The sequence below is a fragment of the uncultured Shimia sp. genome, assembly GCF_947493595.1.
GTDB lineage: Bacteria > Pseudomonadota > Alphaproteobacteria > Rhodobacterales > Rhodobacteraceae > Shimia.
Genome location: NZ_CANLRL010000007.1, coordinates 1 through 57,671, shown reverse-complemented (window position 1 = coordinate 57,671; position 57,671 = coordinate 1). Strand labels below are relative to the sequence as shown.

Below are 57,671 nucleotides of genomic sequence, written 5' to 3'. Positions count from 1 at the left end.
TGCACTCGTACCAACGCCGCTTGCATCTGATCTAGCCGAGCAACCAGCTCGGCGCCCGCCTGCGGCCTATCCAATCCCAAAGAAAGAACCTCGTCTTCAAATCCAGCCCGCAAGTCCCTTTGAAATTTGTATTCGAAGAATGCCGCATAGCCGATCAGTGCAGCAACCAGAAGCATGACAGATCCGATAATTCTCCACCCCCAGCTTCCAGAATCCGGGGCCTTATGCCCATGTCTGCGCTCCTGCGACAACGCAAGGATCTGCTTCAGAAAAATCGCTAAGTCGCTATAGTCATCGCCGGCGTGCGCGGCAGTTTCCTCAAAGTCTCTGATCCGAGCAACGGTCATATCACGACCTTCAAACAGTTGCCGATGCGCCAGAACAGACCACCCACCAAGATCGATGCCTGGTGTTTGGCGCACTTGCCCATCCATCAAGACCGCCAGCGCGTAACGCGCCGGTTTGATGGACTGGCCCTGCACCTGTGCCCGAACCAGCCTTGCCTCAAACTGCTCCAACTCCCTCTCAGCTTCGGTGACAAGGGTCCCGATCGGTTGCCGTGCACGACGTTCAAGCGTATCAGTCCAATCCAGAACCGGTCTCGCGGCATGCTGGTACACGGTCACCGCGTTGGTGTTTTCCCGCCCAGCTTTCGCCATAGCTCAGAGGTCCCCTTCGGCCTGCCAGCGCCGCAAAGTCTCTACGCCGACTTCAAAATGCATCGAGTCTTCTCGGTTATAGGCCGCGCCCCAATACCACCCTTCTTCGTTGAACAACTCCGCAAGCAGGATCAGTCCAAACTGCGTGCCACCATCGCCAAACCCATCCAACCGACCTTCGAGTTTCAAATCTATTGCGGTGCCCCAACTATGGTTCGAAACAGACCGCTTTGACCCTCGCACCAGTCGGGCACACAGTGCTCCGGCCGTGCCCAAAGCCGCGTGCACCTCCGGCTCTGTAGCTTCCAGTTTGGTCATGATCCGCTCAAGCGACGCCAATGCTGGGCGGATCATCGTCACCTTGATCGGCCCCACTTGCCGGGTCTCCATCAAAGCCTTTAGCTTTTCCTGGGTCACCGGCGCACAGTCCTGAGTATAGCTGGACCGCGGGTGACCCAGGACTTCAAGCATGATGCGGTTACGTGGCTGGCTGATACCTTGGTTAAACGCCATCTTGTCCAAAGTTCCCACTTCAGTCATGCGCTCAATACTTGGGCCAAAGTTTTCATCGCCACCGCCGGTAATGTCACTGGCAGACACTTCAAGCTGGCCCGCTAATGACGCCTCGCCTCTTGCAACCGCCAGTGCCTGCTCCTCTGAGAGCCGCGCCTGCTCTTCTTGCAATTCCGACATCAATTTCTTTAGATCACCTAACTCGCGCTCCAGGGCCGCGATGTCTGCTTCACTACGTGACATCCTTAACTCAGCGGAACCGTCTGCCGTTTCCATCACCGCCCCTACGACAGCAAAAGCAATGGCCGCCACGAGTAGTCCAATGGCAATAATGATTGGCCCAATAAACGTGCCTTCACGCATTGCCTATCGCCTCTCTGCAAAAACTGCGACCACAGACACATTATCTGTAGCGCCGGCCTCCAAAGCAGCTGCCAGTAGCGTGGTGCACAGCATTTTCGGGGAGCCCGCGCGCGCCATATGCTGGGCAATATCCTGATCGCTCAAACACCCGGTCAACCCGTCGGAACACAACATCAACCGATCGTCCGGCACCAAAGGCACCACGGTCGTGTCCACCTCCACCTCCGCCATATGACCAATGGCGCGTGTCACAACGTGCCGTTCCGGATGATTGCGTGTCTCCTCTTGCCCAATCAGGGCACGGTCAACCATATCCTGAACCACGGTGTGATCATGGGTTAATAGGCGCAACGCCCCCGCTCTTTGCAAATAAGCCCGGCAATCCCCAACCCATGCGATAGTGGCAATGGCGTTTTGAATCATCAAGGCGACCGCTGTCGACCCCATGCTGCCGCGTGTTTGCGTCTCACGATAAATACGGGCGTTTGCGTCACGCAGCGCAGCTTGTAAGCTGGGTCCAGCCAATCCATCATCGCTTAGTTCGGACAAAGCATCGATCACCATGTCCGAGGCCACATCACCAAAGCTATAGCCGCCCATGCCATCAGCAACCGCCCAAAGAACGCCGGTCGGGTCCGTCAAAATTGAGTCTTCGTTTTTCTCTCGAACCACACCAACATGGGTAAGCCCCGCACCGCTAAACACAGGCTGCGCTGGCACTATTCGGGGAATTACTGTCGTGGCTTTACTCACTTAACTCTCCCAATGGCGAATTTCGCCAACACCCAGGCAACGCGATTGCGCTGAATTCAGACCACATCACGGCACTGAGCCGGAGCGAGGGGGCGTAGTCTTAATTGGCACTTCAAAAAAGGCAGAATTGAAAACGAACCCAGTATAGCCTAGCATAATAGGTGCACAAAATCATTTTTCATCGAGGCTCACATGCCGAATTTTCGAACAAAACCCTTTGCTGTAGTGCTGTTTTTTGCTGGCTTTTCCTTCCCTTTGACGGCGCAGGAAGATCTCAGCGTTGATGAGCTGATGTCTCTTTTTGAGCGCCAGCGCGAAGTCTTCCAAGAGGCTGAGGCCAGCGGAAATGGTGCCACGCGCGGCCTCAAACTGGTCACCGTAGAAGATAGCGCAAACAGCACAGCTGATACTGTTGACGTGTCCACCGAGACAACCGCCGAAACCTCCTCCCAAGGAGGCACCCAAAGCGAAGCGGAAGTAGTCCAGGCCTCAAGCGATCCCAATGCCCCGCTGGTGTTTGGACAGCTGGATCCGGAGCTACAAGTCAACCTACAAATCAAATTTGGCTTTGACTCTGCGGCCCTGTCTAGCGAGGAGGCGCCCAAGCTTGAGAAAATGTGTCTGGTGCTTCAACGTAGCAGCATTAACTTGGTGCGGATCGTGGGACATACCGACACCTCAGGCACAGAGGCATACAATGAACGCCTTTCCATCTTGCGCGCAGAAGAAGTGGCGCGCCATCTTGTGGACAACTGCGGCATTGATCCTGCCCGCCTAGAAACTTTAGGCATGGGCGAACGCTTCCCGTACAACTCTGATGACCCCCGCGCCGACGAAAACCGTCGCGTCGAATTCCAGGCCCTCAGTTAAGCCAACGCCCCGGCACCATTTAAAACAGATCAGGACGCGTCGGGCTTTTTGCCCAATAAACTCTGGCAGCCACCTCCAATTCCGACAGCCGGTCATTCCCAGGCGCGAGCAGGTTTGCCTCGACCGCCATAGCCGCAAGAACACGTCGAGTCGCCGGACCTATTACACCATCCACGACAACTTCGGCCCCCATATCCCTCAAGAGCATCTGAGTGGCTTTGGCCACGTCAGTCGCCGAATGTCCTTGCAACCCTTCCAAGGCCGCCTCAGCCGCTTTCTTGTTTGAAAGGTGGCGAGCCTTGGCAAAGCGGATGAGTGCTGCAGGCACATCCACTGTAGTGCCCTCGCCTTTCAGAACCATACGCGCGGCATTTACACCGCCCCAACCATCACCGCGGGACAGGCCTTCATCATACCAAACAAGAGCATCAGCGTCACCTTGACCTGGCACCTCACCGCGCCGGATCATTCGCCCCAAAGTGGACGGGCCAAACGGATGCCCACCCTCGCTGGCCTTCAAATACCACTGATAAGCCGCCTCTAGGTCTTTGGGTCCATTGAGGCCATTGGCCTCGACAAATCCAAGATTATAGTAGCCATAGATATCTCGGCGTGCGGCACTGGCCTGCAGATATCGTAAACCCCGTTCTGGCAGAAAATGGTCTGTATCTTTTGTCAGGAAATAGATGCCCAGTTCGTTCATCGAATAGGTGTGGCCAAGTTCCGCCGCTCGGTCCAACAACTCAAATCCCACCTCTCGCTCTGCCGTGTCCTTTCCATTGCGCAGAAAATGCAAGCCTTTGGAGTGCATGGCAAACGGATCCCCAGCCTCTATACCCTTCTCATAAAGCGCCAACGCGCCGGCAGGGTTTTGGGGAATACCAGTGGTCTGGTGGTCGATGCGCTTCGAAATCAAAAAACGCCCCGTACCGTTCAAAGCGCGAATATGACCCTGAGTGACCGCGGTTTGAAAACTCTGAAAGCTCTTTCGTAATTGCCCCGCCGCTTGTTCCACCCTGCCCAGTTGATATGAAAACCGTCCTTCTTCAGGATAGTCCTGCACCGCAGCCCGGCAGATCTCCAGCGCATAGGCCACTTCAATTTCATTAGGCAGCCGATAAAATCCAACACTGCCCGGATCCAGTGCGTCCCCCGCTGCCAAATCGCAAGCGTTGACCTCCATTTCCAGCAGGACCCTAACCGGGATTTCTGTCCCATTGGATTGCACCGTTATAGAAAAGTTATCTCGCAAGGTTGCTGCGCGCGCAGTGGCGCGCCTTTCACCCAGCACCGGTCTATACATCAGCCCATCTGCGCGCACCGAAACCAATCCTTGATCGGGCACGGTGGTCACTGTGATCGGAGGCAGTTCAGATTGATCCAAAGCCGCTGCCAAGGCCGTGCCCAGGAGGATTTGCCGGTCAAAAGCCACTGAGAGAGCCACTTCCGACGGAAAATCAGATGCCGCTACCTGACGCGTTGTGTTGCCACTTTCGGGAACTGGAACGTCTTTTTCAGCCGACGCCATCACCGGAGCTTCCGCAGAACGTCCAAATTGAAAGGGTTGCACCAGAGTGGAACTCTCCCATGGCACTTGCTTGCCTTCAGTCGCGTTGTAAACCGCCTCACGGACTTGGGCAAAAACCGACAAGATATCGCGCTCGGGCGCAGCACTCACCGCGTTCACAATAGCCGCCGTATAGGGGCTGTTCTCGCTGCCCTTTCCATCATACGCCACCATGCCAGGAGCAGTTGAAAAGGCGACCAAAGAGTTGAGCGGCGTTTTAAAAACGTCAAATCCAGATTTGGTCTCAAAAAGGCTGGCGTCCAAATTCCCGGCCAAAACTTTGTCGGGAAACGGATTGTCCCGACATGCATCAATAATGGCCACATGCACTTTGCCGCGGGCCGAAAGAAGTTCAATCACGCGGTCAAGCGTCACGGATTCCACCGGCAAGTCGTAAACAGAGTCAAAAGCAACATCCGTCGGCAGCAAATAGTTGCGGCGTCCTATCTGAATGCCATGACCCGCATAGAAAAAAACGATCTCCGCGCCCTCTGTCACATTCAAAATAGACGCGCGCAGCAGATCTTCGAACCCTTGTCGGTCGACGTTGTAACCGTCAAATACGGTAAACCCCAAATCTCGCAACATTGCAGAAAAACGTTCCGCATCATGCTTGGCGTTGGCCAAATCGTCGATGCCGACATAATCCTGATTTCCAATCACAACTGCCAGTCGGGCTGGCTCAGCTTGCGCCACAGCTCCGGTGGCAATTGCGGACATACTCGTGGCAAAAGCAAGCGGAACCATTCTCCTTAGAATGGCTGATCTGCCGCGCATTGGCATTAGCCGCTCCATCCGCCGGGGCTGTCTGATCCGCCGTCATCACCACCAGAACTGCCAGAGCTACCGGAATCGTCGTCATCATCGCTGCTACCGCTCGACCCGCTGTCTCCGGAACCCGAGCCGCTGGAGCTACTCGCCCCCGAACTTGAGCTTGAGCTTGAGCTTGAACCTCCGGAAGAAGAGCTGCTGGAGCTGCCACTCGTTCCCCCTGAACTGCTAGAGGAATCGGAAACGTCACTGTGGGGGACACGCACGTTTTTCCCCTCGCCCTCTGGAGGCAATATTTCAGTGCAACCGGCCATAACTAGCGCCACTGCAGATGTTGCTAATAGAAAAACTCTCATCAAAAGTACCTCACCTACAAATTCGATCGACCTGTCAGGGTGAGAAAAAAGGCCTCTTGCCCTAAAATACGGCAGGCACAGGCAGCCCCTACAGGCTCCTAAAGTAGACCACAGAAACCGCCTGCTGTCTAATTTTCTCACCTGCAATCGTCCGATCCAATCAGGAAAAACAGGCATTCGGCGGCACTTCCCCAAGTTTAACTCACCTTAAAGAGGTCATCCCACCATTTGGAAAAAGGAGCGCTACAGTAAAATTCATGTTGCTTTGAGTTCCTGTATCTGGACCGTTCTGATCTGCTTCACGGGAGTGGCCCAGTTTGAATATTGGTTCATGATTGGTCTGGCCTCCATCGCAATAGTGGGTTGCGAGGCCGGCGAGGCATCAGAAGTAGATGGCATTCGACAGTACCCAGAGACCTCATTCCGCGCTTGATCGGCAGACGCCGAAGGCCGCATATCGAGACCGCTTGGAACATACCAAGCAAACTGAAACCTAAACCCGATACATCTCAGAAACACAGCAAACCTGTGCGAAAAAGTGGCGCCACGTCAAAGTGCGGACGTCACAGAAAGAGCTGAGATTTGACATGTGGCAATGCGAAGAAACTGATTGGTCGCTTCACGCGCAATCCCTCTTGCAAGGTCTCATCAAGGCGTTTCAAACGCTACTGACAATCGCCCCTTGCCCAGTTTTTGAGGTTCCTTTTGAAATCGCCACCAAATGGGTGATTTTTTTCCAGGTGACGAACCGCAGCCTGTTTTTGATAGAATTTCCCCTGATCACACAGCGCTGTGCGTGTCCAATTATGACAATTGCCGCAGGTCTGGTGCTTCCACATTTCATCTGGCAGCCCCTCAATTGGTGGGAACAAGGGGCTGATTGCCGTGGCCTCCAGAAGCGTCAATCCGATGAGCTCCGGCGGACCGATCTCAAGTGGGGCATCAAAAGCCACGTCCCAATCCATGGCTTCTAAACCAATCGGCTGAGTAACATCATCACCGCCGTCCGAGAGCGTGGGGGGATTGCTTGCGCCCGAACTGTGCAACGCAGCAACCTCCTTCTTCACCAACTCTGCAAAAACACCTGTGGGAAATACTTCGAGATAAGCTTCAAAATCTGCGATATCTCCGGATTTCCGCGCACGTTCCATGAGGGCCGTTTCTTCATCTTCCACTTCTTTTGGTGCAGGCATAGATGCCATTGGCTCAGTGGGTTCTGCTCTGCTCTGGTTCAATTCCATTTCCAGAGTTGTTGCCAAAAGTCGCCTTGCATCCTCAATGAACTGGCCGTTTGGATGAGTTCTCATGAACAACATGATTTGGACGGGATCTCGACTCTCCTCCACAGTTTGCCAAAGCTGCGCTTCGGCAACACCTTCTGCCAACATTGGCACGCTTGCTTTAAAAACAAACTCTTGCGTCAAGGAAGAGGTGTCCCAAGGGGTCTGTTGACCATTGGTTTCTGACAGGACAGATACCCTCACTTGCTTAAACACTTGTTCCACTGGTGCTCCAGGGACCAAAAGTTCACGCGCAAGTGCCTTGCTAAATGGACTATTGTCGCCCGCACCATCAAACGCCACCTGTCCTGGCGCCGTCGCGTACGCCAAAAAGGTCCCAGTAGGCGCCTTCATTTCAGCCAACCCGCTATCATTGATATCGGGTACATGTTCAAACGGGTTGTCACGGCAAGCATCAAGAATAACGATATTTGTTCGGTTGGCAGCAGACGCCATCTGGCGAAGAACGGATGCAGCCTCTAAGCCCACCAAATCAAGATCGGCTGCCACCGTCAGGCGCGCATCCACTGGCAAAAGGTAATTTGCCCCAAATGACTGAATGCCGTGCCCTGCATAATAAAACAGACCGACCGCGTCCGGGCCGGCAGCACGCAAGGCCGCGCCAAACTTTGCAATGGCGCGCTTCATCTCGTTTTGAGTGCCGTTCGAGACAACCGTGACCGAAAAGCCAACTTCAGACAGCGCAGCAGAAATCAGTGCCGCATCCGCTCCCGCATTGGCAAGCGGTGTAACGTCGGAATAAACTGCATTCCCGATGACCAGCGCCACTCGCGGCTCCGCGCGCCCACTGGCAGTCAAGCCAAGGACACAAGCGATTGACAGGAACAGTGCACGCATGTGCGGGTCTCCTTTTGTGCAGTCGCAGAGCCAAAACCCTATCCGATCCCTACGATATGGCAACAAATTAGAGCCATTGCATTGCGAGCCCAACTTGCCGATACTTTTCAGGTTCGCGTCGCTGCCGTGAAAGGAACTACAGTGCTACGAGCCACCATTCTGGCCACTCCAATTCTGTGCGTACTCTCGGTGCCGGCACTGGCCGAGGAGAGCCCATTTGGCAATGGCTGGCGTCTCGCCCCGGAAACTTCATCCATCCAGTTCAGTTCGATCAAGAACCAATCAGTGATTGAAACCTCGTCATTTGCCAAACTTTCTGGCGGTATTGACGCCAGTGGGGACGCAAGCCTGTCCGTTTTGCTCGATAGCGTCGATACGAAAGTTGATTTGCGCAATGTCCGAATGCGTTTCTTGTTTTTTGAAACCTTTCTTTATCCTCAAGCAACAGTAAACGCGCAAATCGCTCCAAGCCTGATTGCTGATCTGGCTCAGGTCAAAAGAAAAACCATAAGCTTGCCATTTGAATTGGACCTGCACGGCGTAAAGCGCCAAGAAATCGCCCAACTATCCTTAACATTGATTGGGGAAAACTTGTTGGCGGTGTCGAGCGCAGAACCTTTGACGCTAAAGGTAGCGGATTACGACCTGGTCGACGGGCTGCTAAAGCTCGAAGAGGCCGCAAATGTTTCCATCGTGCAGTCCACAACCGTGAATTTTGATCTGATTTTTGAAGCGACTTTTCCTGACGCGCAGGAGGTCCCGAAAGCAGCTGCCGTATCACTGAAAGAACCTGTGACTGTGGCCCTAGAGGCGGAAGGCAACTTTGGCATTGAAGCTTGCAAGGGGCGATTTGAGATACTGTCTCGCAGCGGCAATATCAACTTTCGGTCTGGATCTGCAAAATTGAAACCTGAATCGACGCCACTGCTTAGCCAAGTGGCCGACATTGTTGCGCGATGCCCTGATCTCAAAATTTTACTCGCCGGCCATACTGACAACGTGGGGTCGCGAACGGCAAACCAGAGACTGTCTGAAAGGCGTGCCGCCTCGGTTGAGCGTTTCCTGACCGATCAAGGCATCAATGCCGCACGACTACAGATTGTCGGCCGTGGAGAAAGCAGGCCCATCGCCGACAATGCAACAGCTCAGGGACGCCGAAAGAACCGAAGGATTGAATTCACCGTGGCCGATTGATGCAACGAAGGACCTCAGCCGGTCTCAAACTCATGTCTGCTAGGTTCGATACATCACGTAGATACTGTTGGATCCTTCAATTTCTTGAGGGGAGGGCCAGTAACGATGTCAGTTTCTCCTTACCGTGTTCGCCGCTCCCAATCGTAAATTTTCACCTAAAGGCCAGTTCCATTGACCTGCTACCCGGAGACTGGACCGTCCTAAGATGGACCTTCCCATTATGATCTCGTGGACCGTTTCTATTTTCGGCGCGACACGCATTGGACCGCCGTCGGAAGTGCCGTGAGCGCCACTGCTCTCGCTCACACCGTGAACACACAGACACCTGATCTCTTTGCCAACGATGGAGACCTGGCCTTCCGGGAACTCGAGGCCTCTGGCGCGATACAGGAAGAAGGATCTCTTGCCGAAGTTGTTCACAATGCTTGCGGAACAGTCTTACCCCCAGAAACGTCGGAGACTTTCGACCTGTCGCGAAGCGGCGACCTTCTGGACACACCCGTGGACGGGCCCGCAATTGCCCTGCTTGGAAGCAGTTTTTCCAATCGCTACAAACGAGACCACTACAGGGTCGCGGACGCGTTGGCCCGTGCATTTGATGCAGATGTCGAGAACTTCTCCGTGTCAGGCGGAGGCCCAATTGGCGCCATTGAGGCCTATGTGATGTCCGGCGCGTTGGATCGCAAAGACCACAACCTTGTGGTGTGGGAACTGCCCTATACTGAAAGCTTCAACTCGCAATCCTTTTTTACGCCAATTGCTGGGTGCCCTCAGCGAAAGCCGCGCACCAATCAAAGCCGTCGAATTGCAAAAGCAATCTCAGGCAACCCTGGTCAAACTTGCAGAAGGCGTGGCGACTTCCGGCATCGAAATAGAGGCTGAGCACATCACAAAACAGAGTTTTTATATAGAGGTACGCTTCGACAATGGATCATCTGCCAAAGTCTATCTCGGGCGCCGAAACTCTGTTCCTGTCAACATGCGTGCGCCCAGCTTAAGAAGCAGCCTATCCCACTACGGAAACAGAGCCTCTGTAGAGATTGTGATCTCTCCTATTAAAGGTGCGCGCATCAAACGCGTCGCGGTGTTTTAGTGATGCCGTCCACAGTGCGGCAAGCGGCCCCTACAAAATGTGCTCAGCTTCTAGGCTGGTCTCTCGTAATGCGCTCAAGCCATACCAGCCCCGCCTCCAAATAAAGTACTGTCCACGTTCGCGTGAGTTATTTGGTACTTTCGCGAACAAACCGGCCTCTGATTTTCAAATGAACAACGCCCGCAAAGAGCCGTCCGCTTGACGTTCCAAACTCCGCTCTGTGCGCATTGCGGTTGTTCGTGAGATTAGCAGCGAACAGCCGCTGTCCGCCCTTTTCCGTCAGTCGTTGTCGTGAGGAAATTGCCTGAGGTGGCGTCACTGCGCTTGAGCACGGCTCCACCGATCTGCCTCCCTGCCCCTCGCCTCTCCCTGCTCCACTCTTCTTTTCATCCTGCGCAATCGTGAACCCGTCATCGGCGTGTTTCCGCCGCACGTCAAAAGTGTATGTTTTCAAAAGCTTGCGCAGCCTATTCAGTAAGCACCTCAACCTTAGGCGCAAATGCACCTCTACAAGAAGCACGACCTTCCACCCTTTAAGTTCCATTTCTTCGACATCCGGCACCGGCCGAGAAGCGTCAGCCCCCCTCTTGATCCGTGTGTGGCGGAGAGAGGTGAACGCCGATCCCTCAATGACAGGGGGCTGCGATGACGGTGTACCCACAAGCCCAAACCCGCAAGCGCACGCCCGCTTCAGGCCCCTGCGAACTTGCGCGATTGATGGGGCGCCAAGCCGCGAATGAGCACTTCAAATCTCGGCCGGCGCCTACTGATCACTATAAATCGAACTTGCGCGATCCTTCCAGGGACCCTTAGGGTCGCGCAATTACCTCAGATTCTTCCGATATCTTGAGGGAACACATTTCAATGCGCGCAGCCATTTACGCTCGATATTCCACTGACCTTCAGACAGATGCTTCCATTGAGGATCAACACCGCCTCTGTGCCCGCCTGATCGAAGGCAACGGCTGGCGGGAAGCCAAGACCTACGCGGATCACGCGATCAGCGGATCCTCCCACCTGCGTTCCGACTTTCAACGCATGCTGGAGGATGCCCACGACAAAGTCTTCGACGTGGTTGTCGCCGAGGGTCTCGACCGCATTAGCCGAGATCAGGAACACATCGCAGCTTTCTTTAAACAAATGCAGTTCTTGAGCATTCCGATTGTCACCGTGGCCGAGGGCGAGATCAGTGAGTTGCACATCGGCCTCAAAGGCACCATGAGCAGCCTCTTCATCAGAGATCTTGCCCTCAAGACCCATCGCGGTCTCGAGGGCCGCGTCCTCCAAGGTAAATCCGCGGGTGGAATCTCTTATGGCTATGACATGGTGCGTACACTGCGAGCCGATGGCGAGAAGGCCACCGGCGACCGCATCATCAACGAAGAGCAGGCTGGGATCGTCCGCGCTATTTTCAGAGACTACGCCAACGGCATTAGCCCGCGTGCCATCGCAACGGCCTTGAACGGCGAAGGTGTCGCAGGGCCACGCGGCACTTGGGGCGCTTCTACGATCTACGGCAATCACAAGCGCAAAACTGACATTCTCAACAACGAACTCTACACCGGACGCCTCGTCTGGAACCACCAGCGGTACATCAAAGACCCTAACACCGGCAAACGTCAGGCACGGCTCAATCCGCCCGAAGACTGGATCATTAAGGAAGTCCCTCACTTGCGGATCGTTCCGCAAGACCTGTGGGACGCTGTCAAAGCCCGTCAAGAAGCCACACGCAACGCCGCGATTAGCGACGGGGTGCGCAAACTCAGTCGCACCAAACGCGCCAAACACCTATTCTCGGGCATGTTGACCTGCGGAGAATGCGGCGGCGGCGCCATTCAAGTTGGAAAGCACTACTATGGCTGCTCAGCCAGCCGCAACAAGGGTACCTGCTCCAACCGCCTTACGATCAAACGCACCGATCTGGAAGACCGTGTCCTCACCGGCCTCAAAGACCAGCTTCTGCATCCCGACCTCATCGCAGAGTTCGTCAAAGCCTATCAGGAGGAACACAACCGCCTCACAGCGCAAAACTCTGTTGAAGAAGCCAAGACCAAACGGGAGCTGGTGCAGGTCACGCGCCAGATTGACCGTATCATCGAGGCAATTGCCGAAGGAATGTTTCACGAGAGCATGAAGGCGAAGATGGGCAGCCTTGAGACCCGCAAGCGCGACCTCGAAGCTAACTTGGCCAATGTTGAGCCCGCTGCCCCCGTTTTACTGCACCCAACATGTCAGAAGTGTACCGGAACAAAGTCGCGAACCTGACGGAAGCATTGAACGACCCGGCAACCAAAGCTGAAGCGACAACGATCATCCGGTCCCTGCTTGAGAGCATTCGCCTTGTGCCTAACGCTTCGGGCGCCTTTGGCATTGATCTACATGTAGAATTGGCGGGTATTTTGTCGTTGGGATTGTCTCGGAACGAACGAAGCCGCCTTGCGGCGGCTTGTTGTTCGTCTGTATTGCTTGCGGGAGCTCGATTTGGACACTGTTTGCGCAAAGTACGCTCTACTGGGATATGCTCCCCATAAGTTGCCTGAAAACAGATGTCATAAGGAAAATTTCGGCCCAAAGCTGACGTAAGCTTTAGCAAGAGCGGGCGTCAGCTATTGTTCCAAAACGACAACGCGACGTATTAGTGTCACAACGCCGTTCGAATATCTAAATCGGTGCTGTGGGCAGGTTGTAAGTGGTTAGAGCAGGGAACGCACTTGCGTCGCGCACCACGATCAACTGGACAGCGCTGCAGGAGATATGAAGGCGCCAAATGGGCGCCCTTACTTCTGAAAATTTCGGTTAATTCCGATCCAGCTTCGCTTGGTTTTCAAGCAGCAGCTCCCCTTCAAACACCACCTTTTTGGCAAACAGCTTGTGGATCTCAAACACAGGGGTGTCGAAAGGATTGCCGCTGACTGTGATGAAGTTCGCGTTTTTGCCCACCTCGATGCTGCCTGCGCGGTCTTCGATACGTGCCAATCGTGCTGCGTAAATTGTAAAGGCCCGAATGGCTTCTGCCAGTGAGATGGTCTGATCTGTGGCGAAGATCTCTTCTGCATCCGGGTCGCCGGCAGGGCGACGGGTCATGGCCTGCTCGATGTGCAGGAACGGGTGCATTGGCGATTGAATCCAATCGGTGGCGATGGTGAAGCCCACACCAGAGGCGACAACATCACGCGCCGGCCAGAAGCGGCTGATCTGGCTCATCTCCATGTCCTTCTTCACCGTATCAATCAACTGTAACCCCAGAAAAACATTGGGGGAGAATTCCAGATACCCGCCAACATCTCTGAGGCGCGCCAGATCCAAGGGGTCAACCATCATCGCATGCGCAATATGGTTGCGCAGGGCGCGAACGTTTTCGAGGCCATTGGCCGCCGCTGACGCAAGCATGGCGTCGACCACCATCTCAAAACCGCGATCTCCCATCGTATGAGTGGCAACGGACAGCCCCAGGCTGTTCCAGCGCACGTAATCATCGCGGAAGGCTTCATAGGTTGTGAAAGGCTTGCCAAAATCGGTGCCATCCCCTTTGTAAGGTTGCTTCACGGCAATGGCGCGGCCAAAGGGCGTGGAGTCGATGAACAACTTCACGCCGTCCACTTTGAAATGTTCTGTCTCGTATTGGTCTCGATCCAGAATTGCGTCTTCGTTGCTGTAGGCGAAGAAAAAGTCTTCTTGATAGGGCGTCATGCGCACATCGAGCTTCAGCTTGCCTTCCTCGTCCAGCCGCTTGAAGGCCTGCATCTGCTCACGGTCTCCTTCGAGAACCTTGATGCCGGTGTAGCCAAACGCATTGATGATGCCGGAGGCCTTTTCCGCCGCGTAAACAACATCATCAATGTCGTAGCGCGGATGGTGGCGCAGAACCAGTTTCATGGCGGGCGCGGAATAGAGCATGCCGGTCGGCGCCCCTGTTTCGTCTCGCACCAACGTGCCCCCAATCGGGTCAGGGGTGTCTTTTGTAATACCCGCAGCCTGCAGGGCCGCTGTATTGGCAACAGCGGCGTGGCCGCCATCATCTTCAATCACCACTGGCCGGTCCGAGACGTATTTGTCTAGGAAATGGCGATCTACTTTCACGTCGGTGCCTTCAAAATAGGACCAGGAGAAAGACGCTCCGTAGATCCATTCCTTGTCTGGATTGTTCGCTACATATTCCTTGAGCACCTGACCAAACTCGTCGGGCGTCCGCTGCACAAAATTGTCATTCCGGAACAGAATATCTTCGAGCATGATCACACGCACCGGGTGAGTATGGGTGTCGATAAAGCCCGGCATCACAAACTGCCCGCCAAGGTCGACTTTCTCCGTCTCAGCACCCGCCAACGCGATGATTTCGCTGTCCGAACCAACGGCAAGGAACTTGCCGTCCTTTATGGCAAGGGCGCTGGCCCAAGGTTGCCGCTGGTTCACTGTGTAGATTTGCGCATTGGTGTAAACGGTGTCAGCAGTCTGCGCCAAAACACTGATACCGGACAAAAAACCAACGGCGCATGATGTGACTGTGGTGCGAAGAATAGGAAACATGGGGACACCCTTTCTGCGGCCGACGCTGATGTGCCGCTAAGATCATAACTTGGCTGCACAATGTCAGCCTCGCTAAAATGACAACTCTCAATGCGGAGAGGTTGGCAACCGACGCGTGCGTCACTTTAGCTTCGCCCCACCAACGACGGCCAATCAAGAGGGAAAGTTTCGGACTTTTTCACCTATCAAGCGACCACTTCGGTGATGCCTTTCAAATCTCTCTCTGGCAGTATGCATTCACATATGAATCGCGCAGTGGGTTTTCCTGAAGGAAGTTATAAAGATGCTCAAATGGCTCGCCTCATACCTTGCGATAATGACGATTTTTGCAACACAAGTGGTTGCTCAAGACCACTGCGATGCGGCCTGCCAAGCGGCGCGAAAGGCGCAAGACCCGCTTGCGCCTGTCACCGGACTGTTGACGGACAACACCATTGGCTACGGGCCTACTAACGTCGACACAACTTACAACTACCAACTGCAACCGGTGCACACGTTCAAAGGTGAAAACGCTAATCTGATCCTGCGTGGATTGATTCCTTGTATTGGGGTGCCGGACGGCAGCGGCGGGACCAACTACGGGTTAAGCGACACTGTGCTGCAAGCGTTTTATGTGCCTGAGGTTGAGCCGGGCTCTTTCAAGCTTGGCTACGGTGCGCAGGTCTCTTTGGACACGGCCAAACGGGCTTCGGCGGCCCCGGCAACGGTGCCGGACTTGCCTTGGTTGGCTTTGGTTTCTCTGGCGATCTGGCCTACGGTGGGGTTATTGGGCACTTGTGGGGCGAAAACGACTTTTCGGTGACAACGATCCAGCCCATCGCCTTCTACAACCTAGAGAATTTTCTCGGGGGCTCTTACATCGGCTACTCCAACACGCTCAGTTATGATTGGCAAAGCAAGGACTGGACCATTCCGTTGGGCGCCACCTTCGGCAAAACCTTTGTCTTGGCCAATGGTCATGCGCTTGATGTGAATATGGGGGCCTACACATTGCTGGATGCGCCTGCCGGTGGCAATGACTGGCAGCTGAAGTTTGGCGTGTCCTGGTTCCTGCCCTAACCACCGATGTCTCTTTTTTTCTACAATTATTTAAAGGGGGTACCCCAATGTCAGACGAGCTTGAAAGCAAGTCATCCAGCCCGAGCCCGGAAGCGCCAAACAAAGACACGGCGTCTCAGACCAACATAGACCGCAGAACCGTATTGAAGTCTGCGGCTGGTGTTGCGGCCGGGGCCACTGCTGGCCTAATGGCCTCAGACGCTGGGGCAACAGAGTTTGACGGGCTGGCAGACGCATTGGCTTCGCCGCTGCAACGCGACCGCATTCCGCCAAGTCAAGGCGCGCGCAACTGGGTGATGAACCTGCCGTATTGGTACGAGTTCCCGTCCAACGATCCCAACGATCTGGAGGTCTGGGGCTATACCGACAAGATGAGCTACGTGCCCGGTGACGAAGTGGCGCTGCATGTGAACACCACGGCAGAGAGCTATAAGCTGACCATCCAACGCGATGGCGCTGAACTTGAGACGGTTCAGGTGTCAGAGGGGCTGACGGCGGGCTATTATGAAACGCCAATTGATTGCTACGAAAAGGGCTGTGGCTGGCCAGTAAGCCACCGCTTCACCATTCCAGAAGATTGGAAATCCGGTAGGTATGTCCTTGTGCTTGAGGTTGAACGTGATGGCGTGACCATTGAGCAAGAGGCGTTCTTCACCCTGCGGGCCAAAGATCCGGGCGCAAACAGCGATATTCTGTTCATTCTATCGACGGGCACATGGCTGGCTTATACCGATTTTGGCGGCGGCAGCGCCTATCGTATCCCACCCGAAGCCGGCGGCGGCGGCATGGAAACCCGTGACACGGCCTACTCGGTGACACAGCACATTCACCGCCCGTGGGCGCGTGGGTTTATCCGTCAACCCGAAGGCACGCCAACCTGGGGCTGGAAACCACGCCGCTATGAGGATTTCCCAATTGGCTCCCCGCCACGTTACCCGTCCACAGAGTACTATCTGGCCAACGGTCTGAGCTTCAAAAACATGCTGGCCGGTTGGGCTGGCTATGACAGCCATTTTGCACGCTGGGCGGAGCGGGAAGGCTACAACATCGAATACGCCAGCCAGCACGATTTTGTTGAGCACCCCAACTTGCTCGACAAATACAAGATGTGCGTGACGGTGGGGCATGACGAGTATGTCACGCCGGAAAACCGCAACGCCTTTGACCGGTTTATCGAGGCCGGCGGTAAGTTTGCGCGCTTTGCCGGCAACATCAACTGGCAGGTGCGGTACGAAGATGGCGTGCAGATCTGTTACAAACACCAGCACGAGAAAGACCCGGTCTGGGCCGACCCTTCAACGCGGCATCTGGCGTCGACCTGGTGGCATCAGCATGATGGGGCCAACAACCCGCCGGTGACCACTTGGGGCGTGAACGGCCACAAGGGGGTCTATGCGATGATAGGTGGCGCGACGCCGCGTGGCGCGGGCGGCTTTACCGTCTATCGCAACAAGCACTGGGCCTTTGCGGATGCGGATCAGTACTACGGTGACATCCTTGGCGGATCGGTGCCGGTGATTGGATCTGAAGTGGACGGGATCGAATACACCTTCCGCTACGGGCTGCCCTATCCAACGGGCGAAGACGGTGCGCCGATGGATTTGGAAATCCTGGCATTGGCGCCTGCCATTGCGGGGGAAGAGACCGACCACGGCCATCCGCCAGAAGCACATTTCCTTGGGCCAGCGGAGCGCGACGCGGTGCAATATGTGGAAACACTTGGTTTGGAGGTTACTCCCGAAAACCTCGACAAGTTTGTACGCGGCTGTGCGGCGATCACCAACATGAAGAAAGGCAAAGGCGAAGTCTTCTGTGTTGGCACGTTGCAATGGGTGCACGGGCTGACGCAAGGCGAACGCTTTGTCGAAGCGGTGACACGCACGGTGATTGACCGCTACTCGGCGTAGCACGTGGTTATCTAGGAGCGGCCCCTAAAACGGGGCCACTCTTTTTGGGATGCAAGTTGCCGTACCATCTGCGCGGTGAAGTTTTGAAATTTTGCTCAGTCCTGTTTCTAACATTTCAACGCGACTTCGTGGCGCAATAGGACTTGGTGACATGGGAAGCTTTTTGGGCCCTTTGCCAAACTAATTCTTTGGACTGACTTCAGGAACTTCTCCTTCAAAGGCCGCTTTATTCGGGATAGAAGCCTTTGGAACAACGCGCGGCGAACTTCCGGAAACCGCCCTTGTATCGACTGTAGCTTCCGGCCCAAAGCGGCCTTTGCTGTTAAGTCTGAGCAATGGTTGCTTTTGGGTCAAAGCGTAGCCCGACACCCCAGCAAAAGTGAGTTTTCGTTGCGTTTGTATGCGCACCTCCCCCCACCCCCAAACCTTTAGCGATTGAGAAGGTCAAAAACCGTTTTGTCGCTGATAGTAGCCATCAATTGGCAATCAAAGACTGGTCCAGACACGTTGCCGACAGCTATCTGCGACTTGGCAATCTTGTTGGTGGCGGTGCGTGGAAAGTCCTGCACGTAGCCAATGTAGCGTGGGCGCTTGAAGGCTGCGAGACAAGCGGCGTGGTCTTTGATTGCCGTTGCGGGCATTTCATCCACAGACACGCCTTCTGCGAGCTTGACCAGCACCATGACCTCTTCCCGGCGCATGTCATCCGGAACGGCAAAGGCGGCGGCTTCGGCAATCTGAGGGGCTTCGCGCATGGCTGCCTCCACTTCGGAAGCAGAGATGTTTTCGCCAGCGCGTTTGATCATCTCTTTGAGGCGGCCCACTATCCGGTGATAGCCGTTTTCATCCTTCACAAACAAATCGCCGGAGCGGAACCAATCGCCATCAAAGCTGTCCGCATTGGCGTCCGGGCGCTTGTAGTAGCCCAGCATGATCGCACGTCCGCGGACCTGCAGTTCGCCTGGCGTGTTGGGCGGGCATTCGTTACCATTCTCATCCACAACGCGCGTCTCGCGGTACGGGGCAGCCAACCCGCAGCTGTTGGTTTTCAAGATGTCTCCGGCCGCTTCCGGGCAGATGATGGCGGGCCCAACCTCGGTCATGCCAAAGCTGTCGCGGGCGGCAAGATTGAACCGCGCTTCTGCTTCGGCACGCGCAGAGGGGCGCCAACCAAAGGCATGCACGAATTTCAGTGGAATCTGCGCGTCACGCTCTGACGGCGGCACCGTTTTCAGGATGGGCTCCGGCAGCACACAGTAATGCGCCTCATGGTCATGCATCCAGCCGAGGAACTTGGTCAGGCTCATTTTGGAGGCGACAATCGCTTTGCCGCCGATCGCCATGGCGGACAGGAAGGACCACTGCCCGTCCATGTAGAAAAACGGCGCCCAGAAAAAGAGGTTGCGATTGCCATAGTGGTTGTGCACCTGCGCAATCGAATGGCTCAACACAATCCAGTAGTCCTGCGTCAGCATGCAGCCTTTCGGGAAACCCGTGGTGCCGCTGGTGTATTGCAGATTGGCCAGATCCGTTGCGGCAATGGGATAGCCGGGATCAAACGCTGCCAGCGGTCCGCCAATTTCCAAACACCCCAACTCGCCGTCTTCGAGCACAATGGGATCGTTGAGCAATACCGGTCGGTTCTGCATGGCCTCAAAAGCTGGCATGAATTCAGCAGCCAGGATTAAGGCCTGCGCGTCCGATTGATTCAGGATGTAGTCCAGTTCTTTGCCACCGTATGCGGTGTTGACCGGCACAATCACCGCGCCAATTTTCATGATTGCAAACCAAAGCAAAACCGAGGCCGGACCATTCGGCAGCATCACGGCAATATGTGCGCCTTTGCGATAGCCGGCCCCTAACAGATTGGCGGCGACGCGGTTAGAGCGCTCGTGTAACGCGCGGTAGCTGAGTTGCGCCCCGTCCTGAAAGTAATCAATCGCAATGGCATCGCCATACCGCTCCGCTTGGGCGGCACAAAAGGCTGGCAGGCTTTCTGGAAAGCCTGTGGCGTCGAGCTTTTTTGCAAGCGCATCAATTTCTAACTGTCCGGCGTGGGAGGTCATTCTGCCGCCTCCTTGTCCGCCAATGGGGGCTGCGTGGACTGAACAGAGCGCGCGAGGCGGTACATGTGGCCTGCGGTGGCCATGGCATCGGCGCGGCTCATGTCAAAACTGCGCTGATAGCTTTCCATTTCCACCCGAATGCCCAGCGGCGGGTGGGACGCGATGCGTTCCGCTGCGGCCTGCGCGGTGGACAAGAGGTCTTCCGGTGCGACAACCTTGTTAACGAGGAACATGCGCGCGGCCTCTTCGGCATCGATTTTGCCGCCAAGCAGCAGTAGCTCCATAGCTGCGGTGTGCGGGATCATCCGACCCAGCGACAGCGCCGCCCCGGCGCCGCCCATGCCATAAGCGATCTCGGGCATGCCAAACACAGCGTTGGACGCGGCATAACGGATATCGGTCAGCAGGTTGAAGTAGATGAATCCCTGGCCAAAGCAGTAGCCATTGGCCGCGCCGACGATGGGTTTATAGCGCGCCAGCGTCATCACCTCATGCTCCCATCCGGGGTATTCTTGCGTATCAAACGAACGCGAGGGGTTGAGATGACGGTCGACAATCTCCTCGCGGGTGCGGTCTGGCCTCTTGGATTTGATGTCATCCCCCGCGCAGAACGACCGCTCACCTGCACCTGTGAGGATACCGCAACGCACCTCCCGATCCGCGACAAACTCTTGCAGCACTTCAAACATTTGTTTGTGCATTGCCGGGGTGAAAACATTCACCGGCGGGTTGTCGATGGTGATTGTGGCGATATGGCCGGATTTTTCGTATTTCAACATGGTTTGGGTCTCCGGTCTTAGTCGTTTTGTTTGGCTTCTGCGCGGCGGCGCAAGAATTCCGCGCCGGTCATGGCAACGGTGGTCACCAGCACAAAGAACACGCTCACAGCCGCGATGGTTGGGTTGATTTCAAACCGCAGGTCGTTCCAGATCCGCATCGGCAGGGTCTCGGCACTCGACATCAGGAAGAGCGAGATAATGAGCTCATCAAAACTGACGAAGAAGGCAAAGATCCCTGCCGACAGGATTGCCGGTGTGAGTGGCGGCAGGGTAGCGGTCAAAAAGGCTTGGATTGGCCCCGCGCCCATGATGCGGGCGGCTTTTTCGAGGGTTGGGTCGATCTGACGATAAGCAGTGCCCACCATCAGCACCACAAACGGCAGGCCGATCGCGGCATGGGCACAGATCAGGGTGAGTTCGTTGTCGCTCACCCCCATGCGGATGGCAAAGATGAACACCCCAAGCGCCACGATGATATTGGGCACGATGGCAGGCGCCACAAAGATGCCGGTCAGAATGCCGGAGGTCTTGCTGCGGCGACGGCCGAGGCCAACCACCGAAAGGGTGCCGACAAAGGTGGCCAGCAGGCTTGCCCCAAGAGCCACACGCAGGGAGCGGAATGTGGCAGACATCCAGACCGGGTCGCTGAAGTAGGCTTTGTACCAACGCAGGCCAAACTCCTCAGGCGGGAAGCTCAGAAAACGCCCGTTGGAAAAAGAGATCGGCACAACGATCAGGATCGGGAAGAACAGGAACAGCACAACCAGCACATAGAACGCCAGCAGGAGTGGATTTCTCTCACGCATCAGTGAGCCTCCTCGTTGTGGTGCACAAGTTTGGCTGAAGCTGTGCGCACAACGGTCAGAATAGCGAGCGTAGCCACCAGCAGGACAATGGCCAAGGCGGCGGCAAAGCCCCAGTTTGTCTGGCTGACCTGATTGCTGATCACATTGGCCATGAGCACATCTTTGCGGCCACCAATCAGGGCCGGCACGATGAAGAAGCCTATCGACAGAATGAAAACAATCAACGTGCCGGTGATCGCGCCTTCAGCAGACAGCGGCAGGAAAACTTCACGAAAAGCTTTGCGTGGGCTGGCGCCCATAATGCGGGCGGCCCGCAGCAAGGATTGGTCGATTTCGGTCATCGACGAAAAGCAGGTCACGATCAGGATCGGCAGCATGATTTGAACCATGCCCACATAGACCGCGCCGGTGGTGAAGAGCATTTTGATGGGAGCGTCAATCAAGCCGACGGCAAGCAGTGATTGGTTGATGATGCCTTCCTTGCCGAGCACCACCATCCAGGCATAGGTGCGCGCCAGAATGGACATCCACATCGGCACCAACACCAGAAACATCAGAAACGGGCGACGAGATGGCGGTTGCCGCACGATGAAATAGGCAATCGGATAGCCGATAAGCAGGCAAACCAGGGCAACCACCGCAGACACCTGCAACGTGTTCCAGAAGATCCGCATATAGGCGCCGCGCGTGGCGAAGCGCTCAAAATGATCCAGGGAAAAGACCGGGTCAAACAGGCCCTGCTGAAACACAATCCCGACGGGGATCAGGAACATCACAGCAATCAGCACGATACCCGGTATCAATGTCAGCCGTTTGCGCATCTTCTGGCTCCGATTGGCTTGCGTTTTGAAAAAGGGCGGGCCACCGCGAATGAGGAGGAGGGTAAACGGTGGCCCGAGGAAGACGGATTATTCGAAGATCCAGTCTTCCCAGCGTTCTTTCAGCTCACTGAGGTTCTTGCCCCAGAACACCGCGTCGGTCACAAACTGGCCGTCGATGTTGTTGGGATGGGTCGGCATCATCACACCTTTTTCTTCAGGGATGTGATCGTAGAGCCCTTTGACCATCGCCGGGTATGGCACCATTGAGGCAAACTGCGCACTGCGCTCCGGGCTGGTCATCATATAGCTGATGTATTTCTGGCCGAGATCGGCTTTCTCCGAGCCTTTCACAATCGCCACATAGGACGCCTTGATGCCGCCACCGTTCCAATTGATCTCAACTGGCACGCCTTCTTCGGCAAGCTTGGTGATGCGCCCGTTCCAAGCCGAGGTGTAAGCCACTTCTCCGTCCGACAGCATTTGCACCGGCTGTGCGCCTGCGGTCCACCAAGCGGTGATGTAAGGCTTGATCTCGTCAAGCTTGGCAAAAGCGCGGTCTTGCCCCTCTTCGGTGGCCAGCACGGTGTAGACGTCGGCGGGCGCGACACCATCCGCGATCAGCGCGAACTCGAGGTTGTCAATCGGCTGGTTCTGCAGCGCGCGGCCGCCTGGGAAGGTTTCAACATCCCAAAAGTCGGCCCAGGAGGTCATCTGTTTGCCTTCTGGCAACTGGTCGGTGCGCACCGCCATAATGGTGGAGAAGGTTGCGGCAATGCCAGCATCTGCCAGCTTTGCATCCTGTGGAAGCACGCCGTCCGGATCAATTGCCGCCCAGTCCAAAGGTTCCAGCCAACCCGACAAAGATGCAGTGGCATACTCGATGGGGTTCAGTTCTGCGACATCCCAGGCAACCTTGCCGGCCACCTGCATCGCCTTAAGCGCGGAGGCGCGGTCCGAGGTGGCCAGAGCATTCACGGTCACCCCGGTTTCGGCGGCAAACGGATCGTCAAACACGCCTTTCATCACCTGCGCCAGACCACCGCCGGACCCGGCGTAGGTCAAGGTGTCGTCAGCAAAGGCAACCGATGCAGCCAGCGTGGCGCTCACGGTCAGTGCGGTCAATTTGGATAGCTGTGTCATGTCTCTCTCCCTAAAAGTCACAAGTCAGTCGGCCAAAGGCGCTGCATCCGCCGGATCAAAGGCCAGTTTGATAGCCTCCCCGGTGTGCGGCATGCGATCATGGCCAGACCGTTGGCTGCGAACCTCCAGCAGCCGCCCCGAAGACAGGCGCACCATCTGCGCCACCACCGGGCCATAAAAGGTCTCGTCCTGCACAGTGCCTTCAAAGATCGTTTTGTCGGTCGGCGCATCACCCAGAACCACACGGATGCGCTCGGGGCGCAGGCTGATGGCCACCGCATTGGCATCTGGCATTGGAATTTCGATGCCCATGTCCGGTACGCTGGCCTTGCCGTCCACGACATTGGCCAGATCAAACATGTTAGACTGACCGATAAAGTCGGCGACAAACCGCGTGCGGGGACGATCGTAAAGCGCTTCTGGCGCATCAATCTGCACAATCTCGCCCCCTGCCAGAATGGCAATTCGGTCTGACATGGTCAGCGCCTCGGTTTGATCGTGGGTGACAAAAAGGACGGTGGTGCCGATCTCGCGGTGAATGCGGCGGATTTCTTCCTGCAGCTCTTCCCGCAACTTCAGATCCAGCGCGCTGAGGCATTCATCCATCAGCAGAACTGGCGGCTCAAACACCACCGCCCGCGCAAGGGCAACACGCTGGCGCTGACCACCAGAAAGCGCTGCCGGCTTGCGAGCCGCAAAATCTCCAAGCTGCACCATGTCCAGTGCGGCCTTTACTCGTGTGTTGATCTCGGCCTGCGCCACTTTGCGCATCTTGAGTGGAAACGCGACATTCTCCGCAACGGTTTTGTGCGGAAACAACGCGAAGTTCTGAAACACCATACCCACATTGCGGTGCTCCGGTGCCACGCCTGTCAGGGGACGGTCATCAATAAACACCTCGCCGGACGTTGCGTCCGAAAACCCTGCAAGGATGTTCAGCGCTGTGGATTTCCCGGACCCGGATGCCCCCAGCAACGTCACAAATTCACCCGGTGCAATGTCGAGGTTGAAATCGGAAAGCGCCACCGTGGCCCCAAAGGACTTGGTCACATTTTCGAAGTGAACGCGGGAACCCTGCATGTGTGATCCATTTTTGAACATCGTGTCTTATTTTCTCACCTTGACCAAAATTAGACACTGTGTCAATAAATTTCCATGCAGCTAACAAATGCCCAAACGTCAAACGAAAAAAGTTACTCCTTAGAGGGGTTTAGCGTTGCCGACCTTTTGGAGAGCCGTGCCCGATCAATGCAAAAGCGACGCAAACGCGTACGCACTCGAGCCGCTTTGCTGGCGGTTGCTGCGCGGGAATTGGAAGCGGTTGGCTATGATTCACTCACGGTGGATCACCTCGCCGGCGCGGCAGGAATGGTGCGCGGCACCTTCTATTTGTACTTTCAAAGCCGCTCCGCCATTGTCCGCGCCGTTTTGCACAAGTACTGGGCTTTGATGCGTATCCACCGCCCCCGCGGCGGCGGCTTGGACCTCAAGGACTCCATCCACCGCGCAAACCGGTATTCTGTGATGCTGGCTGCCAAAAACCCACGTCTTCTCGAGGCCCGCGAGATGCTTTTGCGCGAAGACCCGGAGGTGGCCAAGCGCATGGCTACAGTGAACCGATTGTGGTCAGAGCGGATTGTGCGCGACTTGGTCAAACGCGATTTGACCTCACCAGATAATTCGGACCATCAGTTTGTCCGCCTCAAAGCCCGCGCCGTGATCAATATGTCTGATACATTGCTGTCAGACGTGCATCGGCTGTCAGGCTGGGATGACACTGACGGCCCGATCGATCTCGAACTCATCATTCGCGTAATGGATGATCTGTGGTACCGGTCTCTATATTTGGCGAAATAGCCTCCAGCGTAGTTCGGAACTTCTATGTTCAAAATTTCACGCGCATTTTTGCAGCCACGAAATCGCAAGATCAACGCGGCGCAAAGCTTTGCATCCCTCGTCATAAATAGCTGACCATTGACGAATGCGCAGCGAACGTCTGCTTTCCGCCCTTATAGCCAATCGTGACTTTGGGCGGGAAGCAGACCTTCGCTGCACGTTCGATCAACGTCCGCAAAGACTTGCGCTCCACCAAACTCTATCACAGCCTAAAAGCCGAACCTGCACGGTTCAAAAAATGGCTAAAACCACCGTCCAACAGCAGAAAAACACTGTCAAATGAGACGCATCAGCTGATCCCGCTTTTGCAGCAGCGGTCACCGGCGCACAACCGCCCTCTCAACTTATTGAAGCTTTAAGTCCCCACAAACTCCGCCATGTCCTGATAACACACCAATCGCAGCCAGCGTTCGATTGCCATCGTGCCCACCGAGGTTGCACCAAAATTGGTTGAAGCAGGGAAAGGTCCGCCATGTACCATCGCGTCGCAGACCTCGACACCCGTTGGGAAGCCGTTAGCTAACAGGCGTCCCGCTTTTCGTTCCAGAATGGGCAGCAGAGTTCGGACCGCATCTTGGTCTCCCTGATTGCACTGCACTGTGCAGGTCAGTTGACCTTTCAAAGAAGTCGCCACCTCTTCCATCTCATCCAGACTGGAAAGCTTCACCACAAGACCAAGGGGACCAAACACTTCTTCGGACAGGTCGTCGTTGCGGAACCAGTCTTCCACCGAGGTAACAAACACGCTTGGTGCAGCGGACCGATCTGACGCAGCCTGCCCCTTCACAAGACAGGTCACGCCGTCCAAACGCGCCATATGGTCGCGGCCTTTGTAAAAAGCCTCGGCAATGCCAGACGTCAGCATGGTTTGTGCAGCCTGACCCTCAAGTGCGTCTTGCGCCGCCGCAAGAAAGGCCTCTGCGCCATCACTCTCCAGCAGAAAAACAACACCGGGGTTGGTGCAGAACTGCCCAGCGCCCATGGTCAAGGACGCCGCCCACTCCGCGCCAATCTCTGCGCCACGAGCCGAGAGCGCTTCCGGCATCAGGAACATCGGGTTCACGGAGCCCAGCTCGCCAAAGAACGGAATGGGTTCTGGCCTTCGGGCGCAGAGATCATACAGCGCGCGGCCGCCGCGCAGGGAGCCGGTAAAGCCAACCGCGGTGATCAGCGGATGCTGGACCAGCGTCTGCCCCACCTCAAAGCCACCGCCTTGGATCAAAGAAAAGACCCCGGGGTGCAGGCCGCATTTCTGAATGGCAGCATCAATGGCTTGCGCAATGATGTCTCCGGTTGCTGGATGTGCCGAATGCCCGCGTAAAACCACAGGACACCCCGCCGCCAAAGCGGAGGCGGTGTCTCCGCCAGCAGTGGAGAAGGCCAACGGGAAGTTGGACGCCCCAAACACCGCCACAGGCCCAATCGGGCGTTTGGTCAAACGCAGATCGGGGCGCGGAAGCGGCTGACGGTTCGGTAAGGCAGGATCATGCTTCTCGCCCAGGTACGCTCCGTCCAGAATATGGGAGGCAAACAAGCGCAATTGGCCGGTGGTGCGCCCGCGTTCACCCTGAAGCCGCGCTTCCGGAAGGCCGGTTTCCTCACAGCCAAACTGTGTAACCAGATCTGCACGGGCCTCAATTTCGTCGGCAATGGTGTTGAGGAAGACCGCGCGCGTTTCCACCGAGGTGGTGCTGTAGCTCCAAAAGGCGTCTTCAGCGGCTTGTGCGGCCTGATCCACAAGAGCTGTGGTACCCGCTGCAAAGGTGCGGCTTTCGCCAATTGCTGGATCAGAGACAAAGGAGTCATCTGCTCCAAGCCACGCGCCCGCGATCAAATGTTTGCCGTGCAATGCCATGGCCTTCCCTCTTGGTTTGGGTGAGGTGTGCCGCCAAGACCGGAGAGCCTCAGCGGCGTATATTGCTTAGGAGAACAGCATTCCGCCGTTGATATCGACGTTGGTGCCGGTGACAAACGACGCTTCGTCAGAAGCAAGGAACACCGCCAGTTTGGCCACTTCTTCAGAGGTGCCTTCACGCTTCAGTGGCGTAATGTTGGCCACATGGCTGCGCACCTCCGGCTTGGTGAAAATGTTGTGGAAATCGGTGTCGATCATGCCGGGGCACAGGGAGTTGACGCGGATTTTGGGGCCAAGCTCTTTGGCAAGGCCACGGGTCAGGGTCATCAGCGCGCCTTTGGAGGCGCCGTAGGCTGAGGCGCCGGGGCCGCCGCCGTCGCGCCCAGCTTGTGAGGCCAGCCCCACGATGGCGGAGCCCTCTGGCATGTGCGGAATGCACTCGCGCACGGCGAGCACAAAAGAGGTGAGGTTCACATCCATCACCGCATTCCAGTGTTCCAGCGTCATTTCCGCCATCGGCACACGGGCCAGAATGCCGCCAGACACATGGATCAGGCTGTCCACCTGCCCATAGGTTTCAACGGTTTTGGCCACAAGCGCTTTGACGTCCGCCTCCTTTGTCATGTCGCCCTGCATCGCAAGAGCTTTGCCGCCGACTGCGGTGATCTCCGTAACAGCACTATCTGCGCCTTCCGAACTGGCGAAATAGTTGATGGCCACGTTTGCACCCCGCGCAGCGAGTTCCATCACGGTGGCCCGACCAATGTCACGCCCGCCGCCAGTCACAATCACTGTTTTGCCGTTCAAGTCCATTTTTGTCTCCGTTTTTGTTGGCGGCAGATTGTCCGCGAGTTGGGCCGCATAGATCACGCGCCGCCGCCAGGCCCTGCGCATAACAAATCAACGCATAGTCAATCCGCCCAAAACCGGATTTGCTCCAGACCTACCTCACGGCCAACAAATCAACAATACAAATTTTTACAAATATGAAAATTCGTCAAAATTTTGTTTTCAAAGAGTTCCGGAAACAAACAGAAAGGGCGCCCCAAGTAAGGGGCACCCTTCTAACAAATACTAACAACAAGTCTCTCTACGGGAACCAAGACCCTCCACAGCCGGCTTGCAACGGCTGTTTAACCCTCAAAAACCCGCTTACGAGCATTCTCGACATGGGCCCGCATCGCAATCCGTGCGGCGTCCGCGTCCTGCTTCTCAATCGCATCAATGATCGCGTAATGCTCGCGCTGCACCCTCTCCATCCGCTCCTGCGGTTTGGTCAGCGAGAGGTTGCGGGTTAGATTCAACCCCGTGAGAATATTGCTCTTCATCGACGACCGCGCGGCGGAGAAATACTGATTGCCGGAGGCAGCACAGATCGCTTCGTGGAAGTCTTCATCAGTATCGACCCCCAGCTCCCCTTCCCGAATGCACCGGTCCAGCTCCGTCAAAAGCGCACGCATTTTGGCAAGATCCGCGTCGGTGCGCCGCTGCGCTGCCAGATAGGCCGCCTCCCCTTCAATTGCGGCGCGAAATTCAAACGTCCGCTGAATATCGGCAATCGACCCAACCGGCGCAAAATCCAGAACCGCCCCTTCAGGACGCCGCTGAACAAAAGACCCGGAGCCCTGACGAGACACAATCACTCCATCTTCACGCAGTTGCTTTAAAGCTTGGCGCAGCACCGGCCTCGACACTTCCAATTGTTCACTTAAGGCGTGCTCGGTTGGAAGCTTAGCGCCCACCGGCGTCTCCCCTTTGGAGATCATGGAAAGGATCTTCTCGTATACTTGGTCAGACAGGGTGCGATCCCGCCCTGATTTGGTTGCGATCTTTACCGGTTGTTTTGTTGTCGCCATTGCGCAAACTTATCCATCGTTCCGGGGTCCGTTGGCGGGTAAAGGCCAAATGTAGACGCCCCCTGCTGCACCATCTCCAGAACGAAGTCCTCAAAGACAGTCATACTTTTAGCCTCAACGGCCACTTCATCAACGAGGTGCACAGGAATGCAAACCACCCCTTCGTTGTCACCCACCAGTATATCGCCGGGAAACACGGAAACACCACCACATGCTATGGCATCATTGATCGCAACCGCATGGTGTTTGGTCAAGTTTGTTGGTGCACTGGGACGGGTGTGGTAGGCGGGCATGTCCAAAACAGAGATCTCCGGCGTGTCGCGGAAGCCGCCGTCCGTCACAATCCCCTGACAGCCCAGCGCTTGTAGGCGCGTCACAAGGATACAGCCAGCTGAAGCCGCAGTGGCATCCATGCGGGAGTCGATCACAAACACCGCGCCTTCGGGACACTCTTCGACGCCTTTGCGCTGTGGATTTTCGCGGTCTGCAAAGGAGTCCAGCCCATCCAGATCCTCACGTGCGGGGATATAGCGCAGGGTGTAAGCCGGGCCGACCATGTTTTTGCCGGGGTTCATGCGATGTGGCCCTTGGATAAAGATGTTGCGAAAACCACGGCGAAAAAGTGCGGTTGTCAGCGTTGCTGTGCTGACAGTCATCAGGATATCCCGAGTTTCTTGTTTTAACTTGGTCATGGGAGACACCTTTGTTATTTGGGGTCGGGGAGTGAACGTTAGGGAAGTTGCGCGACCGATCGGTGGCCAACCGCGCACAGAGATCATTTGATCAGCAGAGATGGCAGATAGAGCGACACCGCTGGAACATAGGTGACCAGGATCAAGGCCGCCAAGATCGCAATGTAAAAAGGCCAGATCGATTTCAACGTCTCCTCGATCCTGATCTTGCCCACCGCACAGCCAACAAAGAGGCAGGTGCCAACTGGCGGGGTGCACAGGCCGAGGCCAAGGTTGACCAGCAGCATGATGCCAAATTGGGTGGGGTCCATGCCGAGGTTTTTAACCACAGGCAGGAAAATCGGCGTGCAGATCAGGATGAGCGCCGCCATGTCCATGATCATGCCCAGAACCAGCAACATCACGTTGATCATCAGCAGAACAAAGATCTTCTCCTGCGAAATGCCCAGCATAAACTCGCTCAGCTTGGTCGGCACCTGATAAAGCGCCAGCAAGTAGGCAAAGGAGCTGGCAAAGCCAATTAGAACCATCACCATAGAAGTGGTGCGCACCGAAGAGATCACAGCGGTTTTAAAGCCGTGCCAATCCAAAGTCCGATAGACAAAGAATGTCAACAACAGCGCGTAAATCGCCCCAAACGCACCAGATTCTGTAACGGTAAACACACCAGACAATACCCCACCCACGATGATCACGGCGGTGATCAGGCCAGGGATCGCACCCAATGCAGCCACACCCACCGCGCGCCATCCAGGAAAGGCCTCCGCAGGGTATTCATGTTTGATGGCAATGACATAAGCTGCAATCGCCAGACAGACGCACATCAGGATGCCGGGAATCACACCTGCCAAAAACAGCTTGGAGATGGAGATGCCGCCGCCAGCCGCAACAGCGAAGATGATCATGTTGTGGCTTGGGGGGATCACGATGCCCGCGATGGAGGACGTCACCGTCACGTTCACCGCGTAGTCAGGTTTGTACCCCCGTTCTTTCATCACCGGCACAAGGATCGAGCCCAGCGCCGAGATGTCCGCCACAGCAGAGCCGGAAATGCCGCCAAACAACATGCTGGAGAAGATGTTCACCGAGGCCAGACCGCCGCGCACATGGCCAACCAAAGCCGAGGCAAAAGTCACCAGCCGCTTGGCAATGCCGCCATGCATCATCAACTCACCGGCAAAGACAAAGAAAGGAATTGCCAACAGCGAGAACACAGAGATGCCGGACACGGAGCGCTGGAACGTCAACAGCAGCGGGAAGCCTTCGTAGGCAAAGGTGACAAGCGCGGCAATGCCCATGGCAAAGGCCACTGGTAGCCCCAAAATGACGGTGCCAAAAAAGACACCCAATAGAATAGCCAAACCCATGGTTAGTAGACCTCTTTTCCGCTGTAGGATTGTCCATGCAGCAAGTAGATAAAACGCAGTACGGCACGGGTACCGGCGAAGACAAAGACAAGCCCACCGCACAGAAGTGCAGACAATGTCCGGAAACTTTCGGGGATATCGAGCATCGGCAGCAACGTGGCCCAGCCAAAGCTGAAGAGCTCCATACATGCGAGCATCATCACCAAGCCAAAGACTGCTAGGATGACGTCGTTGAACAGCTTGAGAAGATTGCTGACTGTCTCGCCAAGCATGTCGCGAAACAGGGTTACCCCCAAATGGCTCTGCTCGTGCACACCTGCAGCAGCTCCAAGATATGCAATGTAGCAGATTAGTAGCAACGCAAGCTGTTCAACCCATGTGGGGGTCGAGTTCAGCACGTATCGCCCAAATACGAGCCAGCCAAACGTTGAGATCAACACCACCAGAGCAATGGACGCGAAAAAGATACAAAGGCCACTTAAACGGTCCAGAAACCGCTCAACCTTGGAAAGGGAACCTGATTGCTGTTCCAATCGCCCGCTCCTTTATTGTTCGTTCTTTAGGAAGGATGTGCCCCACACATGGCGGGGCACAGCCGGGGTTCAAAATGACTTTGGATTATTGGGAGCTACGGAACAGATCCACGAGCTCTTGCATCTGTGGATTGGCCGCCAGGTAGTCATCATAAACCGGCTTCATCGCCGCTTGGAAGGCGCCTTTGTCAGCCACCTGGTTCACTTCAACACCACCGGCTTTCACTTTGTCCATGGAGGCAGCCTCGCGCTCTTTCCACAGTTTACGCTGCAGCTCGGTGGAGTTGCGACCGGCTTCACGTACGATCTCTTGCTGCTCTGGCGTCAGCGCATCAAAAGTTTTTTTGCTGATCGCCAGAACCTCTGGAATGATCAGGTGCTGCGACAGCGAGTAGTATTTCGCAACTTCGTAGTGGTTGGTGGATTCATAGGAAGGTGGGTTATTTTCCGCGCCGTCCACAACTTCGGTCTTGATCGACTGATACACTTCGGAGAAGGCCATTGGCGTGGCATTGCCCCCCATGGCTTCCACCATACCCACAAACAAGTCGTTGCTCATCACACGCACTTTCAGACCGGACACGTCGTCTGGTGTGTTGATAGGACGAATGGAGTTGTAGAAAGAACGGGCGCCGGCGTCGTAGTAGCCCAGAGGCACGATGCCTTTCTCTTCCAGCGCGGAGGCCAGAGCCTCGCCACCGGCACCATCCATCAGTTCATACATCTCAGGCACGCCCTTGAAGATGAATGGCAGCGACACAACGTCGGTTTCAGGCACAGCGCGACCCATTTGGCCGAGGCTGAACACAGCGAAATCCAGCACGCCGAGGCGCAGTTGTTCGATGGCGTCAGGCTGGTTGCCCAGAACACCGGCGTGAAAAGTTTTACCTTTAAGCGCACCACCGGTCTTTTCTTCCACTTCGGCCATAAAGGCTTCCATGCCGTGGGACACCGGATAGTCCTCAACGTGGATGTTCCACCCACGCCAATCTTTGGCGGACGCCTGCATTGGCGCGGTTGTGATGGCCGCCGCTGCGGCAACGGCAAAGGCCCCGCGAGCGATAAGGTTGCTGAACGTCATTGTCATCTCCTCCTTAGACAATTTGTTGCGAACAACCTCACAGTAATTACAAATTTTTACAACTATTTTCTTTTACAATAGAAATTAAGACAAGCGAAATCCTGGGACTCCGACACCTAAGGCGCTAATTTTTGGAGGAAATTTTCTATCTTCCGGATCGACAATCACCAACCAAACACGCTCAAAAACTTGTCAAATCAACCAAACCAATTTGGCAAAACCACGACGGGCGGCCCTAAACCTACCGCCTCAACGCGTCCGTGAAGCTGCGAGATTCGCGCTTCACGGCCCAACCGACACACCGCCCTCTGAGGCGGTAAGCTCTAATCCTCGAAATGCCCTGCCGCAGCAAAGCCACCGCCCTGGAACTTGATCGCCGGATCGCTGGGATCTGTGGTCTCATTCACAATATGCAGCTCGTGGGCAAAAGCTGCCGAGCTATCCAGCGGCCGCCAGCCGAGGAAGGAGGTTTGTCGGTTATCCCACCACTGAGGATCATTGTCTGACGCGCCGTAAACCACGGCAAACCCAACCCTGTCCGCCGCGACGACGGATTTCACCAGATTTGTGAAATCGCGAAAGCTCAACCAGGTGGACATCATCCTACGATTCTTGGGTTTTTCAAAACAGGAGCCAATCCGCACACAAACCGTCTCGATGCCAAACTTGTCAAAGTAATACCGCGCCAAGATCTCTCCGACCCCCTTGGACACACCATACATGCTGTCGGGGCGCAAATCCGCTGAGGCATCCAACTGGGTCTCTCGGGTGTGAAAACCAATTGCATGGTTTGAGCTGGCGAACAGCACCCGCCGCGCCCCGGTTTTGCGGGCCGCCTCATAGATGTTATACGTGCCACGAATGTTGGAGTTGAGGATAATCTCAAACGTACTCTCCACCGACATCCCCCCCAAATGCAGGATAGTGTCACAGCCATCTACCGCAGCCTGAACCGCCTCGGCATCTGCCAGATCACAGCGCACAACCTCCTCACCCGGCCCCGCCGGGTCCATGTCGGACAGGTCTGACAAGCGCAACAAATCGTAGCTCCCCGCCAAAGACTGCCGCAGCACCCTGCCCAAATTCCCCCCTGCTCCGGTCAATAAAACCCGTGTCATCCAATTTCTCCCTAAATTACTTCCGTGCACTTGGCACACCCAAACAACTTACGTCAACTTTCCAAACAAATATTGACAACAAGCCATCCCTTTGCGTTAGGTGGCGCGCAAACGCACCAAAGCTGCTGTTGACCTGCAGCCATGGTCCTGAATTTTGGAGCCCACCATGACACCAGACACCTTGAAATCCAAAATGGCCGAGGGCCTGCTGTCCTTCCCGGTCACCCATTTTGATACGGATCTGGAGTTTGACCAAACCGCTTATCAGGATCACGTGTCGTGGCAGTCCCAATATGACGCCGCTGCACTGTTTGCCGCTGGCGGCACCGGCGAGCTGTTCTCCCTCACGCCCACGGAAATCCCCCGCGTGGTGCAAGCCGCAAAAGAGGCCGTGGGCGACACCCCCATCATTGCCGGCTGCGGTTATGGCACCAAAATGGCAACGGATCTGGCACGGGACGTCACCGCTGTCGGCGCAGACGGCATTTTGCTATTGCCGCACTATCTGACCAGCGCCAGCCAGGACGGCCTCTATGCGCACATCAAGGCGGTGTGTGACGCCACAGAGATCGGGGTGATCATCTACAACCGCGCCAACTCCGTGGCCAACGCCGACACCGTGGCCCGTCTGGCAGAGGCTTGCCCCAACCTGATTGGCTTCAAGGACGGCACCGGCGACATCAACTTGGTGCGCAAAATCGTCGCCAAATGCGGCGACCGGCTGACGTACATTGGCGGCATGCCCACGCATGAGGTTTTTGCCGAAGCCTACGACGCCATCGGCGTCACCACCTATTCATCTGCCGTGTTCAACTTTGTGCCGCAGCTCGCCCTCGATTTCTATGCCGCCATCAGAGCCAAAGACAAAACCACAATCAACACGCTGCTTGAGCGTTTTTACTATCCGTTTCTTGATCTACGTGACCGGGTTCCGGGCTATGCTGTGTCAGCCATCAAAGGCGGGATCGCCGCCGCCGGAGGGCCGTTCAGCCCGGTGCGCCCACCTTTGACCAACCTGACAGAGCCCGAAATCGCCCGGCTGGCGGAGATCATCAAGGGGACCAACGGATGAAAATAACACGGGTTCAAACGCACATCCTGCACCATCAACTGGACGCCCCGTTTCAGTCGTCTTTTTCCACCTTCCGCGCGCGTCGCCATCTGTTGGTAGAGATCGAAACGGACACGGGATTGATTGGATGGGGCGAATGCCTTGGGCCTGCAGACATCAATGCGGCGGTGGTTTCGGCAATGACTCCCATGCTGATTGGCCGCCCTGCGCTGGACATCGAACCCACTTGGCTGTCGCTTTACAATGAGTTCCGGGATCAAGGCCAGCGGGGCAACATCCACACGGCTTTAAGCGGGATCGACATTGCCCTGTGGGACATCGCCGGAAAGCACTTTGATGCCCCGATCCATCAGCTCATGGGCGGGGCCTGGCGCTTGGACATTCCCGCATACGCCACCGGTGGCTTCCGCCCCGAGGGCGGCGACCATGCGAGTGCTTGTGCGGCGGAAATGGCCGCCTACGTGGCCGCGGGTTTCAAAGCTGTAAAAATCAAAATTGGCTTCGGCGTGGAAAGTGATCTGGCCACTATAGCCGCCGTGCGCGCGTCCATAGGGCCGGACATCGAGCTGATGACTGACGCCAACCATGGATATGACGCCGTCGACGCCATCGAGGTAGGACGCCGCGCCTCCCAGTACAACATCCATTGGTTTGAGGAGCCTGTCTTGCCCGAAGCCTTGCGGGCGTATCAACAGGTCCGCACAGCGCAGCCCATTCCTGTGGCCGCTGGGGAAACCTGGCACGGCCGTTGGGCCATAGACGAAGCCCTGCAACAAAAAACTGTGCAGATCCTGCAACCTGACGTGTGCGGTGTTGGTGGATTGAGTGAAGCTCGCAAGATCATCACTTTGGCCGACATTCACCATGTGCGCCTGGTGCCCCACGTCTGGGGCACGGCGGTGGCTCTGGCCGCCGGGTTACAGTTTCACGCCATCCTGCCCCCTGCCCCGCCATCCCATGAACAGCGCTCGCCCCGGCTGGAATTTGACCAAACCTACAATCCCTTCCGGCAGGAGATTGTCACAGAGCCCATCGCGCACATCAACGGCTTCGTGCCGGTGCCACAGGGACCTGGCCTTGGCATCACCATCAATCGCGACGCCCTGCGCACTTATGCGGGGTAAAGCATGACCTTTCGCACCCTAACCGGCCGGCCGCCAAAGCGCCCGCTGCCGCCGCAGGCCACCGATTGCCACATCCACCTGTTTGACAGCGCCAAATACAGCAGCCAACCCGGCGGGCCACCCGCCCCTGCCGACGCGCTGATCCCGCACTATGAAAGTGTTCAACGCTGGCTTGGGCTGGAGCGTGTGGTGCTGGTGCAGGGCAATGCCTACCAAACAGACAACCGCTGCCTCCTGGAGGGGCTGGATCATTTTGGCGACACGGCACGGGGCATTGCCGCCGTCAAACCAGATGTTGCGGATCAAGACCTCGAAACCATGACCGCACGCGGCGTGTGCGGGGCCCGGATCATGGACATCCTGCAAGGCGCCGTTGGCCTGGAGGCATTGCTCGAGGTCAACGCACGGGTGGCGCCTTTTGGCTGGTCTGTGATTGTGCAATTCGATGGCTGCGAGATACTCCAGCACTACGATCTTCTCACGCGCATCAAAGGCCCCTATGTGATTGACCACGCAGGCAAGTTCCTAACCCCGCCTAGCGTCGAGAGCGCAGAGTTCCAGGCCTTGCTGCGCCTGATTGATCGCGGCAACTGCTTCGTAAAGATAGCTGCCTGCTATGAAACCTCGCGCAGCAATTTTCCCCATTACACCGACGTGGCTGCGCTTTCCAAAGCGCTCATTCAACATGCCCCTGACCGCATCATCTGGGGCAGCAACTGGCCCCACAACATGGCCACCACCGCGGAAACCTATCCAGACGACGTACATTTGCTGGATTTGGCAATGGACTGGGCTGAGTCAACCGGGACCCTTCAGCAGATCTTTGTGGATACCCCCACGCGGCTCTACGGGTTCTAAGGTCGTGAAATCTGAAAAAATGTGCCAGAAAATGCCAAGTGATGTTTGCTGGACATCTATAAGGCAGTGACCGACATCCAATTGGCTTTGAGGCACTGCGCCTACTCCCCGTGTCAGTAAACTTGGGAGCGCGAACACTTTATTCCCCTCGCTCAAATCAAATGACCAATTGTTTCCAATAGTTTGGATCAATCACTTTCAGATGCGTGATTGCGCACTATCCCACTGGCGAGATGGTAAGTACCTCGGTATAGAAACGGACCTTCGCCGCAGGCAAGAGCTACGTCCGTTTTGGGCCGGCATCAGAAGCGGTTCGAAAGACGGGCAGCGGTCATTTGCTGCAAGACAGAACAGCTACACACATTCACCCGCGTCCTCGGGTGCGAAGGGACGCACAGACGTTGATCAATAGCGCCACTCACTCAAAAACTTTCAAGTAAACCACAGAGCAAACCGCCGTTTATGCGTGTGCTACAAAACTGGCGGTTGAAAAGGGAAGCCAAAATTGGGAAATTCTTCAATCCGTCTGGCCGTTATTGATGACCATGTGCTGTTTTTGCAGGGCCTCTCTTATGTGTTTGAGAATTGTGATCTGGATCTCGAAGTGCAGAGTTTCACAACGGCGACCAGCTTTTTGAATGCGACCGATGATGGCCAAAAATGGGATGTGGTCGTTACGGATCTGGCCATGAAACAGATCAATGGGATTGCGCTGATCGGTGCCTTGCGCGCCCGCGACATGGGAGTACAGGTTATTGTGCTTTCCGCCTCCGAGGATACGATAACCCGCAGCAATGCAGAGATGGTAGGCGCGTTTTGTTTTGTTCATAAATCCAGTGATGAGTATGGCTTGGCTGAGGCCTCGCCACCAGAGGGAGACCTATACGACCTCTCTGCGTACGGCATTCCTATGTCCAGCCGGTCAGGGATCAAGAAGGACATCCAAGCAGCAATCAACAGCAAGAAGCCCCTCAAGAAGATGCCACAGGGAGCCACGAAGTGCTTCCCCAAGCCGATCGCTTTTCACACCTTATCCCTCTATCGATTGCTAACCACCAAAATAGAAATGCCCGGTGAATGTTCCAAGCGGGAAAAAACTCCTTCGGAAGTGACATAATGCTGCCAGATCTAGACACGCAAGGCGCGAGTCACTCTTTAGAAATTCGACCTTTTACCGATCCACTCTGAGACCGCTGGGAACCTGTTCGGGAACCCGGCTTTCTACCGACTTAGCTGCCGCCCCAGTCAGACTTTCCAGAAAGGCAACCAAGGCTGCAATCTCAGCATCACTGCGGGGCGGAATATGAATGTCGCGGTACTTGGCATGCCGCGCCATTTCGATACGGTCCTGCTGGATGACAAAATCGATGGGACTGAGCCAAGGTACGTCGGGCAATGTCAGATCAGCGGCATTCCACGTGGCTCGCGCCCCCGGGGGATCGAGGTGATGCCGGATCATCCGCTCCAACGTCGGGTACGCGCCATTGTGTCCGTAAGGCGCTGTGAGGGCGACATTTCTCAGCATCGGCGTCCGGAAGCGATAAGCATCCGCAGGGTCGTCCGTTTCCCCCATCTGCCCAACATCTCGCGCATAAGGGTCAAACCTTCGGGTGCGGCCTGGTCCAAATGCCGGCAATCCCAAAGCGTGAAACTGCTGATCTGAAAACAGATTTCCGGAATGGCAATTACTGCATCCGGCTTTGCCAAAAAACAGCTCCATGCCTTGAACTTGCACCGCGGACAGAGCCTGATCATCACCCTCCAGATAGGCATCAAATAGGCTGTCAAAGGACGTGAAGTCTTGCACCATGAAATGCGCCAAGGCATCGGCGATTTGGACAATCGTCACCTCTTCGGCCGCCTCAATCCCGTCAAAAGCCGAAACAAATTTGGCACCATAGTCCGGCAGCGTCCTGACCCTTTTTGCAATGATGGGCCAAGCCGCATCAATCCGGTCGCGCGTCGCACCCACAACCTCGTTTTCGCCGACGTTTCCGGCCATCTCAAAGCCGGATGTCATGGGGAAAAGCGCCTGCGCCGCCAGAACTGACTTTAGCCCGCCGGGAAGCCACTCTTCTGCGGGCGTGTTGAAGCCATTGCCAAATATGGGGTCCACGCTGACCCGGCCATCATGCATCAACGTGTCAATGGTCTTGGCGCCTAAATTCCATAGCGCGGGCGCGTTGCGCGGAATACGTTTCTGGACTTTATTGCTGCCCATGTCCGAGACCCGATCCGGCCCAAGACCTTGCCCGCCTTCCCCCAATCCGAGCGACAATCCATCAGAGGTTCCAAATCGCGGGTGATGGCAGGTTCCACAGCTGATATTTCTGTTCCCGGACAGGATCTTGTCGTAAAATAACAGGCGTCCCAGTTCCGCCTTTTCGGCGTCTACACCCATGAAGTCACTGGCACTCAGTGGTGTTGGCAACGCAGGCAATTCGGCGAAAGATGGGGCAGTAAACAGGATCACGGAGAGTGCATGCGACACCATACAAAAAAGCTTCTTCTGGCGGCCGCGTTGGTCGTGGGAACGACCCAATTTGCCCTCGCCGAAATCGAAGCCGCGCGCGATCTTATGGAAGCCGGGGATTTTGAGGCCGCGCGTGAAGCAATGTGGCCAGCCGCCCGTTCGGGTAATGCCGACGCCGAGGAACTTATCGGCGTAATGTATGCGATGGGGCTTGGTGTTGAGCGCGACGATCAGCGCGCGTTTGAGTGGTATCTGCGCAGCGCCATGAAAGGTCACCCCGGCGCGCAATCTGGGATCGGTTGGTACTATGAGGTCGGGCGCGGCATGCCCGCGCCGGATTTGGTCCGAGCCTACATGTGGTACACGCTGTCGGCGATCGGCGGTGACCCCGACGCGGCGATCAGCCTTGAAGAGGTTGTGAAAAAAATGACCAAGGAAGAGATTGATAAAGCGCATATTCTGGTCGAGGACTACCGCGTGTGGATGTATCCGTTCCGGTAAATGCCGGACAAAAAACGGCGCGAGGGTCTGCCCCCGCGCCGTTTGTGCTTAGTTCAGGTCCGCGTCACGAGCGCCGTTCACGTCCGCTTCTGCTGAGGCAACTGCATCGGTCAGAGCAGTGAACACCTCATCGCCACGAGCCACGTTTGACTTGAACCAGTCATAAACTGGGGAAGCCGCCTGTTTGAACGCGTCTTTCTCTGCTGGGGTTGGAACATAGAGGTCCCCGCCACCGGCAACGAAGTCTTCATAGGCCTGGATCGACTTACGCTTTGGCGATGCAAAGGTGGCCTGTTGCAGGGCATAGAACCCGTCAACCACAACACGGCGCATGTCTTCTGGCATGTCCATGAACGTCTGGTTCGACATCCACCACAGCGCACCCATGTACGCGTGGCCATCCAAAGTCACATATTGCAGACCCGCATCTGGGAACTTCATGCCCATGATGTCTGTGATGCCGTTCTTGGAGCCTTCAACAACACCAGTCTGGAAGCTGGTGAACAGTTCAGGCCATGGGATTGGCGTCGGGGACGCGCCAAGCGCTTTCACAAGCTCCTGTGGTAGGTCAGCCACAACAGTCCGGATCTTCAGACCTTCCATATCGGCCGGCGCAGCCACTCGGCGCTTGGTGTTGGCAAAGTTGCGCCAGCCACCAGTATTGCCAATGGTCATCAGGCGGATTGCGTCACCGCTGTCCTCCAAAGCCATCGCGCGCATTTTGCGGGTAAAGTCACCGGAGAGAACATGTTCCGCGATGCGGTCATCCGCCATCAGATATGGCAGGTCGAGAACTTGCACATAGGGAAACAAACCGGACGCGCCGCCAGAGGTAGAGATGTAGACGTCAATGGACCCATCCGCCACGCCTTGAAGGCATTCGGCGCCGTTGGAGCACAGCTGTGTGCCAATAAACAGCTCCACCTCAATGGCGCCGTTAGAGGCCGCTTCGACATAGTTTTTGAAGACAACGAGACCATCATAGTCTTCATCGTTTTCATTCGAGTTTGCTGTTGCACGGATCGTGTAGTCAGCCGCACTTGCGGTCAGCGCTGTGCCGGCCATCAAGGCCGACAGTGCCACCGTCTTTGCCAGTTTCATAAACATGCGTGTTTCCTCCTGTTGCACGTCGTTTTTTTGGTGTCAGTTCAAGAACCCCGTTAGCTTCGGAATGGTCAGAGAAATTTCAGGCACAAAAGTGATCAAGAAGATCACGGCGACCTCAATTGCAAGAAATGGCAGAATTGCTTTGGCGATTGTTGTCACCCGTTCATGTGAAACGGACGCGGCGACAAAGAGTACTAGCCCCATGGGGGGCGTGGCCAAGCCCACGGTCAGGTTCACACACATGATGATAGCAAAGTGGATGGACTCGACCCCCAGCCCTTCAAAGACAGGTCCCAAAATGGGGCCAAGGATGATGATCGCAGGGCCTGCGTCCAGAAACATGCCCACTACGAACAGCAGTAGATTGATCAGGAACAGCAAGATCAGAGGATTTTCCGACAGGGTCAGAATGAACTCGGCCAGAATTTCCGGTGCATGGCTGAGGCTAACTACTGTTTTGAACGACATGGCCGCCCCCACCAACAGCAGCACCACAGCGGACGTGATCCCGGCACGGGTGAAAACCTCCGGCAAGTCTTTCAACTTCATGGTCCGCAGCACCAGAAACCCAACCAACAGCGCATAGGCAACTGCAACCGCAGCGGCCTCGGTTGGCGTGAACACACCGGCCAATATACCGCCCAGGATCAGGATAGGTGTCTGCAGTGGCACCACGGCGCGCTTGCAGACAATGCGGAACTCGGGGCTGACCACTCGGCGTAGCCCCAGCATCAATCCATGCGCCAGAAGCACCGCGCCTAGGAAGGTCAGCCATTTGGACAGGGTTGTGTCAGCCGCCGGGGCAAACTGCGCCAGCAAAAGCCCGAGGTTCAGCCGCACCAGCACAAAGGATACCCAACTTTCCAAACCGCCAATCTCAACGTTCTCAAACGTGACACGGCGCGCCGCGGGCAGATCATATTTGTCGGCCATGACGCGGACCATCACCATCAGGCCAACACCCACCAGAATGCCAGGTACAATGCCAGCAAGGAACAACGCGGCGACGCTTTCGCCCATTACATAGGCGTAGATGATCATGATGCCCGAAGGCGGAATGATTGGGCCGATGACAGAACTGGCTGCGGTCACAGCTGCGGCAAATTTGCGGGTGTAGCCTTCACGCTCCATCGCCGGGATCAGCATGGAGCCAAGCGCGGAGGTGTCCGCCACCGCCGAACCAGACAGCCCTGCAAACAGGATCGACGATAGGATGTTCACCTGTGCGAGCCCGCCCCGCAGATGCCCCATCAAGGCTTGCGAGAACTCGACCAACCGGACTGTGATCCCACCCCGGTTCATCAGCTCGCCAGCCAACATGAAAAACGGAATGGCCATCAAGGGGAAGCTGTCCATACCGTTATAGAGATTCCGGTACAGCAACGTGATGTCACGTTCTTGTCCGTTTAACCAAAGCAACGCCCCCGGCGCAGCCAGAAGGCAGAAAAACACTGGCAGACCAACCAGAAGAAGGAACAAAAACAGTGGAAGAAACCAGATCAGCATTACTCAGTCCCTCCGACGGGGAGGCCTGAACGCGTGGGCAAACGGTCGCCCATGCCCAACAGGCGCACAAAGCGCTCCAGCAACAGCTCGATGTTCACTAAGATCAGAAGCACGATGCCCACCAGAAGGGACAGCATCATCCAACTGCGTGGTATTCGGTACCAACCGTCAAACGTCAGAGAAGTCGGCAGATACAAAGACGCGGTGGTGAAACGCCCACCAAGCCCGGTGACCTCTTTGTAGCCAATCTGCACCCCGACGATCAGCACCGTCAGGCTGATCAACAACAAGACAAACTGCAGGAGATGCATTGCCTTGCCTTTGATAACCGCATCAATGAAGTCAATCGCCACAAAGCCGCCATTTCGGAAAGCCGTGGGCGCCATCAGACCTGTCATCCACAGCATAAAGAAACGGGCGGCTTCGTCGGGCCAGGGCAATGCACTGCCCAGAACGTAACGAAAGAAAACTTGGATCAGGATCGCCGCGACCATCACGCCTATGGCGAACACGCCCAGACAACGCCCGACTGTCAACAGTCCGGAATTCAGTGAACGCAACAGATTCAAGACAGCAAAGACTGCCTTCATCGTGTTCTTCTCCTCCCGTTTAGCATTCTGTCCTCTTCAGAATGCAGGTCGCCGATCTTATTGTTTTACAGCGGCAATCTGGCCCATTTGGCCCTTGTAGAAAGTCAGCGCATCTCCGTCTTCGCGCATGGTCGCGTGATCAACATGTCCCAGAACAATCGCGTGATCGCCGCCTTCGTAAATCGCGGACCGAGTGCATTCGAACCGTGCAAGGCAATTGTCCAAAATAGGCACGCCCCAGTCATTCACCTGATGTTCTACGTCCGCCAAGCCAAAGGCATCTTTGGCCACCGTCCAGCAAAGCTCATCCTGTTCAGCGGACAGAACATGGATCGCATAGTGCGCTGCGCGTTCAAAATGCGGAAACCGGCGTGAGTTCTTGTCAGGGGACCACAGCACCAGAGGCGGGGTCAATGACACCGAGGAAAAACTGTTGGCGGTGATGGCCACCGGACCGTTTTCCGAGGCCGCCGTGACAATGGTCACACCGGTGGCAAACCGCCCAAACGCGTCACGCAAGAGCCGTGTGTTGTTCGGGTCGGGCACAAAGCTAAACTTTCCCCCGACAGTGTGAGCAGACATCATGGGACCTCCTTGCCGAGCGCGGCTTCGTAGAGAGAGAACCAGGTTTCGCGGTCCAGTGTGACCTTCTCCGCGTCCGAAATCATCTTGATACGATCAAGGTTGTTGGTGCCCAAAACCGGCAGGATACGGGCCGGATGGCGCAAAAGGAACGCCACGGCCACAGCCGCGCGATCCACGCCCTGCTCTGCCGCGATACGATCCAAACGGTCCGCTACATCCCTTGTTCCGGTCATCAGGCTGCCGCCACCAAGCGGCGACCATGCCATGACAGGCTGATCATGCTGTTGATGGAAGGCCAAATCCCCATTTGTGAAAGGAGACAGTTCCGCCAATGATATCTCGATTTGGTTGGTGGCAAGCGGCGTCTTCATCGCAGACTGCAAAAGCTTCCAGTTCCATGGACGGAAATTGGAGACGCCGACGGCGCGCGCCTTGCCTGACGCCACAAGATCATCCAGAACTGCCCCGGTTTCATTGTGATCCATCAAAGGATCGGGTCGGTGGATCAACAGAAGATCCACGTGATCCACACCCATTTCACGCAAAGACCGGTTCAGCGAGGCTTCGATGTGGGCGCGCGACGTGTCGTAGTATTTGACCGGCTTGTCGGCATAAATCCCGATGGGCGCGACGATATCGCACTTTGTCACAATCTCGATCTGATTGCGCAACGCCGGGTTGGCTTTTAGCGCCCCGCCAAGCACCGCCTCGGCGCCGTAGTCGCCATAGATGTCCGCCTGATCAATGGTCGTGATCCCTTGATCCAAACAGGCTTGGATTTTTGCCTCTACGTATTCTGGCGACGTATCCGCATCATCGGCCACGCGCCACATGCCATACACCAGACGGCTGAAAGTCAGCCCGTTTGCGATCTCGACGCGGTTCATCAGCGACGTTCTCCGATACCAAGGGGGGTTTGCGGCGTAGATGCTGGCACGCGCCCATAGGCATGTGGCAGCGATACAGTGTTGAGGTGGGGCATCACGCGGGCGCCAAAATGCTTGGCCTCATCCACATGCGGGTAGCCAGACAAAACGAAAGCCCGCATCCCCATCTTCTTATAGGCCTCAAGCTTGGACAAAACCTGATCGGTCGACCCGACCAGTGCCGCGCCACAGCCAGATCGCGCCCGGCCCACGCCGGTCCAGAGATGTGGTTCGATAAAGCCATCGTCGTCGGCCACATCGCGGTTCTTCGCCTGATGCGACACACCCAGAGATTTCGCGTCCAGCGCACGCTCCCGGATGGCGCGCCCCTGCTCGTCATCAAGCTTAGACACAATGTAGTCCGCATATTCACGTGCTTCAGCCTCGGTGTCGCGGACAATCACATGCACGCGCAAGCCGTAATCGAGTGTCCGGCCATAGCGTTCCGCCTCCGCGTTCACTGCCTTCATACGCCCGGCCAACTCATCCATCTTCTCCGGCCACATCAGATACACATCGCAATGCTGCCCGCAGAGTTCCAATGCATCCGGCGAATAGCCACCAAAATACAGCAATGGCCCACCGGTCTGATACGGAACCACAGGATCAGCTGTCAGGCTCTGGAAGTTGTAGACCTCACCTTTGTGGTTGATCTCACCCTGGGTCCAGGCCTGTTTGAGAATCTCGACAACTTCTCGCGAGCGCTGATAGCGATAGCTGCTCTCGGCCTTTTCACCAGGAAAGTCGGACGAGATGATGTTCACTGTCAGCCGACCTTCCAACATGTGGTCCAACGTCGCCAGCGTACGCGCCAGCATGATCGGCTGCATCTCTCCACAGCGCACGGCGGCCAGCATGTTGATCTTGCTGGTAATCGGAGCGCAACCCGCCACGAAGCTGAGCGTGTCCTGGCCTACCTGATAAGAAGACGGGCACAGAATGTTGCGAAAGCCTTGCGCTTCCGCTTCTTTCACGATGTTGGAGCAATGCGCCCAGGACGACCGCAGATCGCCATCTGGCACGCCAAGGAACTGGTAATCGTCTGAACACAGCGCGGCAAACCACGACACTTCTACTGCATCCAAATCCGCAGATGTCACCGGCACGACGGTCATCGAGTTCCTCCCAAAATCTCGTTTTCCTTACCCCTTGAATAAACCGCGATTTGATGTAGATCAATGGTGTATCAATTTTCGGGATGATCTATGTCAAATCCAGACCTCTCCAGTTCGGCCCTGCCGCTCTATTTGCAGATCAGCGAAACCCTGATCCGAGAGATCGCGGCTGGCCGTCTGGTGGACGGAGAGCGCTTGCCGCCTGAGCGCGAGCTGGCCAAGCAATACGGAACCACCGTGCGTACACTGCGCAAATCCCTTGCCGAACTGGAGAAGCAAGGTATGCTGGAGCGGGTTCAGGGATCCGGCAACTACGTGCGCGCCACCCAAAGCGGGCGCAGCGTCTACTCCATGTTCCGATTGGAGTTGCCCGAGGGTGGCGGATTGCCCACTGCGGACATCCTCTCGGTGCATGACATGGAGAAGCCGTCCGACCTGCCAGCCTTTGGCACGTCGAATCACGGCACACGGATTCGCAGGTTGCGCTATCTGGACGAGGTTGTGATCGCCGTCGAAGAAATCTGGTTGGACGGCGACGCGGGCAAAGTGGACCCGGCCAAACTTTCGGAGTCGCTGTACCACTATTATCAGAAACAGCTCGGTTTCTGGATCCGGCGCGCCGAAGACCGCGTCTCCATCGGGCACGTGCCGGACTGGGCGCCAGAGGCCTTCGGCCAAACGCCGGGGGAAATTTCTGGCTACATAGAACGCCTGAGTTGGTCACAAGCCCCCTTGCCAGTAGAGTTTTCACGCACGTGGTTTGACCCGGAACACTCAATCTACATCCAACGCCTGACTTAGGAGGCAATATGACGAAACCCACCACCTACGGGATCATCGGCTGCGGCATGATGGGACAAGAGCATCTGCGCAACATTGCACTCCTTCCGAACACGGAAGTTGGGGCCATCTTCGAACCCAACGCCCAAATGCGCACGGAGAGCGCTCGTTTCGCGCCCGATGCGCAGTTTGTCGACAGCCTGGAAGAGCTGCTGGCCGTGGACACGCTGGACTGCCTGCTGATCGCCAGCCCGAATTTTTGCCATGTCGCGCAACTGCAAGAGATTGCCCGGCTCCGTCCTTTGCCCATCCTTGTCGAGAAACCGTTGTACACGGATCCGCAGGACCTGTCCGAAATCGACGAATTCATCGCCAGCTATCCCGCCCCGGCCTGGGTCGCGATGGAGTACCGCTATATGCCGCCGGTCGCGGCATTCCTGGAAAACGCAGCAGATGTCACCGGCGGCATCAAAATGCTGACCATCCGTGAACACCGCTTTCCCTTTCTGGAAAAGGTCGATGACTGGAACCGCTTCAACGCCAAATCCGGTGGCACCTTTGTGGAAAAATGCTGCCACTTCTTTGACCTCATGCGCCTGACGCTTGGATCGGAGCCGGTGCGCGTGATGGCCTCGGGGGGACAGGACGCAAACCATCTGGACGAAAACTATGACGGGCGAGTGCCGGACATTCTCGACAATGGATACGTCATCGTCGATTTCGCAAACGGCGCCCGTGCGATGCTGGAACTGTGCATGTTTGCCGAAGGCGCCGAATATCAGGAAGAAATCGCGGCCGTCGGTTCGAAAGGTAAAATCGAAGCGCTGGTTCCAGGGCCGGGCCGCTTCTGGCCCGCGCACCTTGGCGCTGCGCCTACCCCCAAACTCATCCTGTCTCCGCGTGCGCCCAAAGGGCCGATTGAAAAGGAAATCCCTGTGGATCCGGACATCCTCGATGCAGGCGACCACAATGGCTCAACCTTTTACCAACACAAGTATTTCCTGGAATTGGTACGCGGCGAGCGGTCCACACCCCAGGTGAGCCTGACCGACGGGAAAATGGCTGTCCTGATGGGGATCGCGGCGCAAACATCCATCCAAGAAAAGCGATCTGTCGAGATGTCGGAGATCGGTTAGGTGGAACGGCGAATGCGGGTTCAACGTGGTAGTGTAGTATCACAGTTTCCAATTGTGCGTTGGATAGGTGAAATGACCTATATTTGCGGCCATTGATCGATCGCGGCAACTGCTATGTGAAAATGGCCGCGTGTTATGAAACGTCACGCAACGGCTATCCCGGCTACGACGACGTGGCCGCACTTTCCCAGGCATTGATCCACCACGCCCCTGATCGCATCATCTGGGGCAGCAACTGGCCCCACAATATGGCCACGACCGCTGAAGCCTATCCCGACGACGTGCATTTGCTTGACTTGGCAATGGCCTGGACAGGCAAAACAAAAACCATTCAGCAAATCTTTGTGGACACCCCGGCACAGCTGTACGGGTTCTAATGCCACGATAGCCTGCTGCCATCACTATCGAAACCGCGGGGTTCTTCGAACGAAAAGCGGACCTTCACCGCACCAAATTGTTATGCCTGCATTTGGCCGAAGTTCCCAAACAACCAGGTCCCAGCCATCCAGCAAGATGCGCAATTTATCGCCGTCTTGCCTCTACCAAATTGGGATAGACGTGCCCGCCACAGACAAATTCCTCCCCGCTATTCCAGATCCGCCCCCGGCTCCACATCATGCCAATGTTTGTTAGGCGGCAAGGTAGACGCACGCCTTTGTACGGCGTCAAAATCAACCGGTGCAAAATCCCAAACATCAACACCAACGTTCACTGAGTTCCGCGATCCGAGCCAATTGCCATGCACATGACCAAACATCTGGAGCGCTCCCCGGCGAGCATGGTTCCATGTGATAAGTGGGTAATGGCACAACGTATTGCGCTGCTGATGCGGCCCGTCCCGCACTTCCGACACTTGCGATACCGTGTCCCATGGCAACTCAAGCGTCTGCTTCTGGTCGTGATTGCCAACCACCAAGTGGCGCTCCGCCCCTGGCAGCTGCGCAAACATGTGCTCCAAAAAGGCCCGTTCTTTGGTCCGTGCGCCGAACGCAAAATCGCCGAGTATGAAGAGGCGGTCTTCCGGACCAACCACTTTCCACATGTTCTCAATGATTGCTGCATCCATCTCGTCAACCGTCTCAAACGGCCTACCGCAAAACTTGATGACGTTACCGTGGCCAAAGTGACAATCTGCCGTGTACCAATTTTTCATATTTCTGCTCGCGTTTTTTGGGGGGCGGCTTTGAGAGACGGAGGCAATTCTGTAGGCTGGTTTCCACTCCGGAGAACTCCATTGTCACCAAGAAGCCCAGCCCTCCAGGCCCTACACAACCGGGCAGCATCTTCGCCGACGCGATACCGCATAGCCTGTCGGGATAAGCTCCGCTGGACACAGCTCAACCGATTGGGCACCAAAACTCCTTTTGCCCCAAAAGCCCAATCCGCTGCTTGCTCAAATTCCAAAATGTGCGGCGACAAAGCGCCTACCAACTGATCCAGCCACCACTGGTCAAAAAACGCATTGCCGCACACCAATTTTCGCCCGACCAGTTCTCTCTCAAGCCAATCCGCAACCTCAGCTGCAGGCCGTGCAGAACGCAATGCCTTCAATCTGATGCCATGAAGGCGCTGCCTCTCAAAACTCCAGTCATCCCACGGCCACGCCTTGCGAGGTCGAATGAGGCAAGACGCCTGCATAACCCTATCGCCATAAAGGCGAGCGATCCCAACTTCAATTGGCCAGCTTTCCGAACTCAAAGAGCTGGCCTCAAATGACACAAATAGGAACTGCCTCCATCCACCGTTCATTCCGCAAGATCCTTCGGATGAACGCCAGTCTCCGTTTTGCCATCCGACAGTTGCCCTACCATTCCACTAATGCCGCCCTCAAAGAAGGCTTTCAGCGCTGCCCGATCCATTTCCCGTTTCTCCAACAGCACACCAGCAAGCAATACCAGGGGATCCAGCTTCACCGACACGATTTCAAAGGCACGCTGATATTGCGCCTGAAGCTCTGCATCGATTTGCGCGTTCACTCTCGCCTCAGTCTCGACTGGTCGACCGACATCTGCTGGCAGCACAACAAGCTGGTCATCATAAAGCCCCCAATGGTTCCGGGCGGCAAATAGCATTTCCGTGGCATAGAGCAGATCTTCCGCGGCGCCGGCGGAGACATTTCCGAACATCGCCTCTTCCGCAGCTCGTCCAGCAAGGTCAATAGCAACGTCATCAAGCGTGTTTTCCAAAGCCGCAATTCTTGCCCGCGGTGACGCAACATGTCCGCCTGAGTTGGTGAGCCGCACCACATCCGGAAGCGGCCGCTTCAAGTGGCGTGCCACGATCACATGCCCGGCTTCGTGAACGGCAATGCGATTGAGATCTGGATCGGCAAACGGGTTCGTCACTTTTGGCAATGTGTCGCGCAAATGCTGTTCCTGGAGTTTCGCTCCTGTTGCCCGCGCAGCAGCTTTTGCTTGGCGGACGAAGCCAGCGACTTCCGCGCCGGATGGCCCAAACAACCCGTTCACCAGATCGCCCACAAGCCCGTCCGGCAAATCCATCGCCAGCGCCATCTCCAAAAGCTTGCGGACGCCTTCTTTGGTGGGCTTGTCGATCGTCGCATGCAAATCAAATCGTCCGGGCCGTAGCAGAGCTGGGTCGATCATGTCTTTGTGGTTCGCTGCTGCAACCAAAAGCAAACCGGGTGTCTCGTTAAGACGTGTCAAATGCTCGAGCAGAGTATTCACAATACCTACGATATAGTCAGAATTGCGGTCGCGTTTGTTTCGATGATTGAAGCTGTCAAACTCGTCGATGAACAAGACACAAGGTGTGTGTTTGATTGCCCATTCGACTTTCGCCGCCAAGGATTTCAGGAAATCGCCTTGGTGACCATGTTTTTGGCAGTCGCCGTAGCTTGTGGTGAAGAGTTTCACTCCGGCCGACCCCGCCAGCGCTTCGGCCAGCATAGTCTTTCCGTTACCCGGAGGCCCCGACAGAAACAGCGATGACGGGACTTCAGCCCAATCGATCATGCCCCCTTGATGCGCTTTCAAATCCGCAAGCATTTGCTTGCATAACCGCCGCACGTCATCGCTGAGGTACATGTCATCCAAGGTTTTGCCCGTCGATGCATTCTCCACTGGCGCCAAGGGCATTTCCTCAAGGTTGGAGGCGTAGTCCTGTAGCCGTTTCGCTACTTGCAAAGTGGTTGGCGCGCAGAATGCACGTTCAAATGCTGCTATTGACAGACTTGCCAACTGTTCCTCACCGGGCAACAGCGCCAAAATGGCCTATTCGGCCAGGTGGCCTGTGGAAGTATGCGTTACACGTAAGATTTCAACGAGCATTTCTCGCGACAAAGCCGGAAGCTCCAACTCAACAGGTTGAAAGACCCGCAAGTCTTCTGGAATGTCATTCGAGGTTTTGACGACTGCGACAACGGGCACGTTTTCGACCAGCGCCGCCCGAACTGATTTCTCAAAACCATACCGTTTGTAGCGCCAACCCGGCTCCTTTAACGTGGATTTTCTGCTCGACTGTAATCGCTGCCAGTCGCAGTCTTTCACGCATATTTCGAATCCGTCAAAGTCGTCTCTTTGCGCCAAAAATAGTTGTGCAGAAAGCATACAAACGGCTTCTAATGATGCCTCATACACATTGCGGAATTGCTCATCAGCTTCGACGACAACATAAAACGCGTCATCAGCAACCAAGCTCTCAAACTGTCCTGTAGAAGTGATCCAATCGGCAATTCGTGCCCCCACAAGAAGATCTGTAAATGGTGGGTGCAAAAATTGACGATCTGGTTCGCCATTCACATCAGAGGCAAAGGGGTCAATCCCAGATTCGATTGCGGCTAGGATTTCCGCCTGCGTCAAGCTTTCTGATTTCGGCGTACCCAGATAGACTTTTTTGGGCGCAGGATCATCGTCGGTGACATCTACATAGTCGATAGAGTCTTCAACCAAGTCGTAACCTTGGGTGTCTTTCTTTACGAACTCGGGATCACGTGCGTTGGCAAATCGCTGCATGATTGTGCCGAGCAAGCGTCGCATAACAAAAGCCGGAGAGTCTGGTACTGTATGGTTCTGGATTTCGGATGTATTGTGGGAACTGGTTTGGGACATATGCGTTTCCTAGAATGGGATTCGTCAGAGTTGTTTTGAGAACAAGGCGGATCAAACTGAGCTAGATGCGATCAGATGGATTTCGCTGCTCAATGCGATCCAACAAGCCATTGATGATTTCGCTGGCTTCAAGCTTGTAGATTTCTGACTGGGTATTGATTGCGCTGCCGAACTCGTCTTTGGGCACGATCAAATCAGGCCGTTCTTTCAGCAGGGACCGGTGACACGCTGTTTCTTCAGTCAGCGCATCATGGCCTGACAGCATCGGCAGGACTCGCGGCACCTCTACATTGACCGCCCGATCCAGCCCGAGTTGATGTTTCAACCGCTTTTGCGGCCGAGCGCTGTAGCCAAGTTTCAGCACTGGATTGCCAGGCAGATCAATCTTGAACAGATAGATAAAAGAAGGCTTAGACGGCCAGCCTTGTCCGCATTTGCCACAACTGCAGTCGCCCCAAGCCATGTTACCAATCATCACGTCTTGCGTATGACCACAGGTTGAGTGCTGATATTGGCGATATCCTAGCCGACCATCGCTTGCGGGCCCTATGAGACGCCAGCCATGGACTTCCGCTTCGCGTGCGTATCGGGCTTCGCGGCATTCATCACAGCCGAGCTTATACCCACCCGCTGCCGCGGTTTGAACGCGGCTGTATTGACGTCTGACGGTGTGCCCACATGTCAGCTTGTACAGACCATACTTGCGGTCACCGGAAGGCTCCGACAAAAGCGCAGCCCCTGCCGCTTCGGCTTCAGATATACGGCGAATGTGGATGCAGTGGTGGCAAATGGGGGCGTGATCGCGCACCACATTCAAACGCTTCAGTTGGACAGTCTTACAAACTTTGCAGTTCAGCACGAGCCAGTATCGATCAAGTGCTCGACCGAGGATTTCAAAGCCATGTTTCAAGGCGGCCTTGCGCCACTCTTTCTTCACTACCCCTGCGAAGGCCGGCACCAATTGACCGTCAATAGAGAAGCCTGGGTTGCCTTCTGGAAATCTAAAATTTTTCTTGCTGAATGTGATGACTCCTCGTTGAGAATATCTGGACGCACGTCCCCACCCCGCCCGCGATGAACGGACGGGAAAGCATTGTGCGGTGTGCGGGATTTAAGCTGCGGTGGCGGTCAAAGAGACCCTTTCAACGACGTCGGAAGTTGCTGCATCTCGCATTGCCGCCTCAACCAGTTCACCAATGAGCTTGGTGGCGCAGCGCAATTGTGTGACCGTCCTTGTGCTGATCGGTTTTCCGACCAAAGTTGCCAGACAGGAAAGCTCTTGTGCCTCTTCCACATATCCCCACAGGTCCGCCTTTGATCTGCCTTCATCGAGTAGGGCCGACAATAGAAGATCGGCTGCCGCCTTGGTCAAAGGGCGCGCATCCGGGGACGCAACGAACTGAAGCAAAGACGTTTCGCATTGCGTCCAAGCATTTGAGGCATCCTCATAAACCTGAGACATAGACGGATCGCCAAATCCCCCAAATGCCAGTTGCTCAAGCCAAAGTGCTTCTTCCAGTTGTTCCAAGACAACGCCGAAGGCGTCATGAGACCCGCAGGGCAAAGATGGATTCAGGGGTGCAGACACAGCTGCCGCTGTGTTAATGGGCATATCAGCCATATTGATCTCCTCGTAAGATCGTTGTGGTCAGTGTGGTGCGGGAGTTGCAGCTCTTGCATCACACGCCCTATATGATTTAATGGCGCCAACAAGTCAAGAGGAAAATTGTATGGCTAAGCTGGGCCGCCCCAGAGTCGACACAGAAGCAGTCAATGTCAGACTGCATGTGGACCAAATCAGGGAACTTGATGAGGCGCGCAAATTGGAGCCAGATCTCCCTACCCGCCCTGAGATGCTTCGTCGTATCCTCCAGCGTTGGTTAGAAGACAACCGGCCAACTTAGGATCGGTGGTTTGCCTGGGCTTCTGTAACTTACCCATGACTGGCGCGTCCAATATGCCCCTGTTTTAGGCCGATATTACTCAGAGCTTCTTTCTTGCACTTCACTGGCTGCTCCCACCAAGTCCATACCTTTCCACAATCACCTTGAGCCTTTGATCCTCAGCCATCTGCAGCTCCTCACGTTTGCGCTGCACCTCCTCTGCATCGTGTTTGATCTGCGCCTTTTCAGCTGCCAGCAACTTGCTGACGGTTTCATACACCACCTGCGCCAACCTCATGAGAAGTCTGCCGCCGGACGTCATGGTTGCATCAATTTCTGACCTCTGATGTTGATCCTGTGGAGCATTTTCACCAAACCGGATTCCCGCCGGCTTGTCCTTCCGCTTGGGTCTAAACCGCACCCATCCTTCAGCTATCATTTCCATCCCGACCAACAGAGCTTCCACCCTCGACGTCACCGCCCGCTCTTCTGCCTTGGCACGTGCGACGGCCTTCTCCGCCTCTTGGACAACCCCCTCGGCTTCCTTAGCCCGCGTCACCGCATCGTCCCTTATCTCCACAGCTTTTTCCGCTTGCTGCAGGAACCGCATGGCCTGCGCCTTATCTTCCTCTACAATGGCCTTTGCCTCTGCCACGACCGCATCCACCTGCTGCTGTCGCAGCTCCATCTCCCGTTGGTGCGCCCTGCGTTCCTCCGCCAATGCCTCTTCCTGCTCGACCCTTAGCCTCGCCGCCTCCCTAACGGCTTTTGCCCGCGCCCTCTGCCGCATCTGCTCCGATTTTTTCTTAGATACAGACAGGTCCTCTGCTGCGCTCTGGCGCAGCTTTTCTGCCTGTCTTTTGCGCCGCCGCAGGCGGCGCTCCTCTTTTGAGACGCGCTTGCGCGCCACCTTCAACGTAACCTCGGCCGTTTCACGGCCGGCCTCAGTAAGAACCGCCGCCTCGGCGGCCCCAACCTCCCTCTCCATTTCTCTGTATTCCGAAGGCGGCACATGCCGCCGTTTCTTCTCCGGTCGCTTGCCCTCTGCAATCGCCTCACGCCGCGCCTCTGCCGACCGCTTGCCTCTGGTTATCCCAATTTCCTTGAAGTGTTCTCCAGCTAAATTCTGGGCATGCTCGTAGTCCCTGAGAAGCGGGTTTTCAGAAGCCTTGAGAAGATACTGTCGACCTCGGTTTGCTGTCGTTTTGCGAGACCAGGTCGCAGTGACAAAATGGATGTGGAAGGCTTCCTCATCTGAATGCGAAGAGGCATAGAGCAGCTGACCACCCGCGAAGTTCTCTTCCAGGAATGCCATGGCCGCCTCACGGAATGAATCAACCTGAGAGATACTCCAGACATCTGCACCAGATCCGCCAAAATAGTCTTTGTTTACTGTGAGGATGCCTTCTCGCAGTGGTGCGTCAGTGCTGCCATGCCACGGATTGAGCGGGCCTGCCGCCTGCCGATCCGCAATTTGCTTCCGCCGCCCACGCGCCTCCAAAGCCGCCAGTTCCTGCCGATGATTGTACCGAGCCACCCTCATCAGTCTTTTTTGGAACCGCGCAATCCAGTCAGCTGGACCAAACTCAATCCGGTTTTCTGAACTTGTCGAGAGATCCACGTGCGCAAGATGGCCGCCAGTTCTCAGGTCATGCATCCGGAATCGGGAGAGCTGAGATGGCTTCAACCTCGCAAAGCGCAACACAATCGGGTGCTGCACATCGCCAACGGTTTCCGAGGACGTCTTGTCGAATCTGGGGTGTTTGGTCATGGTGGTCTCACGGGCTTCTTGCTGTGCTCAGAGTCTAAGTCAGGCTTAAGAAAGTACCGCGCCCCTAATTCATCTATGTGCAACTCGCTGTACTCACTAGAGAAGTTGCAATTTTCCTCCGGCAATCTGCAACTTCTCTGTTCGCGATGGGGATACCCCCTCGACCCCTTCTCGCTCACAAATCCTCCGGATTTTTCGCTGCGACCAACAGTCTGTTGGATTGAGGAAAGGCGTGCCCCCTCTCCACTCCCCTGTCTGTCAGCCTATTTCTGATCAAATTGTCTGATTGCGTGAGATGTCCGGATTTCCAGTTGAGGCCTTCCAGAACGCCTTGGGCCACCCTGCGAGAATTCGAGTTATCCACATAAAGGATTGACTAAACCATGCAGACCTAAAATTTTCCGCATACGTCATCTCCAAGCGGCAAGAGATCCTTTGTCGCGCATTTTTTTGGAGACAGACATCTTGGCCAAGCGGACCAACATCAAGACGGCAGCAAACGGTGGTGCAAACCGCCGATCGCCTTCTGTTGCTTCCCTGCCTTCGGATTCGCCCCCACTTGTAAAACCAGATGCGGACTCCCAGTTGAAAGAACACTTTCATCAACTCTTGCGTGCACTTGCACGTGACAAGGCCAGACAAGATCACAACCAGAGTTGACCAAAACAAACTGCGGGAGGGACCTCATGAGCCAGCCACTTCGGGCAGCGATCTACGCGCGCTTTTCAACAGACATGCAACGGGACGCGTCAATCGAAGATCTGATCCGGTCTTGTAAGGATTATGCTAAGCAACAAGGCCTGCAGATTGTGGGGGAGTATACTGACCGGGCCACTTCAGGCGCGAGCTTAATGCGTTCAGGAATCCAGAAGCTGCAACGAGACGCGTCCTCCAACACATTTGATGTGGTGATCAGTGAAGCGCTTGACAGGTTGTCACGCAACCAGGCTGACATCGCCCAATTGTTCCAACGTCTGATGTTTTCAAACATTGCGATTGAGACCCTGTCTGAAGGATGCATTTCCGAGATGCACATTGGGCTCAAAGGCACAATGAATGCGCTCTTCATCAAGGATCTCGCCACAAAAACTCACCGTGGCCTCAAAGGGCGCGCGCTGAAGGGAAAGTCAGCGGGAGGCAAAGCCTATGGCTACAAGGTTGTCCAGAAGTTCGATGAAGCTGGTGATCCCGTGCGCGGGGATCGAAAGATTGACCCGGCAGAAGCCAAGATCATCCTGCGCATCTTTGAAGACTATGCCGCTGGGGTATCCCCCAAGAAGATTGCCGAAGCCCTGAATGAAGACCGCATCCCCGGCCCCTCTGGACGTGGGTGGGGCGCTTCGACCCTGCACGGCAATCGTGAACGTGGCACGGGCATCTTGAACAATGAGCTATATGTTGGCCGGCAGATCTGGAACCGTCTGCAATACGTCAAAGATCCAGACACCGGCAAACGCACGTCGCGCCTCAACCCAACTGAAGACTGGGTCATTACGGACGTACCTGGGCTCCGGATCATCCCGCAGGACCTCTGGGACGCCGCAAAAAAACGTCAATCCACCTTGAAGGTGAAAGGCACTAAATCCAACTCGTGGGACCGCCGGCGCCCGCGCACCCTATTTTCGGGCCTGATCAAGTGCGGCTCTTGTGGCGGCGGCTACTCCAAAATCTCCAGAGATCATTTTGGCTGCTCTACGGCGCGTAATAAGGGCGCTGCTGTGTGTGACAACCGCAGCTCTATTCATCAGGACGCCCTTGAGGCACTGGTCTTCAACGGACTTGACCAGTTGATGGACGAGGAAGCCCTGGACATCTTCTGCCAAGAATACGTCAAGGAACGCAATCGCCTGAACGCGGAAGCCAGTGCTGGTCGCAGTGATCTTGAACAAGAGCTCGCCAAGACAACACGTGAACACAGCCGCTTGGTCGATGCCATCGTGGCCGGAATCCCGGCAGATCAGGTTAAAGACCGTATGTATGCGCTGGAAGAGCGGCGCAAAACACTGGAACAGGAGCTGCAAAAAGATCCGGCTCCCGCAAAACTGCGCTTGCATCCGGGGATGGCGGCAACCTATCAGCAGCGTCTTCAAACCTTAGTGCGGAATTTGGATCAGACCCATCATTTCGAAGCTTCCAAGGAGGCCTTGCGTGGCCTGATTGATCGCATTGTGCTCCACCCCAATCAGGAGTCGGGGAAGCTGACCTTGGAACTTGAGGGAGCACTGGCGGGATTGTTGGCCTTATCGGACCCAGACGCACCAAAAGACCCCAAAGGGCATTCGACCCTTTGCGATGACACTGATATCATTGGCGAATTAGTGTTGGTTGCGGGAGTAGGATTTGAACCTACGACCTTCAGGTTATGAGCCTGACGAGCTACCGGGCTGCTCCATC

General features: G+C 55.8%; 50 protein-coding genes and 1 pseudogene (1 of these 51 running past the window's edge). 18 read left to right on the top strand and 33 right to left on the bottom strand.

Annotated features, from left to right (window positions below; genetic code table 11):
* The 3 genes in view from Q0955_RS15690 to Q0955_RS15680 are tightly spaced (at most 3 nt apart) and all read right to left on the bottom strand, a layout consistent with a single transcriptional unit that may run on beyond the window.
* Positions 1-659, bottom strand: partial view of an ImcF-related family protein gene (locus Q0955_RS15690; protein WP_299425935.1) — the 5' end (the start) only. 1,798 nt of this gene lie to the left of the window's left edge; only the first 659 of its 2,457 coding nucleotides appear in the window; it begins with the start codon at positions 657-659; its stop codon lies beyond the left edge, outside the window.
* A 3-nt stretch (positions 660-662) separates the two neighbouring features.
* Positions 663-1,535 carry a M15 family metallopeptidase gene (locus Q0955_RS15685; RefSeq protein ID WP_299425932.1) on the bottom strand — a complete coding sequence of 291 codons (873 nt, stop codon included), beginning with the start codon at positions 1,533-1,535 and terminating at the stop codon, positions 663-665.
* Between the two features lie 3 nt (positions 1,536-1,538).
* On the bottom strand, positions 1,539-2,288 hold the full coding sequence (locus tag Q0955_RS15680) for a protein phosphatase 2C domain-containing protein (RefSeq protein WP_299425929.1): 750 nt from the start codon (positions 2,286-2,288) through the stop codon (positions 1,539-1,541).
* Positions 2,289-2,480: 192 nt separating this feature from the next.
* On the opposite strand from Q0955_RS15680, the gene Q0955_RS15675 reads away from it, so the two are divergent.
* Entirely contained in the window at positions 2,481-3,158 is a 678-nt protein-coding gene (locus Q0955_RS15675; protein WP_299425926.1) for an OmpA family protein, read from the top strand.
* Between the two features lie 19 nt (positions 3,159-3,177).
* On the opposite strand, the gene Q0955_RS15670 is transcribed toward Q0955_RS15675, so the two are convergent.
* Positions 3,178-5,445 carry a caspase family protein gene (locus tag Q0955_RS15670; RefSeq protein ID WP_299425923.1) on the bottom strand — a complete coding sequence of 756 codons (2,268 nt, stop codon included), beginning with the start codon at positions 5,443-5,445 and terminating at the stop codon, positions 3,178-3,180.
* A gap of 1,072 nt (positions 5,446-6,517) precedes the next feature.
* Positions 6,518-7,990 (bottom strand): caspase family protein, encoded by a 1,473-nt coding sequence (locus tag Q0955_RS15665; protein WP_299425921.1) that lies wholly within the window; start codon positions 7,988-7,990, stop codon positions 6,518-6,520.
* A gap of 81 nt (positions 7,991-8,071) precedes the next feature.
* Between Q0955_RS15665 and Q0955_RS15660 the strand changes: the two genes are divergently transcribed.
* The 4 genes and pseudogenes from Q0955_RS15660 to Q0955_RS15650 all read left to right on the top strand — a co-directional run bounded on the left by Q0955_RS15660 (position 8,072) and on the right by Q0955_RS15650 (position 12,542).
* On the top strand, positions 8,072-9,184 hold the full coding sequence (locus Q0955_RS15660; protein WP_299425918.1) for an OmpA family protein: 1,113 nt from the start codon (positions 8,072-8,074) through the stop codon (positions 9,182-9,184).
* A gap of 228 nt (positions 9,185-9,412) precedes the next feature.
* Positions 9,413-9,889 (top strand): annotated as a pseudogene (locus Q0955_RS20910) (hypothetical protein); the annotation flags it as partial.
* A gap of 52 nt (positions 9,890-9,941) precedes the next feature.
* Positions 9,942-10,277: a hypothetical protein gene (locus Q0955_RS15655; RefSeq protein WP_299425915.1), complete on the top strand. Its 336-nt coding sequence runs from the start codon at positions 9,942-9,944 to the stop codon at positions 10,275-10,277.
* Positions 10,278-11,141: 864 nt separating this feature from the next.
* Complete coding sequence (locus tag Q0955_RS15650; protein ID WP_299425912.1) at positions 11,142-12,542, top strand: recombinase family protein; 1,401 nt, start codon at positions 11,142-11,144, stop codon at positions 12,540-12,542.
* Between the two features lie 531 nt (positions 12,543-13,073).
* Here the strand turns inward: Q0955_RS15650 and Q0955_RS15645 are convergent.
* The gene (locus Q0955_RS15645; RefSeq protein ID WP_299425910.1) at positions 13,074-14,804 is read right to left on the bottom strand and encodes an amidohydrolase; all 1,731 of its coding nucleotides are present in this window, start codon (positions 14,802-14,804) and stop codon (positions 13,074-13,076) included.
* A gap of 316 nt (positions 14,805-15,120) precedes the next feature.
* On the opposite strand from Q0955_RS15645, the gene Q0955_RS15640 reads away from it, so the two are divergent.
* The 3 genes from Q0955_RS15640 to Q0955_RS15630 are packed head-to-tail and all read left to right on the top strand — an operon-like array spanning position 15,121 to position 17,770.
* Positions 15,121-15,606 carry a hypothetical protein gene (locus Q0955_RS15640; protein ID WP_299425907.1) on the top strand — a complete coding sequence of 162 codons (486 nt, stop codon included), beginning with the start codon at positions 15,121-15,123 and terminating at the stop codon, positions 15,604-15,606.
* Positions 15,603-15,863, top strand: a complete 261-nt coding sequence (locus Q0955_RS15635) for a hypothetical protein (protein ID WP_299425904.1) — start codon at positions 15,603-15,605, stop codon at positions 15,861-15,863. Before Q0955_RS15640 ends, Q0955_RS15635 begins: the two co-directional genes overlap by 4 nt.
* 47 nt (positions 15,864-15,910) lie before the next feature.
* Positions 15,911-17,770: a N,N-dimethylformamidase beta subunit family domain-containing protein gene (locus Q0955_RS15630; RefSeq protein ID WP_299425901.1), complete on the top strand. Its 1,860-nt coding sequence runs from the start codon at positions 15,911-15,913 to the stop codon at positions 17,768-17,770.
* Positions 17,771-18,198: 428 nt separating this feature from the next.
* Here Q0955_RS15630 and Q0955_RS15625 read toward each other — a convergent pair whose 3' ends face one another.
* The 6 genes from Q0955_RS15625 to Q0955_RS15600 form a co-directional block, all read right to left on the bottom strand.
* Positions 18,199-19,836 (bottom strand): class I adenylate-forming enzyme family protein, encoded by a 1,638-nt coding sequence (locus Q0955_RS15625; protein ID WP_299425899.1) that lies wholly within the window; start codon positions 19,834-19,836, stop codon positions 18,199-18,201.
* Positions 19,833-20,615, bottom strand: a complete 783-nt coding sequence (locus Q0955_RS15620; RefSeq protein ID WP_299425897.1) for an enoyl-CoA hydratase/isomerase family protein — start codon at positions 20,613-20,615, stop codon at positions 19,833-19,835. Before Q0955_RS15620 ends, Q0955_RS15625 begins: the two co-directional genes overlap by 4 nt.
* 17 nt (positions 20,616-20,632) lie before the next feature.
* Positions 20,633-21,421: an ABC transporter permease gene (locus Q0955_RS15615; RefSeq protein ID WP_299425894.1), complete on the bottom strand. Its 789-nt coding sequence runs from the start codon at positions 21,419-21,421 to the stop codon at positions 20,633-20,635.
* Complete coding sequence (locus Q0955_RS15610) at positions 21,421-22,242, bottom strand: ABC transporter permease (RefSeq protein ID WP_299425891.1); 822 nt, start codon at positions 22,240-22,242, stop codon at positions 21,421-21,423. Before Q0955_RS15610 ends, Q0955_RS15615 begins: the two co-directional genes overlap by 1 nt.
* Before the next feature lie 87 nt (positions 22,243-22,329).
* Complete coding sequence (locus Q0955_RS15605) at positions 22,330-23,382, bottom strand: ABC transporter substrate-binding protein (RefSeq protein WP_299425888.1); 1,053 nt, start codon at positions 23,380-23,382, stop codon at positions 22,330-22,332.
* Between the two features lie 24 nt (positions 23,383-23,406).
* The gene (locus tag Q0955_RS15600) at positions 23,407-24,462 is read right to left on the bottom strand and encodes an ABC transporter ATP-binding protein (protein ID WP_299425886.1); all 1,056 of its coding nucleotides are present in this window, start codon (positions 24,460-24,462) and stop codon (positions 23,407-23,409) included.
* A 168-nt stretch (positions 24,463-24,630) separates the two neighbouring features.
* On the opposite strand from Q0955_RS15600, the gene Q0955_RS15595 reads away from it, so the two are divergent.
* Positions 24,631-25,239 (top strand): TetR/AcrR family transcriptional regulator, encoded by a 609-nt coding sequence (locus Q0955_RS15595; protein ID WP_299425883.1) that lies wholly within the window; start codon positions 24,631-24,633, stop codon positions 25,237-25,239.
* A gap of 394 nt (positions 25,240-25,633) precedes the next feature.
* Here Q0955_RS15595 and Q0955_RS15590 read toward each other — a convergent pair whose 3' ends face one another.
* The 8 genes from Q0955_RS15590 to Q0955_RS15555 all read right to left on the bottom strand — a co-directional run bounded on the left by Q0955_RS15590 (position 25,634) and on the right by Q0955_RS15555 (position 33,780).
* On the bottom strand, positions 25,634-27,133 hold the full coding sequence (locus Q0955_RS15590; RefSeq protein WP_299425880.1) for an aldehyde dehydrogenase (NADP(+)): 1,500 nt from the start codon (positions 27,131-27,133) through the stop codon (positions 25,634-25,636).
* Positions 27,134-27,199: 66 nt separating this feature from the next.
* Positions 27,200-27,946, bottom strand: a complete 747-nt coding sequence (locus tag Q0955_RS15585) for an SDR family NAD(P)-dependent oxidoreductase (protein WP_299425877.1) — start codon at positions 27,944-27,946, stop codon at positions 27,200-27,202.
* Positions 27,947-28,266: 320 nt separating this feature from the next.
* Entirely contained in the window at positions 28,267-28,989 is a 723-nt protein-coding gene (locus tag Q0955_RS15580) for a FadR/GntR family transcriptional regulator (RefSeq protein ID WP_299425874.1), read from the bottom strand.
* Complete coding sequence (locus Q0955_RS15575) at positions 28,965-29,681, bottom strand: ribonuclease activity regulator RraA (protein ID WP_299425871.1); 717 nt, start codon at positions 29,679-29,681, stop codon at positions 28,965-28,967. The genes Q0955_RS15580 and Q0955_RS15575 overlap by 25 nt, the downstream gene beginning before the upstream one ends.
* Before the next feature lie 83 nt (positions 29,682-29,764).
* The gene (locus tag Q0955_RS15570; protein ID WP_299425868.1) at positions 29,765-31,048 is read right to left on the bottom strand and encodes a TRAP transporter large permease; all 1,284 of its coding nucleotides are present in this window, start codon (positions 31,046-31,048) and stop codon (positions 29,765-29,767) included.
* Positions 31,049-31,050: 2 nt separating this feature from the next.
* Complete coding sequence (locus tag Q0955_RS15565; protein ID WP_299425865.1) at positions 31,051-31,581, bottom strand: TRAP transporter small permease; 531 nt, start codon at positions 31,579-31,581, stop codon at positions 31,051-31,053.
* 85 nt (positions 31,582-31,666) lie between these two features.
* On the bottom strand, positions 31,667-32,662 hold the full coding sequence (locus tag Q0955_RS15560; protein WP_299425862.1) for a TRAP transporter substrate-binding protein: 996 nt from the start codon (positions 32,660-32,662) through the stop codon (positions 31,667-31,669).
* A 323-nt stretch (positions 32,663-32,985) separates the two neighbouring features.
* Entirely contained in the window at positions 32,986-33,780 is a 795-nt protein-coding gene (locus Q0955_RS15555; RefSeq protein WP_299425859.1) for an NAD(P)-dependent oxidoreductase, read from the bottom strand.
* 166 nt (positions 33,781-33,946) lie between these two features.
* Here Q0955_RS15555 and kdgD point away from each other — a divergent pair, with 166 nt between their 5' ends.
* From kdgD to Q0955_RS15535, 4 genes are all read left to right on the top strand, one after another.
* The gene (gene kdgD, locus Q0955_RS15550) at positions 33,947-34,852 is read left to right on the top strand and encodes a 5-dehydro-4-deoxyglucarate dehydratase (protein WP_299425857.1); all 906 of its coding nucleotides are present in this window, start codon (positions 33,947-33,949) and stop codon (positions 34,850-34,852) included.
* Positions 34,849-35,976 carry a mandelate racemase/muconate lactonizing enzyme family protein gene (locus Q0955_RS15545; RefSeq protein WP_299425854.1) on the top strand — a complete coding sequence of 376 codons (1,128 nt, stop codon included), beginning with the start codon at positions 34,849-34,851 and terminating at the stop codon, positions 35,974-35,976. Before kdgD ends, Q0955_RS15545 begins: the two co-directional genes overlap by 4 nt.
* A gap of 3 nt (positions 35,977-35,979) precedes the next feature.
* Entirely contained in the window at positions 35,980-36,834 is an 855-nt protein-coding gene (locus Q0955_RS15540) for an amidohydrolase family protein (RefSeq protein WP_299425851.1), read from the top strand.
* Between the two features lie 505 nt (positions 36,835-37,339).
* Positions 37,340-37,951 carry a response regulator gene (locus Q0955_RS15535; protein ID WP_299425848.1) on the top strand — a complete coding sequence of 204 codons (612 nt, stop codon included), beginning with the start codon at positions 37,340-37,342 and terminating at the stop codon, positions 37,949-37,951.
* A gap of 54 nt (positions 37,952-38,005) precedes the next feature.
* On the opposite strand, the gene Q0955_RS15530 is transcribed toward Q0955_RS15535, so the two are convergent.
* On the bottom strand, positions 38,006-39,328 hold the full coding sequence (locus Q0955_RS15530; protein WP_299425846.1) for a cytochrome c peroxidase: 1,323 nt from the start codon (positions 39,326-39,328) through the stop codon (positions 38,006-38,008).
* An 84-nt stretch (positions 39,329-39,412) separates the two neighbouring features.
* Between Q0955_RS15530 and Q0955_RS15525 the strand changes: the two genes are divergently transcribed.
* Complete coding sequence (locus tag Q0955_RS15525; protein WP_283425464.1) at positions 39,413-39,808, top strand: tetratricopeptide repeat protein; 396 nt, start codon at positions 39,413-39,415, stop codon at positions 39,806-39,808.
* Positions 39,809-39,856: 48 nt separating this feature from the next.
* Here Q0955_RS15525 and dctP read toward each other — a convergent pair whose 3' ends face one another.
* Genes dctP through Q0955_RS15495 form a run of 6 tightly spaced genes read right to left on the bottom strand, consistent with a single transcriptional unit; the run spans position 39,857 to position 45,637 of the window.
* On the bottom strand, positions 39,857-40,915 hold the full coding sequence (dctP, locus tag Q0955_RS15520) for a TRAP transporter substrate-binding protein DctP (RefSeq protein WP_299425843.1): 1,059 nt from the start codon (positions 40,913-40,915) through the stop codon (positions 39,857-39,859).
* Between the two features lie 36 nt (positions 40,916-40,951).
* Complete coding sequence (locus Q0955_RS15515; RefSeq protein ID WP_299425840.1) at positions 40,952-42,421, bottom strand: TRAP transporter large permease; 1,470 nt, start codon at positions 42,419-42,421, stop codon at positions 40,952-40,954.
* Positions 42,421-43,011, bottom strand: coding sequence for a TRAP transporter small permease subunit (locus Q0955_RS15510; protein ID WP_299425837.1), 591 nt, complete (start codon positions 43,009-43,011; stop codon positions 42,421-42,423). Before Q0955_RS15510 ends, Q0955_RS15515 begins: the two co-directional genes overlap by 1 nt.
* A 57-nt stretch (positions 43,012-43,068) precedes the next feature.
* On the bottom strand, positions 43,069-43,593 hold the full coding sequence (locus Q0955_RS15505) for a flavin reductase family protein (RefSeq protein ID WP_299425834.1): 525 nt from the start codon (positions 43,591-43,593) through the stop codon (positions 43,069-43,071).
* Positions 43,593-44,483 carry an aldo/keto reductase gene (locus Q0955_RS15500; protein WP_299425831.1) on the bottom strand — a complete coding sequence of 297 codons (891 nt, stop codon included), beginning with the start codon at positions 44,481-44,483 and terminating at the stop codon, positions 43,593-43,595. The genes Q0955_RS15505 and Q0955_RS15500 overlap by 1 nt, the downstream gene beginning before the upstream one ends.
* A complete protein-coding gene (locus Q0955_RS15495; RefSeq protein ID WP_164643103.1) occupies positions 44,483-45,637 on the bottom strand; it encodes an LLM class flavin-dependent oxidoreductase in 1,155 nt (384 codons plus the stop codon). The genes Q0955_RS15500 and Q0955_RS15495 overlap by 1 nt, the downstream gene beginning before the upstream one ends.
* A 90-nt stretch (positions 45,638-45,727) precedes the next feature.
* Here Q0955_RS15495 and Q0955_RS15490 point away from each other — a divergent pair, with 90 nt between their 5' ends.
* The 3 genes from Q0955_RS15490 to Q0955_RS15480 all read left to right on the top strand — a co-directional run bounded on the left by Q0955_RS15490 (position 45,728) and on the right by Q0955_RS15480 (position 47,930).
* Complete coding sequence (locus Q0955_RS15490; protein ID WP_299425825.1) at positions 45,728-46,438, top strand: GntR family transcriptional regulator; 711 nt, start codon at positions 45,728-45,730, stop codon at positions 46,436-46,438.
* Between the two features lie 8 nt (positions 46,439-46,446).
* The gene (locus tag Q0955_RS15485; RefSeq protein ID WP_299425823.1) at positions 46,447-47,553 is read left to right on the top strand and encodes a Gfo/Idh/MocA family oxidoreductase; all 1,107 of its coding nucleotides are present in this window, start codon (positions 46,447-46,449) and stop codon (positions 47,551-47,553) included.
* Between the two features lie 83 nt (positions 47,554-47,636).
* On the top strand, positions 47,637-47,930 hold the full coding sequence (locus tag Q0955_RS15480; protein WP_299425820.1) for an amidohydrolase family protein: 294 nt from the start codon (positions 47,637-47,639) through the stop codon (positions 47,928-47,930).
* A gap of 209 nt (positions 47,931-48,139) precedes the next feature.
* Here the strand turns inward: Q0955_RS15480 and Q0955_RS15475 are convergent, their stop codons facing one another.
* The 6 genes from Q0955_RS15475 to Q0955_RS15450 all read right to left on the bottom strand — a co-directional run bounded on the left by Q0955_RS15475 (position 48,140) and on the right by Q0955_RS15450 (position 55,277).
* Positions 48,140-48,706 (bottom strand): metallophosphoesterase, encoded by a 567-nt coding sequence (locus Q0955_RS15475; protein WP_299425818.1) that lies wholly within the window; start codon positions 48,704-48,706, stop codon positions 48,140-48,142.
* A gap of 592 nt (positions 48,707-49,298) precedes the next feature.
* The gene (locus Q0955_RS15470) at positions 49,299-50,699 is read right to left on the bottom strand and encodes an AAA family ATPase (RefSeq protein WP_299425816.1); all 1,401 of its coding nucleotides are present in this window, start codon (positions 50,697-50,699) and stop codon (positions 49,299-49,301) included.
* Between the two features lie 87 nt (positions 50,700-50,786).
* Positions 50,787-51,623 (bottom strand): hypothetical protein, encoded by an 837-nt coding sequence (locus tag Q0955_RS15465; protein WP_299425814.1) that lies wholly within the window; start codon positions 51,621-51,623, stop codon positions 50,787-50,789.
* Positions 51,624-51,684: 61 nt separating this feature from the next.
* Positions 51,685-52,560 (bottom strand): hypothetical protein, encoded by an 876-nt coding sequence (locus tag Q0955_RS15460; RefSeq protein ID WP_299425811.1) that lies wholly within the window; start codon positions 52,558-52,560, stop codon positions 51,685-51,687.
* 174 nt (positions 52,561-52,734) lie between these two features.
* Complete coding sequence (locus tag Q0955_RS15455) at positions 52,735-53,244, bottom strand: hypothetical protein (RefSeq protein ID WP_299425808.1); 510 nt, start codon at positions 53,242-53,244, stop codon at positions 52,735-52,737.
* Positions 53,245-53,627: 383 nt separating this feature from the next.
* A complete protein-coding gene (locus Q0955_RS15450) occupies positions 53,628-55,277 on the bottom strand; it encodes a hypothetical protein (protein WP_299425806.1) in 1,650 nt (549 codons plus the stop codon).
* Positions 55,278-55,963: 686 nt separating this feature from the next.
* On the opposite strand from Q0955_RS15450, the gene Q0955_RS15445 reads away from it, so the two are divergent.
* On the top strand, positions 55,964-57,643 hold the full coding sequence (locus Q0955_RS15445; protein WP_299425803.1) for a recombinase family protein: 1,680 nt from the start codon (positions 55,964-55,966) through the stop codon (positions 57,641-57,643).
* The last annotated feature ends 28 nt before the right edge of the window (positions 57,644-57,671 follow it).

Excerpts from the sequence above, each read along its gene's own strand:
- dctP (WP_299425843.1), bottom strand. The coding sequence starts at position 40,915 with ATGTTTATGAAACTGGCAAAGACGGTGGCACTGTCGGCCTTGATGGCC.
- Q0955_RS15475 (WP_299425818.1), bottom strand. The coding sequence starts at position 48,706 with ATGAAAAATTGGTACACGGCAGATTGTCACTTTGGCCACGGTAACGTC.
- Q0955_RS15485 (WP_299425823.1), top strand. The coding sequence starts at position 46,447 with ATGACGAAACCCACCACCTACGGGATCATCGGCTGCGGCATGATGGGA.
- Q0955_RS15525 (WP_283425464.1), top strand. The coding sequence starts at position 39,413 with ATGGAAGCCGGGGATTTTGAGGCCGCGCGTGAAGCAATGTGGCCAGCC.
- Q0955_RS15585 (WP_299425877.1), bottom strand. The coding sequence starts at position 27,946 with ATGGACTTGAACGGCAAAACAGTGATTGTGACTGGCGGCGGGCGTGAC.
- Q0955_RS15595 (WP_299425883.1), top strand. The coding sequence starts at position 24,631 with ATGCAAAAGCGACGCAAACGCGTACGCACTCGAGCCGCTTTGCTGGCG.
- Q0955_RS15555 (WP_299425859.1), bottom strand. The coding sequence starts at position 33,780 with ATGACACGGGTTTTATTGACCGGAGCAGGGGGGAATTTGGGCAGGGTG.
- Q0955_RS15675 (WP_299425926.1), top strand. The coding sequence starts at position 2,481 with ATGCCGAATTTTCGAACAAAACCCTTTGCTGTAGTGCTGTTTTTTGCT.
- Q0955_RS15590 (WP_299425880.1), bottom strand. The coding sequence starts at position 27,133 with ATGGCATTGCACGGCAAACATTTGATCGCGGGCGCGTGGCTTGGAGCA.
- Q0955_RS15620 (WP_299425897.1), bottom strand. The coding sequence starts at position 20,615 with ATGTTGAAATACGAAAAATCCGGCCATATCGCCACAATCACCATCGAC.
- Q0955_RS15560 (WP_299425862.1), bottom strand. The coding sequence starts at position 32,662 with ATGACGTTCAGCAACCTTATCGCTCGCGGGGCCTTTGCCGTTGCCGCA.
- Q0955_RS15600 (WP_299425886.1), bottom strand. The coding sequence starts at position 24,462 with ATGCAGGGTTCCCGCGTTCACTTCGAAAATGTGACCAAGTCCTTTGGG.
- Q0955_RS15530 (WP_299425846.1), bottom strand. The coding sequence starts at position 39,328 with ATGGTGTCGCATGCACTCTCCGTGATCCTGTTTACTGCCCCATCTTTC.
- Q0955_RS15510 (WP_299425837.1), bottom strand. The coding sequence starts at position 43,011 with ATGAAGGCAGTCTTTGCTGTCTTGAATCTGTTGCGTTCACTGAATTCC.
- Q0955_RS15685 (WP_299425932.1), bottom strand. The coding sequence starts at position 1,535 with ATGCGTGAAGGCACGTTTATTGGGCCAATCATTATTGCCATTGGACTA.
- Q0955_RS15455 (WP_299425808.1), bottom strand. The coding sequence starts at position 53,244 with ATGGCTGATATGCCCATTAACACAGCGGCAGCTGTGTCTGCACCCCTG.
- Q0955_RS15580 (WP_299425874.1), bottom strand. The coding sequence starts at position 28,989 with ATGGCGACAACAAAACAACCGGTAAAGATCGCAACCAAATCAGGGCGG.
- Q0955_RS15605 (WP_299425888.1), bottom strand. The coding sequence starts at position 23,382 with ATGACACAGCTATCCAAATTGACCGCACTGACCGTGAGCGCCACGCTG.
- Q0955_RS15490 (WP_299425825.1), top strand. The coding sequence starts at position 45,728 with ATGTCAAATCCAGACCTCTCCAGTTCGGCCCTGCCGCTCTATTTGCAG.
- Q0955_RS15640 (WP_299425907.1), top strand. The coding sequence starts at position 15,121 with ATGACGATTTTTGCAACACAAGTGGTTGCTCAAGACCACTGCGATGCG.
- Q0955_RS15545 (WP_299425854.1), top strand. The coding sequence starts at position 34,849 with ATGAAAATAACACGGGTTCAAACGCACATCCTGCACCATCAACTGGAC.
- Q0955_RS15575 (WP_299425871.1), bottom strand. The coding sequence starts at position 29,681 with ATGACCAAGTTAAAACAAGAAACTCGGGATATCCTGATGACTGTCAGC.
- Q0955_RS15630 (WP_299425901.1), top strand. The coding sequence starts at position 15,911 with ATGTCAGACGAGCTTGAAAGCAAGTCATCCAGCCCGAGCCCGGAAGCG.
- kdgD (WP_299425857.1), top strand. The coding sequence starts at position 33,947 with ATGACACCAGACACCTTGAAATCCAAAATGGCCGAGGGCCTGCTGTCC.
- Q0955_RS15650 (WP_299425912.1), top strand. The coding sequence starts at position 11,142 with ATGCGCGCAGCCATTTACGCTCGATATTCCACTGACCTTCAGACAGAT.
- Q0955_RS15500 (WP_299425831.1), bottom strand. The coding sequence starts at position 44,483 with ATGAACCGCGTCGAGATCGCAAACGGGCTGACTTTCAGCCGTCTGGTG.
- Q0955_RS15450 (WP_299425806.1), bottom strand. The coding sequence starts at position 55,277 with ATGACCAAACACCCCAGATTCGACAAGACGTCCTCGGAAACCGTTGGC.
- Q0955_RS15515 (WP_299425840.1), bottom strand. The coding sequence starts at position 42,421 with ATGCTGATCTGGTTTCTTCCACTGTTTTTGTTCCTTCTTCTGGTTGGT.
- Q0955_RS15665 (WP_299425921.1), bottom strand. The coding sequence starts at position 7,990 with ATGCGTGCACTGTTCCTGTCAATCGCTTGTGTCCTTGGCTTGACTGCC.
- Q0955_RS15540 (WP_299425851.1), top strand. The coding sequence starts at position 35,980 with ATGACCTTTCGCACCCTAACCGGCCGGCCGCCAAAGCGCCCGCTGCCG.
- Q0955_RS15570 (WP_299425868.1), bottom strand. The coding sequence starts at position 31,048 with ATGGGTTTGGCTATTCTATTGGGTGTCTTTTTTGGCACCGTCATTTTG.
- Q0955_RS15645 (WP_299425910.1), bottom strand. The coding sequence starts at position 14,804 with ATGTTTCCTATTCTTCGCACCACAGTCACATCATGCGCCGTTGGTTTT.
- Q0955_RS15615 (WP_299425894.1), bottom strand. The coding sequence starts at position 21,421 with ATGCGTGAGAGAAATCCACTCCTGCTGGCGTTCTATGTGCTGGTTGTG.
- Q0955_RS15670 (WP_299425923.1), bottom strand. The coding sequence starts at position 5,445 with ATGTCCGCAATTGCCACCGGAGCTGTGGCGCAAGCTGAGCCAGCCCGA.
- Q0955_RS15445 (WP_299425803.1), top strand. The coding sequence starts at position 55,964 with ATGAGCCAGCCACTTCGGGCAGCGATCTACGCGCGCTTTTCAACAGAC.
- Q0955_RS15610 (WP_299425891.1), bottom strand. The coding sequence starts at position 22,242 with ATGCGCAAACGGCTGACATTGATACCGGGTATCGTGCTGATTGCTGTG.
- Q0955_RS15505 (WP_299425834.1), bottom strand. The coding sequence starts at position 43,593 with ATGTCTGCTCACACTGTCGGGGGAAAGTTTAGCTTTGTGCCCGACCCG.
- Q0955_RS15465 (WP_299425814.1), bottom strand. The coding sequence starts at position 51,623 with ATGTCCCAAACCAGTTCCCACAATACATCCGAAATCCAGAACCATACA.
- Q0955_RS15495 (WP_164643103.1), bottom strand. The coding sequence starts at position 45,637 with ATGACCGTCGTGCCGGTGACATCTGCGGATTTGGATGCAGTAGAAGTG.
- Q0955_RS15625 (WP_299425899.1), bottom strand. The coding sequence starts at position 19,836 with ATGACCTCCCACGCCGGACAGTTAGAAATTGATGCGCTTGCAAAAAAG.